Below are 57,671 nucleotides of genomic sequence, written 5' to 3'. Positions count from 1 at the left end.
GCACTCAGCACTCAGCTTTTTAGTAAGCTAGACCCATACTGCGAGTTGTTTCAGCGCCCAGGTAAACCCGGATGCTCAAAAAGTCGGTGGGACAAGCGGTTTCGCAACGCTTACAGCCCACGCAGTCTTCTGTACGGGGTGAAGAGGCAATTTGAGCAGCTTTACAGCCATCCCAAGGAACCATCTCCAGTACATCAGTAGGGCAAGCGCGGACGCATTGGGTGCAGCCAATGCAGGTATCGTAGATTTTGACGGTATGAGACATTGAATAAACGGCTCCTTTCGAGTGTTCTTCTCTGCGAAAGAATCATAATCAACGCATAGTCTACCGCAGTGGTTGATAGGCCGTAATCAAAAGGCTACATAACTTCAAACAATGTAATAAGCACCGTTAAAATTTGTTTTTGGGAGATTGTCCCTATTGACTGATAATCAGCAACATTATCAGAGCGTATTTACCACAGTCTCATACCATAATGGGGTTGAATCGTAAAGATAGATGAAACAAAATTAAAAGGGAATTTGCGATCGCCACTTTTCCGTGTAAACAAAAACAGTTGGGCAACCTAGATTACGCAAAAGCTTGTGTTTATTACTGAATAAAACTACTTTTGCGATGTAAATGATTAATTTAGAGACTGCGATCGCAATCAGAAATTTTAAGCGATCGCTCACTAATAACTTGTATATTTAATTTTTCAGGTCTGGCAAGTTCAGAATGTTTATTCCTACCTATCAGAGGATTTCAGAAATTGCAAACTCATCATTTATAGTAGTAATTTGTGTTTTAATATTTGGTTCTATAGCGGTTACTTGCAGTTGTTCATCTAGATTTTTAGCATCCTTAAACTTATCTTTTACATACTCTTTTTCTCGGATTTGCCGAACAATACTTTCTAACAGCCAAAGTTGTTCTTCTACAGACAAGGCAAGGATAGAGCGTTCAATTTCTAGTAAATTCGGTGAGAACATTTTACTTCTGATTCCTAGTAAGGTGTATTTTTCAAAGATATTATATTCAGTCTATCTGGTTAACCTAGAGCATCGCCAATCCCCGATTATTTTCCTCACGCCTATCATTTCACAAATCATCAGAGATTGCTATAAATAACTAGAAAGCCGTTTTATGACTTTTTAATTAAGTATTACTGCTGACGCAAAATGTGCGCTAAACTGACTACATGAATTACGAAACAGCTAGGAAACTCCTCATAGATCAGACAATCACAACCGAGGAAAACCCAGATGCACTGTTAACGCGTATGAAACAGGGCAAACCGCCGATACCCGGTCAAATCACTTCGATTTTGTTGGCATTGAAAGTGGTGTTTGAAGCTCTCAAAGATGCAAAGAGCCTAGATCGAGAACTGGCTTTGGCCCTTTATCAGTTAAGCATTAAGGCGCAGCAGCTATTTGGTGCAGGGCGTAAAGCCGGGGTTGATTGGCCACCACTACTCAAAGAAGATTTACTACGAATTTCTTTAGCAGCTGAAAGTATCTTTTCGGGTATATGGCAAACCTTAGCTCCGATGGAGTTGGGGAAGGGATGAGGGAGAAATCAATTCAAAATTCAAAATGACGCTCTCTACGAGACGCTAAAAGCGAACGCGGACTCGCTAACGCTGCGCTAACAAAATTCAAAATTAAAGAACTTCTGCCTCCTCTTGTCGCCTATTAACGAATTTGCAGTTCATTTTCTAACTTGTCTAGGTCAGTTTTGAGCAAAACGGTCATTTGACCGGTAAAAGCTTTGCCAGTCTTGGGTTGGGCAACTTCCACCCAATATACATAGCGATCGCCTACTCGTAATTCTCCTTTTAAGGCTTCCCGAATTGGAGTTTTAGCCAGACGCGCTGAATTAACTACCTTCTGGTTGGGATATTGATACACGACTTGGGCGCGATCGTAGTCTTGATAAATCTCCAAGCCATAAATCACCCGCAAGGATTCTTGGAGACGCGCAAATGTCATGCCGTTAATAGCATCATACATAGTAATGCGCTCAGTCCGAATTGTGCCACGGTCTTTAGAAAACTCCACCCTACCAGGAGGCAATACCGACGCTTGAAAAGTGAATCGTTGGGCAGCAGTATCAGTCTTTTGGACAAATAATTGCTCCCCTCTCCTGGGGCGGAGTGTAGGATGTGCTTTAATCCAAGTGCCTACCTCTTCTGTACTTTGCCCTGGTAAAGCATTGGCTTGGGAATCAAAAAGCGTTTCCACACAGAACCAGGGCAGTAGAGAAAAAGGCAAAATTAAACAGTTAAGTAAAGATTTTTTGAGCATTTTGCTGTTCAGGATTTTCATAGAAATTTCCCCATTAGGGATTAACCATAGTCTTCCCCTTTTTCAGCAAAATTACTTCAATGGATTGTAGCGATCGCGCATCCAAGCCTTTATTGATCGCTCAACTATTAGGACTTGTATCAATAATGTTCGGTTAAGGCAAGAGGCAGCGATTTCTCGCGTCTTTGTGATGATTTATCTAAGCACTTCTCAAAGCCACAATGGGGTCGAGTTTAGCAGCGCGACGTGCAGGAACAACGCCAAAGAATAAACCAATAGCCCCAGAAACACCAACTGCCATAGTAATCGCTACAGGAGAAAGACTTGCTTCTAAAGGAGTCAAGGCTCCCACTAATAGGATGCCACTAATACCAACGGCAGTCCCGACTAAGCCGCCAGCTGCGGAAACAATCACTGCCTCAATGATGAACTGTAGCAAAATATCTTGCTCAGTTGCGCCGATCGCTTTTCGCAATCCGATTTCTTGGGTGCGTTCGGTGACGGAGACTAGCATAATATTCATGATGCCAATGCCGCCGACAAACAGGGATATACCGGCGATCGCAGCTAGCATAATTGTCAATGCACCTGTAATTTGACCGACAGTTTGCAAAGCATCTTTTTGGCTGCGAAGAGTAAAGTCATCTTCACCATTAATTTTGTGTCGTAGACGCAGCAAATTAGTAATTTGAAATTCTGCTGCATCCACGCTATCGGAATCACGAGCCGCAGCAACGAGATAATCTAAGGCAATACCATAAGGAGAATTCTTGCCTACAAGTCGGTTTGCTGATGTGGTGATTGGTATTAAGGCAGCATTATCATAATCTGCTCCCACGCTGGAACCTTTGGCTGTTAACGTTCCAATCACTTGAAAGCTAGTATTTCCAACTCGCAATTGCTGTCCTACAGCGTTACTATTACCGAATAGTTTTTCTGCCAAGTCTCCACCCAGCACTACCACTTGATTACTTCGCTTGATGTCTACCTCAGAGAAAAACCTGCCTTTAGCAGTTTCAAAATCCCGCACAGATAGGAAACTGGGAGTTGTGCCAATGATGTTGACATCGGTGTTTCTGTTGCGGTATATAACCACCTGTCTTCTGTTTAACTCTGGTGCAACTCCTACTACAGTTGGGACTTGAGAAGCGATCGCATCCGCATCTTGCAACACCAGAGTTTTTGGCACTTCAAAGGAGATCCGCTGAGTTTCTCGATTACCTGGCAGTACAAATAGCACATTTGGCCCTAATGACTGCAACTGTTTATTTACATACTTCTGCCCACCTTCGCCAATACCAATCATGGCAATCACCGAAGCGTTGCCAATAACTATACCCAACATCGTGAGGGCGCTACGCAGTTTATTTGACAACAGGGTTTTCCCCGCCATATTCATGCTTTCGAGGAAATTCATATCTTAAATTACGAATTAGGAATTATTTTGTTCTTTAGCCTTTTCGATTTTGTAATCTTTGGGTGGGTTAACAAAAATGCGATCGCCTTCTTTAACTCCCCCTAAAATCTGAGTTTGGTTTTGGATTTGTGCGCCAACTGTAACTTCGCGGAACTGAGGTTTATTCTTTGCATCTGGTACGAGTACACCAGTTTTACCCTTTTCGGTGACGATTGACACCGTTGGTAATACCAAGGTATTATTAACGCGATCGCCTAAAAAAGTCAGATCCACATTTAAGCCAGAACGCAGTTTATCTATGCCAGTATCGAGAGCAACCCGCACCTGGAAGGATGTCACACCTTGTTCTACCACTGCTTCTGGAGCAATCAGGCGCACATGACCTTTAAAAACTTGATCGGGATAGGCATCGGCGACAATTTCCACCTGCTGTCCCTGTTTTATTCTGCCAAGATCGGCTTCGGGAACTTGAGCTAATATTTCTAAACCCCTTGCTACAGCGACAATTGAACTAGAAGTTGCCGATGCACTAGTAGAAGCAGAAGTTGTAGGTGTGACAAACGCGCCTGGTTCGGCATACTTTTGGGTGACAATTCCCGACAAAGGAGCGCGAATAATAGTATCTTCCAACTGCACTTGTACACCCTTTAACTGAGCCTCAGCAGATGCAACAGCGGCTTGACGCTGGACAATTTCTTCAGAACGGGTGCCATCTTCTAACAGTACCAATGCTGCCCGTGCTTCGTTAACAGCAGCTTGGCGTTGGTCAATTTCTTCACTCCGAGTCCCACTTTGGACTAAGGAAAATCGTTTTTTCGCTTCTTCTAAATTGGCTCTAGCACTTTTGTCGTCGCTGATGGCTTGATCGAGTAATTGTTTTTTTTCTGCTCCTTCTTTATATAGATATTCGTAACGCTTTACCTGTTCGCTGGTGTAATTCACCCTTGCTTGAGCCGCATCTACTTGAGATTGAGATTGAGCAATCTCTTGGGGACGATTACCAGCTTTAGCTGCGGCTAATTGAGCTTGAGATTGTGCTAATCGCGCCCTCGCTTGAGCGATTTCTTGAGGACGACTACCAGCAAGGGCTTCGGCTAGCTGTGCTTGACTTTGGGCTAAGTTTGCACGGTACTGGCTCCTTTGAGCCTCAATACCAGCGCTATCCATGCGCGCGAGAATTTGCCCTTGTTGAATGCAATCGCCTTGTTCCACGTATAATTGCGACAGCACTCCGGGATTCTTCGGACTAATATTTACGCTCTGAACTGGCACGACTTTGCCACTAGCTGTAATCCGCAACGTGACGTTTTGGGCTGCAACTGGCACAGTTAGTTGAGCAATATCTTCTTTGTTTGTCCCTTGATTTACCAAGGTGTAAGTTGTTATAGTACCCACAACCAAAGCACTCCCCGCCATCAGCCCCATCAGCCAGCGCAATGGATACTTAACTTTGCCAATAACTGGAATTTCTATGTGCGTAGCCATATTATAGAAGCCTGTAAATCTTGCTGTATAAGAATATTTTTTAGTTAGAGGACAAGTGGAGAGTACGGAGTTGTTAAAGCTTTGGGATTAAATTTGTATGAGTTAATTAACAACTAGACGCATAATAAGCTTCACAGTTGCTTAATCTTCCTTCATACTAGGCATTCGTATTTCTGTATGTCTTCACCTGAAAGGGTGACTTTAGCCACAGCACATTATTGCAATTCTGAACTATTCGTGAGAAACAAGATCCCCGACTTTTTTGAGAAGCTGGGAATCTACGGCTGACAATTCTCACAAATCAGATAGGATTTATAGTGCGATCGCACTTTAGTTAGTCTGTATCCTTTGCTTTTATCCCTACTCCCCATTCCCTACAGCAAAGCAGTTTGTAATTATTGCTGAAATTGGGTTAACAACCAAGCACCAACTTGACTTTGATTTATTTGACGAGTTTGCCGTAATGCATCGTTTAATAAAGAAATTGCTAATCCTGGTAATACCTGAGATTCTGTAATCCGCCTACTACCTTGATTTTCAATGGCAAAAGCCATAACTTGGACATCCTGGACATTTAAAATCCAGTATTCTTTCACTCCTAAATCTTCGTATAAAAGTCGTTTTTCACCTTGATCGTCAGCAAGTGAGGTATTAGCCACTTCAATAACTAAATCTGGTGGTGGATATATATCTAAATTGATGATAGAAGTGCCGTAGGGAATGACATCAGCATTTTCACCAATATAGTAAGACACATCAGGTTGAGCTTCCTTAAAGCCTGTTTTCCGATATGTACAATTAGTTAAGCCTTTGGCAGGGATGCCTTTGATTGTGCAAAAAAGGTTAACAGCAAAGGCAATAATTGTGTTGTCGCAGGCGTGGTCATGGCCCAGTGGTGGCATTTCAATCCTCATCTTTCCATTGTGGTAGTAGCCCTTGGCTTTTTCGTAGACAGGATTTTCAATTATTTGGATATATTCATCCCAAGTTGCTGCTATCCAGCTATCGGTTGCTAGTTGGGTCTGTAATTCGCTCATAATATTGCGAAAGAGGTACTTTAACAACGATCATACAAGTTTCATTTTCCAGTACTAAGCTGACAGCAAAGCTTTAACTGCATCCTTGCTAACAATTTTCGTAGGGTGTGTTACGCCGGGAGCTAACGCATCGATGATCTACTTTTACAAAACCAGTCTTTAAGGATGAACGAGTATCTGAGGTGGATGAACGGAGTTCTGAGGTGGATGAACGAGTATATTTGTAATTTTTGTGGGCATAGCTTATCATTCCTCAAACCCATGTGCTTACATTGTAGGCTATGTCTAACCTACATTTGTACTCTGAACAAGGGTTTTAGCTATGCAGTCTAGAAATTTATTTTCGGGCAGTTAAACAACGCAGATATTTAAACTTACCTACTAGTTTGCAACTAGTAGCTCTGTGCAAAAATTTTCCGTCACATTTTCCTGTACTTGATTCACAATCATAGAAACAAATTCGTCAAGGTCGAATGGCTTAAGTAAATATTCTTCAAAGTCTACATCTGGAATTTGATCGCAAGTACCTGTGGTAGATGTTGAAGTCACAATGATTGGGATATGCTTACCATTGTCTAGCTCTATAGTATTCAATGTATTTACCAATGTATAAATACTTTCACCTAAAAACCTAATTTCACTGACAATAATGTTGGGTGTGAACCAACTCAGGGTTTCTAAAGCTTCCTTTATAGAACCAGCAGTAATCACATTTGCGCTTAGGTCTTCGAGTAAAAAAGCATACAAATCTCTACTATCGCGATCGTTGTCTACAACGAGTACTTGTAAACCTTTGAGTATCCCAACTGCCAAGCAAAAGTCATTGATTAAATTCATAATAAGACCTGCGATTAAGACTTTAAGGGCAAAGCGATCTGAAAAATCCTTAGTCTTAAGGAGACGAGACAAGCGGATAGGTAAAATAAAGAGTAGTAGAGAACCACTAAATGGTTAGAATTACTAGGTTCTGTTCTTATACTATGAGCGGGTGTTGTTTGATTTCCTAAATGAATTGATTAACTACGACACAAAACGTAAAAAAACTTTTCAAAAAAGGGCGCGGTATGTTACCTCCAAAAATCTGTGGTTCAATTAACTGAAAATAGCTGTAAAGAATTAATCAACAAAACTATTCCCATTCCCTGTCCTCAAGTTCCTTCTGAGGCAATAATAAGGTGGCTTCAATTTCTTGCCTGATAGCAGGAGTTACTTCACAATTGCTATGCAGGCAATCGAGTAGTAACTGATTAGCATCATAGTAACGTTGTAACACTTGCTGTTGTTCAAGGCTAAACTCCCACTGGTGGTTAATGTTGCGATAATTAATCACCGTTGTCTTTAACTGTTCAGCCCAGGTTGAATAGTTCGTCTCCCACCATAGCCCAAACCGTTCTTGACTTTGACGAGAATTTGGGAATTGGTCAGAGAGTTGTTGCAAGGATTTATGAAGTCCAACATCCAGAACAATGCCCAGAATGATTGAGAGAGCATCTCCACAGGCGTGGACGTGAGCAAAGTCCTGGCTCCCATCAATTGCACACTCCAGCAGTAGGTCATCTAATGCGGCATCCAGAAACATCCCTTGGTCGAGGCTGCTGGCTAGAGCAAAGTGAGGAGCTACGTGAGGAGTCCGACTCAAGGCCAGGTAAAATGCTCGAATGGTCGCATCTTTTGCTTGGGTGGGAATGCTACGAGATTTTTGGCTAGCCCATGCCAAAAATTCTTGTAAATAAGGGTCTTGGGCAACCAGTGCATCAATCTGTTGCTTCATCAACTGTACTAGAGAGTCTGCACTCCGAAGCATGGTAGCGGTTAACAAGAAGATTTCACGCCAGTGGGGGTCAGTGATATGACTGACTAAACCAGAGAGCGCTTGCTCAAATGCCTGTAGGTTATGGCTGGCAACGATTTTTCTGGCTGTGAAGTATTCTTGAAAGGCCAGATAGGAGAAAGAAAAAATTCCCCGCGCCCGTTCTGCCAGTAGCCCATGTTGAGCTTCGATTGCTTTCAAGGCCGCTTCGCTTTCTACTTGCAGTTCGTCTGCATCCATTGGGACGTTGGTCAGATTCTGAATATAGTCACCAATATATTGTTCAACGATGCGTTGCTCAAAAAAGTACTGACCGTCTTCAAATGTCGCTGCTGCAATCTGACTCAATAATTTGAGCTTTTGTGGTAATAAAAACCCTCGATAAACCTCATCCCGTTCTATGCCTTTGGCTTCATCCCATTTACCTAATAGAAGGTCTAAACCTTGCTTATAAAAGTCAGTCCGCTTAGTCGGAAATTTTTCTTGGCCGTGAAACACCCAGCAGGCAAGATTCAGAAATAGGGGTGTGACGACGAGTTGACGAAATTGCCAGTTTTCAGCTAAGTCTAGCTTCTGAATAAACTCAACAGATTGGGACTGACCATCTTGAGTGTTGGTCTTACTAAAGGCTACAAACCATTTTTGAGCGAAGGCTTGAATTTGTTCTGAGGTAAATGGGGCAATTTCAACATCGGTAAACCCTCGGAGTCTAAGTCTTTGAGATGCGGTTCGACAGGTGGTCACTAACTGATTTTTGTGATATTTATCTGAAAATCTGCGAATTTCACTTAAGACAACATTGCTTTGTTGGTTAAGAATTTCATCCATACCATCAAGCAACAATAACACTCTGCCTGCATTAAGCAAGGTTTCGATAACTGAGGGATCGGAAATTCCAGATGTGATAAACTCCTGGCGAATGTACTTTAATAAGCTGAAGTCGTTGGTAATCTTAGACTCTTGGGCAAAATTTCTCAGTGTGATAAATATCGGCACATAATTTGACACAAATGCACTTTGGTTACACTGAATGGCGAGATGTTGCAAAAAGGTGGTTTTACCTACTCCTGGTTTGCCTAGCACCCTGAGCTTGGAGTATGTTTCAACTGCTTGTGTACCAGGTATCTGGTTCAGGTCAATCTCACCTAAGCCAAAACGGTCAAATTCTTTGGGATCGAGTTTTTGCAGTTCGGTGATTTCTAACCACTGTTGACTGGCAATTTGCTCCAAAATATTCAAATCTATATATATGTCATTGATCGCCACGGGACGACTGATATCCAATAACTGCAAAGTACCACACTGGTCTTGAATTTTGTCGAAGCGTTGCGATCGCACTTGTTCCACTAATCTGTCAATATCTAAGACATAGGGCTGGGTGTATTCTTCTAGTTCACGGAATTCTGCCGGAGGATTGGTAGCAATCTCCCGCCAATTCAGTTCCAAAACTAAGCAAATCTCAATAAAGGTATGACGCTCAACCGGACGACCACTAAAAAACCGCCAAATCGGTTGTCTAGTCTTGAGGTTGACTTCTGCGGCTAGATTGTCTTGTGTCCACCCCTTAAGAGCAAATGCCCTTTTAGCCTCCTGAATTCCAGTAAGTGATGCTTGGAGCGATCGCTTGACCATAGGACAAAAACCCTGCTCCTCAAATCATGAACTTTAACTTTTATAAATATCTGCAATCTATAGCTTTCTCTGTGATAGTAACATTTTACTCATTTAAAGTTATACAAAACCCAAGAAATACTCTCAAGTTTTTAAATTTTTGTCACAAACTCAAACTTTATACGTTTATCTTATACATTTCAAGCTTTATCAATACCTAAATTCAAATAATGTTTCATTTTCAAAGCATAAATTGTTAATGAAAGTTTCGTAGAAACAGCGATTTATCGTAAATTAAAGGGTTTAAGAACCTGCAATCTACATGCAGCACCCATTTCAGTCGGGGTTTAAATCCCCGTCTGAAATGTCTTTAATTTTGAATTTTGAATTTTGAATTTTGAATTGTTAATGTGTCTTTGTGATGATTTATGTTTAAAATTATTAACCGAGTAGTATCGATATTAGCCTTGCAACTGATTACAAGGCTAATATAGTAAAAGTTTTATTTATTTCACTTTTTCAAAACTACATTGAAAGAATTTAAATACCCAGTAATGGTTTTAGCTAGTGTCTTCTGCTGTTTTTTTGTAGTTATTGCCATTACTTGATATAGTCTTCCTTCGGCAACATACATTCTACTTATAGTAATTTTCCCTCCAGAATTGATGTACTCAATTTCTTTGCCGGGATGATTATTGTAACTACGAATGTTTCGTTGACTAATTAAATTGCTTTTCGTAGTCTTTAAAGCCATATCCCGTGCATTATTAAGTACAGCTTGAGGATCAGCCATTTGACCGTAACTATAAGGGAAATCATTGTAAGCAACTATGTATGCTACTTGCTGTTTTGGTGGTTGAGCGACAAATATTTCTAAAGCAATTTCCCCCATGTAAGTTTTTTGGTATTCGGTATTTCTATTGGGGCTTCCCGGCATCAAAATTGTAAAACGTCCATCTGGAGGAGTGTATAACTTCCATTGTGGCTGCACGGGTTGAGAAACGGTTGGTTTGACAACAGCTACCCGAGGTTTGGGTTGACGCGCTTCCACAAGAACAGAACCACCACAGACTATCGTGGCGGTTATTAGTGGCAACAGACTTTTAACTGTCATATTTTTTGCCCTTTGAGATGCTGATCTCACTGATGATGCCAGCTGTTATAACCTAGCAGCACATAAAGCAGCACCAATTAGGCCGACTTGCGAGTTGAGGATAACATACACTGGGATCTCTTCGAGGAGACGGCGCATTCTACCTTTTTGGGTGAAATTTAATAAGAAACCGCTGTTTTGGATTAAGGGCAGGATTTTGGGTGCAATTCCACCAGCGATGTATAAGCCACCGTAAGGTAGGAGTTTCAAGGCAAGATTGCCGGCTTCTGCACCGTAAGCCTCTATAAATAATTGCAAAGTTTGTTCCGAGAGGCGATCGCGTTTTTCTAGTGCAGCCGTACCAATGACAGCACCGGGATCGACACTCTTCTCTTCTTGTCCGGCCTCTTGTTCCCAAGTTCTCACGATTTGGGCGATATCTGGTGATTCAGCAGCAAATTTGCGATCGCGCAGAAATTGGTAAATTGCCACAATTCCCATTCCAGAAACCACGCGTTCTACAGAAATGCGCTGGATATCATGCTTACCCAGCAGGTATTTCAACAGTTGAAACTCGATTTCGTTTCGAGGGGCAAAGTCAGCGTGTCCACCTTCTGAGGGAAACACTTGATAGTCGTTTCCCTGTTTAATTAAAAATCCTTGCCCTAAACCAGTACCAGCACCAATAATAGCAATAGGGGTTTCGGGTTGAGGTTTGCCAACTTGCAACGTGTGCAAGTCTTGTTTTTGTAAACCTGAAATGCCATAGCCAACGGCGGCGAAGTCGTTAATCAAAGAAATGTGTGGGATACCCAATTCTTCTTCTAAACGTTCGGTATCTAGGAACCAGGCTAAATTGGTTAGTTTGGCAGTATTTTTGACAATGGGCCCTGCGATCGCAAAACACGCCTTTTCTGGTGTAGGTGTATTAGCTTTGACCAAAAACTGCTGCACTATAGGTACTAAATCGGAAAAATCAGCGCTGTGGTAACTTTCCTGATAAATAGTATGTGAATTTGGTGAATCTGATGTTTCAACCAATCGCAAAATAGTTTTCGTACCGCCGATGTCTCCTGCTAGTAACAAAGTCATAGAATTTATTCGTGAATTAATTACTTTTTTTGTAGGATATACCCAACGTAGCAGAAGGCATGAACGCAAATCTCTATCAGAGGTTTAAGCAAATCGAATAACTTCTTCTATGTGGGTTAAATGGGAAGTATCTCCCGTTAGCTCTAATAACCATTCTGGGTCTTGGCGTACCACTTTTACCAGAGAACACAAAGAAGCTTTGACTTCTGTTTTGGCAATTTCCCCCACTAGTCCCATTGCTCCGCCTAACACAGATGCACCGTGCGCCACTAGCAGTATATCCTCTGGGAAGAACTCAGTAGCTAAACATCTAGCAGTTTGCCCAGAACGTTCTCGTACTTTTTCGTGAGTTTCAGGATATTTGGCGGCAATGCGCGAAGTATAGCTGCTGTCAATTCTGGGGAATAACTTTGCTAAAGCTGGAGTTGACAGTCTTTCGGGTTCTTCCGTCATCCAAACTGGATTTAGCCATTCACTCAAACCTGTTTCGAGTTTAATCGATAAGTTGAGCATTTCTGCAACTGCGTTTGCCGTTTGTACCGTTCGCAAGAAAGGAGAAGCGAAAATATGTCCAATCTTTTCTCCTTTCAATCGTTTAGCTAATTGCTGTGCCTGCACCATCCCATCATCAGACAAAGGTGGATCGTAGCGTCGTTCGGCGGTGAGAAACCAATCGGGGTTTACGAAGTCGAGGCGGTTAGCGTGTCTTGCTATCCAGACTATTTGACTCATGGGTTTAATGATTCCGGTGAATAGAATTCGCCGCTAAACAAATATATAGATATCTGCAAGGAGGGCTATAAATATTAATATATTATGACAAAATCGTAATAATTTTTAATAATACTAACGATTAGGAAAAGTTATAAGTAGAAATTAGTTAAGATTGTGTAAAGAACTCAAATGTAAGTACCAGACTGGGACGGTTCAAACCAAACTCCACGCTCAATATTAATTATCCTAAATAAGCTTTTTTAACTCGCTCATCACTAATTAATTCTGATGCTGCACCTGTTAAAGTTATAGAACCAGCCTCTAGAACGTAACCGCGATCGGCAATTTGCAGCGCCAAATTCGCGTTTTGTTCAACTAACAAAATAGTCACGCCTGTAGCCCGGAGATTTTCAATAATAGAAAAGATTTCCCGGACGATCGCAGGTGCTAAACCTAAGCTAGGCTCATCTAAAAGTAACAGTTGTGGTTTACTCATTACAGCACGTGCGATCGCTAACATTTGTTGTTCACCACCGCTGAGGGTTCCTGCTAGTTGATTGCGTCTTTGTGACAAGCGCGGAAATAGCTCAAATTGGCGCTGAATATCTGCTTTTATCTCAGCTTGATTGGAGCGAATATAAGCACCCAAAAGTAAATTATCAAATACTGTTTGCCGCGCTAATACTCTACGTCCTTCAGGACAATGGGCGATACCAAGTTGTACAACTTCATGAGTTTGGCGGCGGTTAATATTATGTCCATTATAAATAATTACGCCACTTTTAGGATTAACTACTTTAGATATGGCGCGGAGTGTGGTAGTTTTACCAGCACCATTAGCACCAATTAGAGTAACTACCTCGCCTTTTTGAATAATTAAATTAATTTTTTTGAGAGCTTGGATACCGCCATAATTAACATCAAGTTCTTGAACTTCTAAAATTGTATAGTTTGGCTTGCTATCGGCTTTCATCGGCGGTTTACATCCAGAAATGTTGATTCAAAACCTAACATACATCAATCATACATTTCTTAAAACAGTGCGTAGGCGTACCCCGTCGTAAGACATTGCTGAAACTTCAAACCAACGCCATAATACCGCAATCTTTATGATGTACTATTAATTACTGATAAAGATAGCAAGCGTCCTGTGGCAAAAGTAGCAGATATTGGTAGCAAGCGACTAATTAATTTAGCTCCCGATGCATGGGTACAATGGGTGACACAGCGTCCTGAAGTCGTGGCGAAAGAAATTCTCGGCTCTGAGTTTCATTGGATTAGCCGGGAAACAGATGTGTTAGTGAAAGCATACAGTGCTACTCACGGAGATTTTTTAGTATTAAATGAACTACAGTTGCGTTACACGGCACAGATGCCTCTACGGATGAGAGCATATACTGCCTTGGCACAAGAACGCTATCGATTGCCAACTTACCCAGTACTGATCAACATTTTGCCGCCCCCATCCACCTTAAGTATTGTCAGTAGTTACGAGCAGGAATTTTTGGGATTACGTGCCATCCAAGATTATCGCGTGATTAATTTGTGGGAAATCGATGCTGAAATAGTCTTTCAGCAACCACTACCATCGTTGTTACCCTTTGTGCCAATCCTGCGAGGAGGGGGAGAGGTATCAGTTGTGCAACGCGCATTACAGGCGCTACGAGCAGATGCACAGTTGAACGAGTTAGAATCATTGCTGGCATTTTTTGCTAGCTTTGTGTTAGACACGCCTTTAGTGCAACAAATCATGAGGTGGGATATGGCAGTATTGCGAGAATCGCCTTGGTATCAGGAAATTGAGCAAAGAGGTATTCAGCAGGGTGCGCGACGGCAGCTAATCCGGGTATTGGAACAACGTTTTGGCGAAATTCCTCATGAAGTGGAAGTAAGGTTTGAGGGCGAGAGTGTGGAAAAATTAGAAAATTTAATGGATAGCGCGATCGCTGTGAGTTCTTTAGACGAATTTGTAGTAATTTTGTCTACGTAAATTCATTCATTTCCCAAATAAGCTTCAATTACAGCCGGATCATTTCTAACTACAGATGGTTCACCCAAGGCAATTAATTGACCAAAATCTAGTACAGCAATGCGATCGCACAAACCCATAACTAATGGTACATGGTGTTCTATAAGGACGATCGTCAAATTGAAGTCATTGCGGAGGCTACGGATAAATTCACTCAATTGCTGCTTTTCGTTAGGGTTCATCCCCGCCGCAGGTTCATCGAGAAGTAAAATTTGTGGTTGTAATGCCAAAGCGCGGGCAATTTCTAGCCGTCGCTGATCGCCGTAAGCAAAGTTTTTGGCTTTTTCGTCAGCGCGATCGCTCAATCCCACCAAATCTAATAAATCTAAAGCTTTTTGCTTAGTTTTTAATTCTTCACGAGGTGCTGGTGGTAATCCAAAAACACCTGTAATCATATTACTTTTAGTGTGTAAATGTCGGGCGATTATCACATTTTCTAACGCTGATAATTCCCCAAATAAGCGGATATTTTGGAAGGTACGGGCGATACCTAAAGCAGCAATTTGATGAGGACGCAGTTGAGAAACTTCTGCGCCTTGATAAATTAATTTACCGCTAGAAGGTGGAATAAAGGCAGTAATCAAATTAAACAGTGTTGTTTTGCCAGCACCATTAGGACCAATCAGTCCAAAAATCTCATATTTATTTACACTAAAAGATACATTATTTACCGCTACTAAACCACCAAAGCGACGAGTTAATGCTCTTGCTTCTAAGACAATACTGTTATTAGTTACTGAAATACTATGTGACATTTTTGCATACTATTATGAATATAAAACTTACGCAATAACTCTCTAAAACTCTTATTCCTTTGCGTGCTTGGCGGTTCGTTTTTTTCTTTGAAAAACATCTGGAGTAATTAGCCCTTGAGGGAAAAAGATTGTACCTATTACTATTAAAAAGCCAAAAATAATTAATCTACCATCTCGCAAAAACTGCGCTAACCAATTAGGTAAACCACCAGTATCAGCAAGGCTTCGCAGAATCTCTGGTAAAGCTGTAAATACCATACCTCCGACTACTGGTCCTAAAAAACTTCTCGAACCACCAATTAAAACAAAAGTTAAATATATAATACTACTATCAAAAGTACCTTGGCGAGCATTCCAGGTATTGAGGAAGTGAGCGCTAATTGCACCTACAACCCCTGCAAGTATCGCCCCTAATGTAAACGCTAAAACTTTGTAATAAGTCGGATCAATCCCCATTGCACCCGCAGCTAATTCATCTTCACGGATCGCGATAAAAGCTCTTCCTACGCGGATACGTTCTAAACGATAAAGTAGCACCATACTAATTAATAGTAATGGCAACGCAATCCATAAATATTCAAGTTGTGTTTGGAAAGGTTGAGGAATGCCAAAAATCCCAACAGCACCGCCTGTAATATCTAGATTGAGGGAGATGACGCGTAGAACCTCCACAAAAGCGATAGTTGCGATCGCTAAATAAATTCCTCGCAATCTCAATGCCGGAATTCCCACCATTACACCCAATAATCCAGAAATTACACCAGCAATTAACATCTCCAATAACAACAAGGGAATTGGAAATAAACTACTGCTAGATGTAAAAACTTTTGTAGATAAAATTGCTGCAATATATCCACCTAAAGCATAAAATCCTGGACTAGCTAAAGACAATTGTCCTGTCATTAGCGGTAAGTAAAGCGATAACCCTAGTAACGCCCCCAATACCATAGAGACAATTAAAGAAGCGTAAGTAGCGAAAAAATCAGCCATTTTATTTAATATGTATATGTTTTCATAGCGCTACGTCTATTTAAACTTTCTGAATAAACCGCCGCCCTAACAAACCTTGAGGTCTAACTAATAGCATGATAAACAAAATTGCAAAGGCTACTGCGTCTTTATATCCAGAATAATCAGCAGGGACAAACGCCTCAACTAATCCGATTAACAAACCTCCCAACACTGCACCGGGAATACTACCTAAACCACCTAAGACAATTACCGCTAAACCCCGCAAACCAAAAGCAATGCCGAAATATGGCCCTGCAATACTAACACTAGAGGCAACTAAAGTTCCTGCTAATCCTGCTAAAAAACTGCTGATGAAGAATGTTAGGATGATAAAGCGATCGCTATTAATTCCTAATAAACTAGCTGTAGTTGGATCTTCTGCGATCGCTTGCATTGCCTTACCATATTTAGTTCGATTGATAAAATAGGTAAGAATTGCCACGATCGCTACTGACACAGTAAAAATTACCACCTGAACACTGCGAATCGGAATTGGGTTTTCTGGACTACCAAAGTTAATCGCAGGTGGCAAATTACCGTAAGTATTTGCGGGGTATGTGTAACTTTCCGCGCCTATTAAATACTGGATTAAATTTACAATTACCACTGCTGCTCCCAAGCTGGAAACAACAGTTAGCAAAGGATCGGAGCCTTGACGGCGCAAAGGTTGAAAAGCAACGCGTTCCATCACTACCCCTACCAATCCTGCTAAGGTGCTTCCTAAAATTAAGGCTATAGCAAATGGTAATTTTATCGGCAAAGCTGCATTAGCCAGCAAGCCATTAAATCCAAAGTTTCCACCCATAAGCGCATAAGTGAAATATGCACCCAAGGTGAAAATCGCGCCATGAGCTAAATTAATAATGCCCAAAATAGAATAAACCAAGGTATATCCCAAGGCAAAAATTGCATAGACGCTGCCAATGGATAACCCATTTAATAATTGCTGCAAAAAGATATTGATATTCATGTTGCAACTATTTTAGAAATGTGAATTTACCTTGACTCCCGTCTTTTTCCATTTTGATTTGAGCAACATAGAAATCTTTTTGCACAACTTCACCTGTGGGAGTAAAACCAATTTCACCCAATGGTGTATTGTATGATCCTTCAAGTATTTGTTTGTTTAACTGTGTCCGTAACTCTGGTAGCTGTAGTTTGTTGATTTTGCTCTTTTTATCTAAAGATTGGAGTGCTTCGACATAAACCTGCACTGCTGCGAAAGCTTGGGCACTAAATTGGGGTGGTTCTTTTTTATATTCTTCAATATAGGCTTTACGAAACGCCGCGTTAATTTCACCTGGATGTTCTGGACTGTAGGCTTGAGCAATCAATACGCCATCACAAAGTGCTTTACAAACTGGCAATAAATTCGATGTATTTAGACCATTACCACCGACAATTAAGCCTTTATAACCTAGTTCCCGCAATTGCCTAACTAAATTACCACCATCAGCAGCCAAGCCAGAAATAATTACCAAATCTGGTTTGAGATTAATTGCATTGGTCGCTTGACTTTGAAAATCTGTATCACTGGTTTGGAATTTTTGGACTGTTACCAATTCCAGCCCTTGATCCTTAACTGTTTGCTGAAAAATTTCTGTTTCTGACTTGCTAAATGCATCATTTTGGGCATAGAAAACTGCAACTTTTTTCAATTGAGGATTTTGCTTAAGTGCCGCTTTCACCGAATTAGGTGCAACAATGGAAACTGGTGCGGAAACACGAGCAACGTAATCACCAATTTCAGGAATATTTTTAGCAGTATTTGATGGCCCAATAATTGGTACTTTTGCCCGTTCGCCAATCGGATCGGCACTAAAGGCTTGCTGTGACAAAGTTGGTCCTACAATTCCAATAACTTTATCTTTATTAATTAGAGTTTGAAAAGCGTTAATTGCTCCTGCTTCATCACCGCTAGTATCTTGAAAAACTAATTTAATTGGTGTGCCATTAACACCACCTTTACTATTGAAATACTTTTGGGCAAGTTTGGCTCCAGCGACTTGCTCTTGACCCAGTAATGCCACATTGCTAGTTTGGGCAACACCAATACCAATAGGAATAGCACCTGATAATGTACCCGTTGTCGCTGGGGTATTGCTTGCAGTGTTATTTGGGGTAGTATTTGGAGTATTAGTGGGAGAATTTGTGACTGTACTAGTACCACCACCACAGCCTGTTAGTAGTAAAGCGCAAGTTGATAATAATGCTGTTGTCCGAGCGATCGCGTTGTTCATCGTTGGATAATCATCTAGTTATGAGATATTCGGCAAGAGTTAATAGCAAAGTTCATAATCTGCAAACAGAATAATGCAGATTTACGCTTTTGCACGAATTCTATTAAATCATTCTTATTTCACCATGCAAAGAGAAATATTCAAAGTGCTTGTAAATACAAATTATTATAATTAGTAATGATTTTATCATTCCCCGGTTCTACTGCTATGAAGTCGCTGGAAAACTATCCGCGTAATTTTAGGTCGGTTAAGTATTGAGTGAGGAATCTTAAGTGCTTTTTTCATTACCAGTTAATTCTCTAGGTTCGTAGTGACGGCAACCGTTACATGGTCCTTCGGGATTGATAGCACAGCGGATGTAGCCAGACCTAGCATTAAACTTGCAGCTGATATCGCCAATCAGATAACCTACCCCTTCTAAATAATAGCGATCGCCTTCCACAGGTCTGACGTTGTGCCGTCCCTGTACCACTGGAAAATTCATGGCTGCTTGCCTCATCCGCAAGCGCGATCGCTGGGTTCTACGGATCATCCACAGAGAAAACAGGGACGGTAAAAAACCAACGGCAATCACTAAAAGTGTCTTTAACACCTTCTTTTTACCTCTTCTGTGCGCTGATTGATTGTCCCTGATGTTACACTCTGGTTTTACGGAAGTGCAAATATTAGGGCGGCTTTGTTTCTTTGTCACCAACTATGGTTGCAAAGAAATAATGGCAGTGTGGTATCTAGCAATTTTGAGGAATAAGTTCCTTCTGCCACTTCAATCAGCATAACTGTTACAACCTCAAGGGTGAGATGCCGTTGAATGTTGATAATTTTAAGATTTGTTTACTAACACCTTTTTAAACAAGCATTTTGTGTCAGCCTCAACCCCACTCTTGTTTTTTGTCTGTGGCTGCGATGCTAATCTTTTTTTGGTTTGCTGACGAAGTTGCTGTGCTAACTGTGTGGCTTCCCTTTCGGCTCGGAATAAATCAACTTTTCGCGTCGTCAGAATAAATGAGTTGTCAGACTTTCGTTTCACCCAAGGAACGCTAACTGTAAAATACTGACAAATATTTTTGTATGGCTCCTGATTTAGAGTTGGGTAACTTTTTTGAGTATTTAGGGTGTTAGCGATCGCTTTCAACTCGAATATCGCTGCTTCTAACTCTCCTGCCATCTGATTGATACGTTCAACTTGTGCAATCAAACGCTCTCCTTCGCTGATGATTTTTTCCTCTTGGGGTCGCAGTGGCACTATAGCAGTAGTTACAGATTTAGGCTGCAACAACGAAACTTTTCGCAAAATGGGCTTTTTGTCAATGTTTTGGATTTTTTGCATACTACCTCAAACAAGGCTAGCTGACTTGTAAGGCATTTTAGCAGCAAATAGTACTTTTGTACTAAAATATTTTCTTTGGCTACGGTGTATACACAACTCGAATTACCCCCCTTAATCCCCCCTTATAAAGGGGGGAAACCGGAAATCCAGTTCCCTCCCCTTTCTAAGGGGAGGGTTAGGGTGGGGTAAAACCCAGATTCATCAGGTATTTCAGACTTGTGTATACACCGTAGTAAGCTTGGGAGAGGGATTTGGGTGAAAGCTCATTGATTCATGCAAGAAGTCTATTATGATGAAGCCAAAATAGTGCCTTCAACTGGGCTTCACTATGGAAACATTCAGACTCATCAACACTGATAATATTGTTAATTAGAGTTAGCGATCGTTAATTAATTTATGAGAATAAGAATATACGAAATAGCTGATACCAAAGAAATTATGAAATTGTTCTACGATACTATTCACGAGGTGAATATTCGTGATTATACAGAAGAACAGGTAGCTGCTTGGGCACCAGCAAACATGGATATTGAAGTTTGGATTAAAAGTTTAGGAAGTAAGTTTACTTATGTAGCAGAAGAAGACAAAATTATTGGTTTTGGAGAATTAGAGGCTAATGGCCATATTGACCGTTTCTATTGTCATAAAGATTTTCAAAGGAAAGGTGTTGGTAAGAAAATCTTAGAACAGATTGAATTAAAAGCAAAGTCTTTAGGAGTGGAAAAGTTATTTACAGAAGCCAGTATTACAGCTAAACCTTTTTTTGAGAGTCAGGGATTTATTGTTATCAAAAAGCAAGAGGTAGAGCGTAGAGGGCAAAAGCTGATAAATTTCGTCATGGAAAAAGACTTCAAAAATTACTAAACTCATCGGATTCAAGTAATTTAAAAAAAGTTGTTCTAGCTTATGGTTTATGACCTACAGCCAGAATTACAGAAGCGGGAATTTCCACACCATTTTCTATGACATACTTTGAGGCTCCCTCGATAATTGCGTTTTCAATATTACGCCGTTGCTCATCGCTTTGCATTGCCAACATCGACCCTAGACGCGCCGAACTTACAACAATCTTTGGCATCACATCTTCAGGTGTAGAGAAAGTCCACTTGATGGGCAGTTCTGTGACAGACACCTGAGTGAATCCCTGAGCGCTTAAAACCATTTCGCATTCAGTGGGGTCGCCAAAGCGAAACAGGGGTGGCCCAGAAGGTAAATCCACATCCATACTGCCATAAGTCTGCACCGAACCCAGTATCAGAGCCATAAACGGATTACGCGTTGGCGGTGTCCAGCAGGTGAAAGCGTAGCGCCCTCTCGGTTTGAGTACGCGAAAGGATTCAGCGATCGCTTTTTCTGGGTTTGGGAAATGAAGGATACCCAAGCTACAAACCACCGCCTCAAACTGGCCCGACTCGAAAGTTAGGTTCTCAGCATCCCCATGATGGAATGATTCTTGAGGACATCGCTCTTTGGCAATGTCCACCATCTTCTCTGCAAAGTCTAATCCTGTTACTATAGCCTGCCGCTTTAGTGCTGCGGCACTAAGCCATCCCGTTCCGCAAGCCACATCCAGCAATCGAATACCAGACTTAGCTTCGACGGCATCCAAGATGGCTTCATCAACCTGAGAAGTCACACTAGCGATCGCGCGATCGTATTCTTGAGCTACAAGAGAAAATTTGTCGCGCTCAAATTGCTTGAATGCCTCGTGAGTAATGGTGGAATCATCTGTCATTTATTGACATCCAGCAACCGCGAAGTTTGTAACCGACTCATCCACTTCTCTAAATAAACTCGATTATCTTTTTGCTCATTTGGATCTTTAGTATCTAAAGGATGAGGCATCAGTCCCAAAATCGTTGCTGTCGTCACGCAAAACATCGATTTTTGGAAACTTATGCAAATTTGGACTCGCAAATCATCTTCACCCCGAAGACTGCGACGATAAATTTCGTGCAAATACTCTGGAAGATAATGACGCATATCTTGCATCAACAAGGTAGGAGGAATACCTGCGCCGCCGATGGGTAAAGGATCGGCATACAATGCGCCATATTGAAATCGGGTTTGATCTGGGGGAATTTGATATCCTTGGGCATTGTATGAAACAGTGCCGTGGAAAGGAGTTCCCCGGAAAAATACTGCTTCTACATAAGGTATTGCTGTATCTGCTAAGAAGGTCAAACCAACGCTTTTGGGAATGATTTCATAGACCTTACCTCGAATTTTGACAGCGTAGGTAATTGGGTTTGATGCATTTGCCACTAACCCTGCTTTAATGTGTTCTACAACTTGGGGAATCGATTTGATTTCGCCTCGGTCATAGCGGTCTGATAAGTTAAGGAACATATCAGCCATGACTCGCCAGAATTGACCTAAACCAGTGTAGTAAGCAGAAACGCGCAAATGTTCTGTTAAAAAATCTGGAAACAGTTGGTTAATACTCTGAATGAAGGGATTATTTTTAAATTTTGCGTTAATAACGGCTTGCGCTCTTTCTTGAAATTCTTGTGTATCTAAATACGTATCTAGTCCGCCGCCACCATGCCACATCATGCCTTTCATGCAATATTCGGCATATTCAAAATTAATTCGGTCATGCCACCAGTGACGGAGTAATTTCTGAAAAGAAACCTCTCCATTAAAGTATTTAAAAAATGGGAAAAATACTAAAAACTGATGTTCGGCAATATAGTTAAGATTTTTTGAGTAAGCATCTAAAACTACCCCATAGCTTTTAAGAATACCCACAACTTCCAGCACATTATCTGGACTATCGGGGAGTAATGCGTCTCCTTTTTGTAGACGTTCAATATACTCAGCTAAAGGATTGTGAGGAGCTTTTTTTTTAATAGTTACCATTGCCATCTCTCCAAAAAGTTTTGTCATTTGTCATTTGTCATTTGTCATTGGGCATGGTTATTCTCCTTGTCCCCTTGTCCCTAATCCCTAGTACAGCGCGGCGGAAGTAAACCACCCCTTCGGGTTCGGCAGTTCCTCATGGGGGGAACCCCCAAGACCGGACTGCCTCACCATTTCAAATCTATGAAACGCTTACGCTGTATTCATTTTTAATTTTTAATTTCTAATTTCTAATTCCGCCTTGCGGTACTAGTCCCCATTGCTTTATCCAAGGACACTGCTAATACGACGTTTTGGGTATTTACCATTGCTGTAATTGTTGGTTCAGTCCAACGCACTAACCAACCAGGTTGAATGCCGAAAATCACAATCAGCACAGCTAAAATTGCAGCTGGGATGCGATCGCTCCAATACACACGTGGTAAGTTGGTAACTTGTGCAGATAAACGTCCAAAAAAGGCGCGGTTGACGAGAATTAAGAAGTAAACTGCGGTTAAACCAGTACCAAGCATACATAACAGGGTTTGCACTGGAAAAACTGGGAAACTTCCCCGATAAACTACGAATTCGGAAATAAACCCTAGCATTCCTGGTATACCGGCGCTGGCCATGACTCCGACAATCATCAAGCTACCGATTACTGGCATACCCCGTTCTGGGTTCAGTAATCCTTGAATGATTGCTAAATCACGGCTTCCGGCTTTTTTATACACAACTCCTACGAGCAAAAACAGCATGGCGGAAATCAAGCCGTGGCTAATCATTTGCATCACAGCACCCAATACACTTAAAGGTGTGGCCGCCGCCGCCGCTAAAAGCACATAACCCATGTGTCCAATGGAGCTGTATGCTACCATTTTTTTCATATCGGTTTGGGCGATCGCGCAAGATGAACCATACAGTACGCTCACTACAGCCCAAGTCGCCAACCAAGGAGCCAGATAAGCCCAAGCTTCTGGTAATAAGTTCATGCCAAAGCGCAGTAAGCCGTAAGTTCCCAACTTCAACAGCACCCCAGCCAATAGCACGGAAATCGGTGTGGAAGCTTCAACGTGAGCATCTGGCAACCAAGTATGGAAGGGAACCAAGGGAATTTTAATTCCAAAACCGATTAAAATTCCCGCTAGCAATAAAAGCTGTGTTCCTAGAGGTAAAGTTGTCGCATTCAAGGTTGCTAGTGCAAAGTTAGAGGAACCACTTAGCCAAACCATTCCGAGGAAACTTGCTAAGAGCAGGATTCCCGAAACGGCTGTATAAATGAGAAATTTAGTCGCAGCATAACCCCGTTTGGCGCCACCCCAAATGGCTATTAGCAAATACAGTGGAATCAGTTCCAATTCGTAAAACAGGAAAAATAACAGTAAGTCCTGTGCTAGAAAGGCTCCTGTCACCCCAGCGCTTAATAATAGTACCAAAGAGTAATAAAATTTAGGACGCTGTAGCGATTCATCGCTGCTGTAGATGGCAATGAAAGTTAACAATCCATTTAAAACCAGTAACGGCAAAGATAAACCATCTATCCCAAGGTTATAGTTCAAACCTAAAGCATCTACCCAAGGGAGAGACTCGGCAAACTGTTGAGTAATTTCCCCTGGATGAAACTGAATCGCTAGTACGATTGTCCACAAGAAAGCGATAATGGCAAAAACCAAAGCCACCCCACGGGCGAATTTCCCACTGATGCCAGAGGGGGAGAAACCAATTAAAGCTGCGCCGATTAACGGCACTAGAATTAAAACACTAAGCATAGACTTTAGGTAAGGGGAGCAGGGGAAGTAGGGGAACAGGGGAGCAGAGGAGCAGGGGAGCAGGGGGAGAATAATAACTCCTAACTCCTAACTTCTAACTTTTCACTCCTAACTCGCTTAAAAAGGCAATTTATCTAGTAAACCCAATGACCAACTGATGAATAAGCCCAGGACGCTGACAACTGCTAGGATGGTCAACATATAGCCCTGAGATTGCCCAGAAATGCTGTACTTTAAGGTTTGTCCGCCGAAAATTGTTGCAAACCCAACTAAGTTTACTAAACCGTCAACCAAGTAGCGATCGCTCCAAGCAGAAATTTTAGATAGCAGTGCTACTACACTGACCACGGTTACAAGATAAACTCGGTCAATATAAAAATCATAACCTAATAGGTCTTGCAGAAATCTCCACGCCAAGATTCTGGATCTTGACCAAGCTTTGTGCAGATAAACTGTACACCCTACTCCTACCCCCACTACGGTAGAACTAAACAAGGCTAACACCACATACCAATTAATACTTTCCCAGTCTGGTAGTAAGTACCATTGCTGTAGCATCAGAGGTAGAAGCAGAGTCAGCACTGTCAGAAACACCATTGGTAAGGCCATCTGCCAACCAACTTCTGGGGTGCGACGGGTTTTTTGTTGCGGTTTACCCCAGAAGACTAATCTAAATACTCTCGTCAAATTTAATGCTGTCAAACCATTGACTAATATTAAAACCCCAATTACCCAAGGGCTAATATTCACGAAACCGTCAGCCCATGCTAGCATTGACCAGAAACTTCCCAAGGGGAGGAGTGTTACCATCCCGGCTGAACCAACTACAAAGGCTGTAGTGGTAGCTGGCATCCGTGACCACAAACCGCCCATTTCTGTTAAGTCTTGGCTTTGGGTAGTTAAGATGACTGAACCAGAACTCATAAATAATAATGCTTTGGCGATCGCATGAGCTAACAGCAACATCAAGGCTACACCCCCTTGCTGTAACCCCACCGCTAAAAACACTAACCCCATGTATGCACTGGTGGAATGAGACAGCGATCGCTTAATGTCAATTTGAGCTATGGATACTAATGTGGCCCCAATCGCTGTCACCGTACCCATGACTACCAAGGCATTCAAGGCAACTGGCGACAGCGCTAATAATGGTTGAAATCTATACAGTAAATAAGCACCACCAGCTACTACCAGAGAGTTCCGCATTACCGAGGCGGGGTTGGGCCCTTCCATTGCCTCATCTAACCACAGGTGCAGTGGAAATTGGGCGCATTTACCAGCAGGCCCAGCAATTAACGCCAACCCCAACAACGTCGATGTCATTGGACTTAAATTAGCTGTTTGTGCCCACTCATATAAATCCGAAAAGTTCAAACTCCCGGCTAAGGTAGAAAGTGTTACTACAGCCATCAGCAGCAACAAGTCTCCTACCCGTTTAGTCCAAAACGCATCTCGCGCCGCAGTCACTACTAAAGGTTGAGCATACCAGAACCCCACCAGCAAGTAAGTCGAAAGCGTCAGTACTTCCAAAAGGGCATAGCTGAGAAACAAAGAATCACTGATTGCTAGACCACTCAGCGCCGCTTCAAAAAATCCCAGCAGCGCAAAAAAACGCGCTAACGACCAGTCCTTTTCCATGTAACCCAGAGCATAAACTTGTGCTAGTAAGCTTAACCCTGTAATTAAAACTGTTGCCCCAATACTGACCGGCGATAGTTCCAAGGCAAAAGATAAGTCTAAATCTGCTGCTTTGAACCAATTTATTAGTAAGTTTTCTGGATCTCTATCCCAGATATTTTTAAATAGAAACAGGCTATGGACAAAAGCTAAAACGGTCGTCAATAAGTTTAAGTATGCCGCAGGTCTTGGCCCTGTCCGCTGAATTATTCCTATTCCCCACGGCAAGGTCAAAATTGCGCCCAATAAGCTATAAAAAGGCACAAACCAACTTGTTGAAAATAGAAATTGATCCATTTAAATTACCTTTATGACTCAACCTTAATTTTAAAAAAAATTAAAACCAATTTTTTATTTAATAAAATTAATTTACCAAAATCCCGATGTTTTTTTACTATTATTTTAACTAAACTTACAGAAGTACTTTTACTTAACGTTACCCTATTAAATATAAATAAAATATAACTTTACATAAGTAAAAGCATTTACTTGCCTTAATATCACCGACCTTTTTACATTTGTATTTCTACTTTGACCAAAGTACTTTATACGATATATTTGAAAAAGTTATATATGTTTCACCTAGTCATTGTACACTTAGAAATATTTGAGAAAAGATAGATACAGCAAAACATACAGCCGCTGCTTACCCTTCATCAGATAGGATTAGCCTTGGTTATGAATGTCGTTTTGTAAATGTGATAAAGAAATTATAAAGCATAAGTGCCTGCTCAAGGAATCTGTAAACTTTAATTGCTCAGAAGCCTAGATAACTTTTTGTTAAGTTTTTTAAAACTTTCTTATCATAAACTATTATAGTAATTTATATTGCCAGGAACGCCAAGCTTTCCTATGCTTAATTTGGAAGTGTTTTCTTAGCTATAAGATCAGGCTCTCCCCGTCAAAAAATTCAAACGACAGTACAGATTGCATTAATTTTGTAGGAGTTCTGCGATGCCAATTGCAGTTGGAATGATTGAAACGAAGGGCTTTCCAGCAGTGGTGGAAGCTGCTGATGCGATGGTGAAAGCCGCCCGTGTCACCTTAGTAGGGTATGAAAAAATTGGTAGCGCTCGCGTCACCGTGATAGTCCGGGGAGATGTATCGGAAGTGCAAGCTTCTGTAGCAGCTGGGGTTGAAGCGGCAAAAAGAGTCTTTGGTGGTGAAGTGTTATCCACTCACATCATTGCTCGTCCTCACGAAAACCTGGAATACGTCTTGCCGATACGTTACACAGAAGCGGTGGAACAATTCCGTACTTAAAAGCTGTTTAAACATAAGTAATTAACGCTCTTTGCCTGAAAAGAGCATCACTTTTGTCCAAGGCTAAAAAACTTTGAAATAGGGATTAAAACTAATGTCAATTGCAGTGGGAATGGTTGAAACGCTAGGTTTTCCAGCAGTAGTAGAAGCTGCTGATGCGATGGTGAAAGCTGCCCGCGTCACTTTAGTAGGTTATGAAAAAATCGGTAGTGGTCGGGTGACGGTAATTGTTCGGGGTGACGTTTCGGAAGTGCAAGCTTCTGTGGCCGCAGGAGTTGAATCTGTAAAGCGAGTCAACGGCGGACAAGTTCTGTCTACTCATATCATTGCTCGTCCTCACGAAAACTTGGAATACGTCCTCCCAATTCGTTATACCGAAGACGTAGAGCAGTTCCGGGAAAATGTGAATGCAATTCGTCCTTTTGGTAGAAGACCGTAATTTGTAATGCAAATTGCCAAAGTTCGCGGCACAGTAGTTAGCACCCAAAAAGATCCAACTCTTAGAGGTGTGAAACTACTATTGTTACAATTAGTAGATGAAAACGGCAATATCCTACCAGAGTATGAAGTAGCAGCAGATATTGTGGGAGCAGGAGTAGATGAGTGGGTACTCATCACTCGTGGTAGTGCCGCTCGTCAAGTTGTTGGCAATGAACAGCGTCCATTGGATGCAGCAGTGGTGGCGATCATAGATACTATTTACGTTGAAGATCGCCTCATTTACAGCAAAAAAGATCAATATCGATAGTCATTAGTCATTAGTCATTAGTCATTAGTCATTAGCTCTCGACAAAGGACAAATGACTAATGGCAGACAATACAGGAGGAATCTCGCGATGGCAGTCCGCAGCACGGCGGCACCCCCAACCCCGTGGTCAAGGAATTTAGCTGAACCCCAAATCCATGAAACTTCCTTTGTGCATTCCTTCTCCAATGTGATTGGGGATGTACGAATAGGTGCAAATGTAATCGTTGCTCCGGGGACTACGATTAGAGCGGATGAAGGCACACCTTTTTATCTGGGTGAAAACACCAATATTCAAGATGGTGTTGTCATTCATGGGTTGGAGCAAGGCCGAGTAATTGGCGATGACCAAAATAAATACTCAGTATGGATTGGTAAAAACGCTTGCATTACCCACATGGCTCTAATTCACGGGCCAGCTTATGTAGGTGATAATTCCTTCATTGGCTTTCGCTCTACGGTATTTAATGCCAGGGTGGGTGCAGGTTGCATCGTGATGATGCACGCTTTAATTCAAGACGTAGAGGTTCCCCCTGGTAAGTATGTACCTTCGGGAGCGATAATTACCAGCCAGCAGCAAGCCGATCGCTTGCCAGATGTGCAAGATCAGGATAAAGAATTTGCTCATCATGTGGTTGGAATTAATCAGGCATTGCGAGCGGGTTATCTCTGTGCTGCGGATAGCAAATGTATAGCACCCATCCGGGATGAGAACGCTAAATCTTATACAGGTAATGGTATTACTGTTTTAGAGTTGGAAAGGAGTAGTGAAGTGTCGAGCAATAGCTTGGGTGCAGAAACAATAGATCAGTTGCGGTATCTATTGGGGCAAGGGTATAAAATTGGTACGGAACACGTAGACCAAAGACGTTTCCGCACGGGTTCTTGGACTAGTTGCCAACCAATCGAACCGAGATCGCTCGGTGAAGCGATCGCAGCATTAGAAAGCTGTGTAAATGACCATAGCGGCGAGTATGTCCGACTGTTTGGTATTGACAAAGATAGACGACGTGTGCTAGAAGCCATCATCCAACGTCCCGATGATGATGCAAAACCAGCTACCAGCTTTAAAGCGCCGACTGGTCGTAGCAATAGCAGTTACAGCAGCAGTAATGGTAACGGCAACAGCAACGGTTCTAGCAGTGGCAAAGTCAGTGGCGAAACTCTAGAGCAAATCCGCCAACTCTTGGCAGGTGGTTACAAAATTGGCATGGAACACGTAGATGAACGTCGTTTCCGCACTGGTTCCTGGACTAGTTGCACGCCAATTGATGCAACTTCCACAAATCAAGTCATCTCCGCTTTGGAAGAATGTATAGCAAGCCATCAAGGCGAGTATGTACGTTTAATCGGTATTGACACCAAAGCCAAACGGCGGGTATTAGAAACCATTATTCAACGTCCAAATGGTCAAGTAGCTTCCTCTGGTGGTCAGAAATCATTTACTACTAGTACAGCACCCTCTGGTATGGGAACAGCTAGCAGTAACCGCTTGAGTTCTGAAGTAGTAGACCAACTCCGGCATTTATTGGCTGGTGGCTCAAAAATTAGCATTGAACACGTAGATCAACGGCGGTTCCGTACAGGTTCCTGGACTAGTACCGGTCAAATTCAAGCCTCCTCAGAAAGAGAAGCGATCGCAGCCATAGAAGCACACCTCGGCGAATACGAAGGGGAATATGTACGTTTAATTGGTATTGACCCGAAAGCCAAACGGCGGGTATTAGAGACCATTATCCAACGTCCAAATGGTCAAGTAGCTTCCTCTGGCGGTCAGAAATCATTTACTACTAGTGCAGCACCCTCTGCTACGGGAACAGCAACAGCAACAGCAACAGCTACCCGCTTGAGTTCTGAAGTAGTAGACCAACTCCGGCAATTATTGGCTAGCGGCTCAAAGATTAGCATTGAACACGTAGATCAACGTCGGTTCCGTACAGGTTCCTGGACTAGTACCGGTCAAATTCAAGCCTCCTCAGAAAGAGAAGCGATCGCAGCTGTAGAAAGACAACTCGGCGAATATCCAGGGGAATATGTGCGCTTAATTGGTGTTGACCCCAAAGCCAAACGTCGGGTATTAGAAACGATTATTCAACGCCCATAGTAGTGCTGAGTTAAAAGTGCTGAGTGCTGAGTTAACACTTTTTAAAGACACCAGTCAAAACAACTGTAAACTCAGATTTTAGAACATACTAATTACTCAGCACTCAGCACTCAGCACTCAGCACTCAGCACTCAGCACTCAGCACTCAGAACTTCATCCGGCTTCCGAGGTTAAAATTTCCATGTCTGTGCCGCTACTGCGCCTCAGCAATAACTTTGATACTTATATTAGTGGTGAGGTGACTATTCATCCAAGCGCGGTACTTGCACCTGGGGTAATCCTCCAAGCGGCTGTAAACAGCAAGATCGTCATTGGCCCAGGGGTCTGTATTGGCATGGGAGCAATTCTCCAAGTCCATGAGGGCACCCTAGAGGTAGAAGCAGGTGCAAACCTGGGAGCCGGTTTTTTGATGGTTGGCAAAGGCAAAATTGGAGCAAATGCTTGCATTGGTTCTGCGACAACAGTTTTTAACTATTCGGTTGAACCTGGACAAGTAGTACCACCTGGTTCAATTTTAGGAGACACCAGTCGGCAGATTGCTCAAACAAAGGAACCCGAACCATCTACAACAAATAGCCCAGGTTCTACAAGTACGCCACCGCCTAAGGAAGAAGAAAATGGCTTAGGTGGAGTTCAGGAAAAGGTAGTTTCCTCAACTAACTTCTCAGCTTCGGCTTTTGTAGATTTCAAACAAAACAAGTCGATTTCTTACTTTAAATCTCCCGCCACTCCCGAAAGTCAGTCTCCTCCCGTGGAGGAACCGACCAATGATGCTGACTCCACTTTGGAATCAGCCGCCCAACCGTCTACAGAGCATAACTTAGACCCCAGTCAGCCAGTCGCAGAATCCCCTAACGGTTTTGGGACTCAAATTTATGGACAAGGGAACATAAGCAGACTGTTGACCACATTGTTTCCTCATAGACAATCCTTGAGCGACCCAAACTCTGACGATTAGTCCGAGTAAGTGTTAATTGTAAGTTGTCGGCTTTTTCCGTATTTTGGAGAATTCATCATGGAAACATACAATCAACGGCCTATTCGTACCATCGAGGGAACTAGTAGTCAAGAAACCTTTCAGGATACTGCTTTGGGTTTAGTTTCTACCCGCAGCTTTCCAGCGATCGTTGGGACGGCGGATATGATGCTGAAATCGGCCGGGGTTCACCTCGTTGGCTATGAAAAAACTGGTAGCGGTCATTGTACTGCGATTGTTCGGGGTGGAATTGCTGACGTGCGTCTAGCGGTAGAATCGGGTGTGCAAACGGCTGAACAGTTTGGTCAGTTGGTTTCTAGTTTGGTGATTCCCCGACCTTATGCCAACCTAGATATAGTGCTTCCCATCACAACCCGTTTCACTAAATTGATGCAAGAGGGCAATTATAGCCGTCTGAGTAATCAAGCAATTGGTTTGGTAGAAACGCGAGGATTTCCCGCGATGGTCGGAGCGTGTGATGCCATGCTCAAAGCCGCTGATGTTCATTTAGCAGCTTATGAAAAAATTGGTGCAGGTTTGTGTACAGCCATTATTCGTGGTTCCGTAGCGAATGTGGCGGTAGCAGTGGAAGCAGGAATGTTTGAAGCAGAACGGATTGGGGAATTGAATGCAGTGATGGTAATTCCTCGACCGTTAGATGAAATGGAGTTAACCCTGCCATTAGCAAACTGCTGGATAGAAAAACGCGAACCGTTAAACTTGCCAGTGAATATTAAAGAACAAGTTGCGGAAATCGAGGTACTAAGATTACCAGACTTAACCAAGCTACCGACAAAAGTTCAAGAAGAATTATGGAATGATGAATGATGAGTGATGAATTTTGGAAAATCATCATTCAGCATTCATCGGGAGATGGAAGGCATCTTACGCTTTAGCTGTTCTGATAATAGCTTCTTGAATCCATAAGTAAAATACCTTTATTTAATATAAATGATAGAGTTTTGTCTATGGATAAAACTGGTAACTTTCTGTGAGCATCACTATATCATTTGCCAGTGTTCAGCAATACTAGTTTTATATCTATTAATCGCTATATATAGGAGAATCACCCTTGAACCAAGCGACGCTGCACCAGTTAAAGGTGTTCGAGGCGGCGGCACGGCACAGTAGCTTTACTCGTGCTGCTGAGGAATTGTTTCTCACCCAACCTACCGTTTCTATGCAGATCAAGCAACTAACAAAATCGGTAGGATTGCCATTATTTGAGCAAGTGGGGAAGCGGTTGTATCTGACAGAAGCCGGACGGGAATTATTTGCCACTTGTCGGCAGATTTTTCACAATATAGCCCAGTACGAAATGAAGGTGGCAGATTTAAAAGGGCTAAAACAGGGCCAATTATGTTTGGCAGTGATTACAACAGCAAAATATTTTATCCCACGTTTATTAGGGCCGTTTTGCGAACTTTATCCAGGGATTGATATCTCGCTACAAGTAACAAATCACGAACAAATTTTGGAACGGATGAGTCAGAATCTGGATGACTTATATATTATGAGTCAAATTCCAGACAATATCGATGTGACTTGTGAACCATTTTTAGAAAACCCTTTGATAGTCTTTGCACCGACTAATCATCCGTTATCTAAAGAAAAAAATATTCCTATACAACGCCTGTCTAACGAACCTTTTATTATGCGGGAACCAGGTTCAGGAACTCGTCGCGCCGTCCAAAAGCTCTTTGAAGAACAAGGTGTGACGGTAAAAGTCAAGTTAGAATTGGGCAGTAACGAAGCAATTAAACAAGCGATCGCAGGTGGTTTAGGTATTTCTGTTTTATCTCGTCATACCTTACTGTCAGACACTTCAGAGTTTAGCATTTTAGATGTACAACACTTCCCCATTCAGCGACATTGGTACATGGTTTATCCATCTGGCAAACAGATATCTATCGTCGCTCGTGCCTATTATGAGTATCTACTAGCTGCGGCAAAGAATTTTGTCGACCAAAATTCTGATACTGCTTCTAATACCCTTGAACCAATTCACGGGTAAGAGAATTCGTAATTCGTAATTCGTAATTATGAATTACGAATTCCCTAAAGGGGTTGACTGTTAGACTGGGAAACATTGACAATTAACCAGCAGCATCATTAAAAATGGGGGAAAACTGGCAGTGGTTAACCCGGAACTACCGTCTTGGCGCAAAACAGTACAAAGCGAGATTGTAGCTGTTACCGTGTATTCTGACAGAGCATTGGTTACACGACGAGGTGTAGTTTATTTAACAGGAATTGAACAGGAATTAGTAATTACCCCAGTGCCCATAACTCTAGAAACTGAGTCTGTCAGAGTTAGTGGTACAGGTACGGTAGGGGTGCGCTTGGTGGGAGTTAGTAGCGATCGCATCTACACTACTGAACCTATAGCGGAGCGAGTAGCACATTTGACAAGACAGATTCAGCAATTAGAAGCAGAAAAACGCCACCTACAAGCTCAGGTAGATGCTTTAGCATTGCAGTCTAGTTTTATTGCCGGCTTACGGGAAAAAACAGAAGAACCCTTTTCACAGAGTTTGTCTCGAAAAAATCTTAGCCTCAGCGAAACATTGGATTTCCTCAACTTTCTCGGAAGCCAGTATAGTGAATATGCGATCGCATCTGGAGAGTGCAAAATCCAACAGCAGGAATTAGACAAACAACTGCAAGCACTCTACACCTCATTGCAAATAATCCAAACGCCCCATCCTAAAGAGAGTTTTAGCTTAGTTGTAGCCGTTGAAGTCGCGGGTGAAGGCGAATTTGAATTAGAGGTATCCTACATAGTAAATCGTGCTAGTTGGAATCCGCTTTATGACTTACGGTTTAGCACTACCAGCGATATTGTGCATCTGAGTTACCTTGCAGAAATCACTCAAAGCACTGGCGAAGATTGGATTGGTGCAAATCTTACTCTTTCTACCGCTAAACCGGGATTAGGTACACTTCCACCCAAACTTGAACCCTGGTATATTGATACGCCACTTCCTCAAAGAGTGCGACGATCTCGACTAGCTGCCGCCCAGCCACCACTGCTGCCTAGCATACCAGAACCGCCTGCTTCTGCTGCCAGAGCTGATTGGCAAGAAGAAGACGAAGTTACAGAGGATAGTCTTATCCCAGCAGAAACCGTTACAGCAGAAGTATCCAAAGAAGGTAGTGTAGTTACCTTTAAATTGAATGGCGCTGGTAACATTCCCAGCGATGGCGCACCTCATAAAACTACAATTTTCAATGATGATTATCCTTGTAGCTTCGATTATGTAGCAATGCCGCGCTTGGTAAGCTTTGCTTATCTACAAGCGAATGTGAAAAATAGTTCCAACGGTACGACTTTGTTACCAGGCAAAGCGAATATTTTCCGCGACAACGTTTTTATTGGGACAACTCAGTTAGAAAATATTGCACCAGGGCAAGAGTTTAAACTGAACTTAGGAATTGACGAAGGTTTAAAAATTGAGCGCGACTTAGTTGAGCGCCTGGTAGATAAAAGATTAATTAGCAACCAGCGCCGGATTACTTATAGTTATCGGTTGATTGTTACTAACTTACTAGAGAAAGAAGTAAATCTAAAATTAACTGAACAATTGCCAGTTAGCCGCAACGAGCAAATTAAAGTACGCCTCAGTCGCAGCAACCCACAAATTCAACTCGGTGAAATGGGAATTTTAGAATGGCTGTTAACTCTTTCACCACAAGAGCGACGAGAGATATATTATCAGTTTAATGTTGAACATCCGCCTGATTTAATGGTAGTCGGGTTAGATATTTAAGGAATCATAAAAAATAAATTCTCTAATAGTTATTAGTGTGTGTTAATTACTCTGGTGGGCGTCCTGGTAGATCGAGATAGCGAGTCAGCCATAACGCTTCTTGATTTTTTCGTTCAACGTATGCAATTACCGTGAACTCTCCCCAAATATTCAGCCAGAGTTCAAACTGATTATTATGTGACTCAGTAGCAATAATTTGCTTTTTAAAAGAGTTATGTAAGCGATAGGTAACGCGAATACAATTATTAAAATCAACTTCTGAATAAGCTTCTAGCCAAACCTTAACCCGGTAAAGTCCACGTTTGTCTAAAGTTTTGGGTGCAATCACCTTAGATGTATGAATTAAATAGACACTCTCATCAATTCCTGTAGAGTGTTTTTGATAATGAAGAACTTTTTCATTAATATCTTCAGGGATAGTTATACCACTCACACCTTCCGAAGTTGCAGTCCTTACCTGTGCATTTTTGATCGCTAGTGGAGCATCTAACTCCACAAAATTTCCAAATTTAACTGGAGAACCATCTTGGATTCTTGCGATAAAAGCATTAAATAAGCTACTAATTTGTTCGCTAAAATTTTTATTACAGCACTTCCTGCGGCTATGAGGTACATCCTCAAAGCTGAAAGCTATGATAGGAGAGGGGCAAGAGGAAAATCGTATTGCATAATAGCCGGAAGCGCTGTAATATATCTGATTATAAAAACCCAAAATACTAACCAGACTATGGTTTGGCAGAAAGGAACCCAACTCGCACCTAGTAGGTTTACTCCGTCCTGTTCCCTTTTGAGAATTGGGGATGGCGGTGGTTCAGAGGTTTGTGCAATATAAATAGTCTGAAAATTAGTAATTTTCATTATGTTGTTAAACCAAATATATCCAAAGCCAAGCTTATCACCAATAATAGCCAGTTAGACGTTGGACAGGGGAATCACCTTTTTCACCTAATATTTTTAGTTTTAGCTCAAACTCTCAAAAATTTTGGTACTCTCTTTTTTCATATATAAAACGCGATTTAACCTATCAGTTCTATTTTCTAATTCACCATTTTTTACCTGTCATTACAATACGATCGCCATTTTTCCTCTGTCTAGAGGAACCGCTTCGCCAGAATCTGCGATCGCTGATTAATCAATTTTATCGAAGCTATTAGTCTTTTTTTGTCAAGCCATCTTGACAGTTTGTAACAAAACTATTATATTTCGTTACATAAGATAACAAAACAAAAAAAGAAAACTATGTATACCACCACTAACGAAGACGGCATTCTCAACAACTACGCAGCAGAACCCAAGATGTACTACGCTGAGTACCCGGCAATTTGGGAACAACGTAAATACGTTTTACAGAGTCTTTTTGCAACTTTAATTGTCACCGCTTTAGTTTTGGTTAGTTTTAGCGTTAGCTAAGATTTTTAAATTTCGGTATCACTGTATCTCATTGTCATTCATACTTCTCTCTGTCACCTCGGCTAGTTTCGCCGGGGTTTTTTGTGTTTTATGTATCTTAAACGGTAGTAAGTAAGCGTACAGAATTAATTACAGTCATTGCGAGCGAACATTTCGCAACTCTTGGAGACGCTACCGCGTAGCTTACTTCCCCGTAGGGGTACGCTGCATTCGCAATGACATTGTGTAATTAATTTTGTTTATTTACTTAGTATACTGATAAGTCATTTTTATATTTACCATCAGTCTTTTTTTGTCAAGTCCTGTTGACGATTTGTAACAGAAATATTATATTTATTTACATAACTAAACAAAAAAAAAGAAAAAACTATGTACACCACCACTAACGAAGACGGCATTCTCAACAACTACGCAGCAGAACCTAAAATGTACTACGCTGAGTACCCGGCAATTTGGGAACAACGTAAATACGTTTTACAGAGTCTTTTTGCAACTTTAATTGTCACCGCTTTAGTTTTAGTTGGTTTTAGCGTTAGCTAAGATTTTAAATTTCGGTATCGTTGTATCTCATCGTTAATCTCACTTCTCGACTTTACCTCGGCTAATTTAGCCGGGGTTTTTTGTGTTTTATGTATTCCAAAGTGCGAGTCGTATATTGCGTTTTAAAATAACAGCGTTGCTCCTGACAACAAACCACTGGTGAGCCATAAAATAAAGACAAATCAATAAAAGGGGGTGTTTATGGCAACCCAACTCGGTGAAGCTAAATCTTCAACAGAACTGGTAATATCTTGGGAAGCATTGCCCGCAGATTTTCACCTAGAGGATGAACCACTGGAAAATACAGGTCAGCCACTATTGGCTGGTGCTTTGCGCGAAAGCCTTGAGATAAGTGGTTTCATCCAACCGCAGATGTTGATAGCCTCAAATTTTGGACTTTGTGCGACGGTAAACGGACAATTTGTTGCTAAAGCACCCGACTGGGTTTATGTGCTATCGGTAAATCAGGTTTTAGGAGAACGCAAAAGCTATACACCCAATTTAGATGGAGATATTCCGGCAATTGTGATGGAATTTCTCTCTGACACTGAGGGTGGAGAATACTCTTTTAAGCGAACCTATCCACCAGGAAAATGTTTTTTTTACCAGCAGATTCTTCAAGTCCTAATTTATGTAATTTTTGACCCAAATGGCGGTTTGTTAGAATTTTACCAACTCGAAAATAGACGCTACGAGTTAAAGCAACCTGATGAAAATGGCCGTCATTGGATTGATTCAATGGGTTTATTTCTGGGAACTTGGCAAGGAACAAAAGAAGCCAGAACTGGTTATTGGTTGCGCTGGTGGGATGAGGCAGGTAATTTATTACTTTGGGCAGTGGAACAAATCGAACAGGAACGTCAACAAAAAGAACGGCTAATTGCCTATTTACAATCTCAAGGTATCGATCCAAATAATTTGCCTTAGCAGATAAAAATAAAATTTTCAAGTATTTGAGTGACTCAGTTCAAGCAAATAAGTGCTGCACCCGTTACGCTTACCAAGGAGTGGGGCATCATACAGAAATTCAAACGGTTGAAAAAGCTACTCGCCGACAAAAAAGCACAAAAGGAAAAAAATAAGTTTTTGCTGAATCAAAAGCCAGAATTATTCGTCATTTAAACTATCAATTCCCTACTTATTTCTCCTGGAGGATGATTTATGTCATCACAACTGCTGCGATTTATAACTTTGGGTAGTCTTGGCTTATCTTTGTGTCTGGGCAATTCCGTAGCGATGGCGCAATATGATTCTACTGGCGATAGCGTTGTAGTACCAACAGTACCATCAGGTGGTACATCAGCACCAGTTCCAATAGACACATCGACAGGTGTACCACCTTCACCCTCAGCTGACGGTACAACTCGGTTTACCTGTCAAACTTATAATGGACAGTACACTGTCATGTATCAGCCCCAAAGTCAACCAGGACAATTCTTTCCTTGGGCAGCACCTGCGGCTTTAGGTGGTGGTTGGGACGCCCAAAGGCGTTGTACAGCAATTGCCAGTCGTTTGGAACTTTATCGCCCAGATGGTTTACAAGAACTCCAGACAGCAGTAGAAAATAACGAAAATATTGTCTGCGTTACAACTGAAACTAACCCAACCTGTAGAATTGTGCTGACAGTCCCCCGTGGAAAAGACCCCTACGTTATCCGCAATAGCATTTTTCAGAACTTGACTACTGCTGACAATGGACAGCAGACTATAGCCGTTAATACTTATGGCGATCGCAGTAGTGGAGGCAACGAATTATATAATTTAGGACGCACACTTCTAGGCAGTGGCAATAATCGGGTTAGTTCATCTAGAAGTGGGATTAATCTGAAACCTTTCCTCGATCGTCAAGATGGTGGTACTGGAAACAATTTGCGGAGTGGAGTAGCAATTCGTCATCAGTCTCAACCTAACGGTGTTCGTCTCAGCCCTGGTAAGTTCCGGTAAGCAAGAGTGGTTTTTAATACAAAATGAATTTCAAATAAAAAATATCCAACTACTTATTGTGGGGCGGACATCTTGTCCGCCTTTTTTTATGGGCGTAAAATTGCTGCCCCCGGACTTCTTCAAGATGTCGGGGATTTAAATCCAACTGTATATTCTGAAAGCAACTCAATACCAAATATTTGTTCTTTTAACCTTTTGCTAGCAGTTTCTTAATGTTGCTGAGATAACTTGAGGTTGCTGAATATGGATTAATAGTAGTAAAAGCCGTAGCTTTTTTGACTACAAAATAGTTTTTCTTGATAGTGATATTGCGATTGTCAATGTGACTAGATTATGTTTGCAAATTATTATTTAACATCAGCTTTTCAGGCGATTTTCAAACAATACAAAATAAATTGAAGGAGACGTTATTAATGGCTTTGACACAAGGCGATATTGCTTTTATCTCTTTCAATGCTGATGAAGATGGCTGGTCTATGGGCAGCACCACTTCCCAAAATATTACGATTACCAACAATAACTCCAGCATTTTGCAGAAAGTTGGTGGCTTTAGCAGTACTAATGGAGCCGAAATATCCGCCTTTGATTCTGGAAGCGATCGCTTATTTGTGGTTGCTGGCAGCACAGTTGAAATTTATAATGTCAGCAATACAGGCACGCTAGCCTTAGCTGGTTCTTTGACAACAGGATTTACGCCTCCCGCAGGGACACAAGCCATTCCCAATAGTATTGCGGTGAAAAATGGTATTGTCGCAGTCGCCTACGCCATCCAAAACACCACCACAAACGCCCAACAGACAGGACAGGTGAGTTTCTACAATGCCGCCGGCACATTCTTGAACTCGGTGGCGGTGGGTGCATTACCCGATATGCTCACCTTTACGCCCGATGGCACGAAGGTATTAGTAGCAAATGAGGGAGAACCCAACAGCTACGGGCAAGCAAATTCGGTAGATCCTGAAGGTTCAGTCAGTATTATTGATATCTCTGGTGGCGTGGCGAATGCAACCGCTGCCCAAGCCTCATTTACGAGCTTCAATAACCAGATTGCCACACTCAAAGCCGCAGGTGTGCGGATTACTGGCCCCGGCTCGACGGTGGCACAAGACTTAGAACCAGAGTATATTGCTGTATCTCCAGATGGCAAAACTGCGCGGATTACCTTGCAAGAAAACAATGCGATCGCTATTCTGGATATTGCCAGCGCTACCATCACCGACATATTGCCTCTGGGTGCTAAGAATTATAATCTTTCAGGCAATGGATTAGATGCTAGCGATCGCGACCTAACCAGCAGTAGTGGTAAAATTAATATTCAGAATTGGCCAGTATTTGGGTTATATCAACCCGATGCGATCGCTAGCTTCATCGCCAATGGACAGACTTACTACATCACCGCCAACGAAGGAGATTCCCGCGATTATACTGGTTTTAGCGAGGAAATCCGGGTGGGCGCAAATGGATATGTTTTAGATCCAACTGTTTTCCCTAATGCGGCTACCCTGAAGCAAAACACCAACCTGGGACGGTTAACCGTTACAAATGCCACAGGAGACACCGACGGAGACGGAGATTTTGACCGCATCGAAGCATTTGGGGGACGTTCATTTTCGATTTGGAATGCCAGCGGCAATCAGATATTCGACAGTGGCGACCAATTTGAACAAATCACTGCAACCAAAGTACCAACTCTGTTTAACTCAGATGGTGCGGCTGATACCTTTGACACCCGCAGCGATAATAAAGGGCCTGAACCCGAAGGCGTAGCGATCGGAGTCATCAACAACCGCACTTATGCTTTTATTGGTTTAGAACGTACTGGCGATGTCATCGTTTACGAAGTGACAAATCCCAACAAGCCAAGTTTCGTTCAATATATCAACACTCCTGAAAATGTTGCGATCGAAGGGCTAACCTTTGTCTCGGCGGCTGACAGTCCCACAGGCAAACCTTTGTTAGTTACTACAGCCGAAGTCAGCAAGACTGTTGCGGTATTTGAAGTAACTCCATCTGTTCGGATTAGCGACATTCAGGGAACGGGGCATATCTCATCCTTTAGAAATCAGACTGTCAGCAATGTAGCGGGAATTGTCACGGTTAAAGCAAGTAACGGTTTTTACTTGCAAGATCCTACTCCAGACAGCGACGATAGCACTTCTGAAGCCATTTTTGTTTTCACCTCATCAGCACCAACTGTATCCGTCGGCGATTCGGTATTAGTCAGTGGAACAGTTACAGAGTTTCGTTCTGGCAACGATGCCAATAATTTAACCAAAACACAAATTACCACTCCTACAATTGTTACCGTTTCTAGTGGCAATGATCTACCCACTACTACAATCCTTGGTAATGGTGGCAGAACAATCCCGACAACGGTAATCGATAACGACACGATCGCTAATATCGAAACTGGAACAACCACCTTCGATCCTGCCCAGGATGGCATCGACTTCTATGAAAGCTTAGAAGGAATGCTGGTACAGGTGAATAACCCAATTACTACTTCACCCACTGCAAACTTTGGTACATCAGAGGAAATTTGGGTATTAGCAGACAATGGCGCAAATGCTACAGGTAGGACGGTTCGCGGTGGTAGCCTGATTAGTGCTTCAGACTTCAATCCTGAGCGGATTCAAATTGACGATCTCAACAATGCTTTAGTGCTACCTGAAGTTAATGTTGGTACGCAACTTAGTAATATTGTTGGTGTCGTTGACTACAGCTTTAACAACTATGAAGTTCTAGTATCGGCTGCTCCCACAGTAGTACAGAACAGTAACATTCAAAAAGAAGTCACTAACCTAACTTCTACCACCAACCAACTGACGATCGCTACCTACAATGTTGAAAATCTCGATCCAGGTGACGATCAAACCAAGTTTAACAACCTGGCTAATCGCATTGTTAATAATCTCAAATCACCAGATATCATTAGTCTCGAAGAAATTCAGGACAATAACGGTGCAACAAATGATAGCGTCGTTCATGCCAGCACCACCTTCCAAAAGTTAATTGATACAATTACTGCTGCTGGTGGCCCCACGTATCAATATCGCCAAATTAACCCAGTAGACGATACGAACGGCGGTGAACCTGGTGGAAATATCCGGGTAGGTTTTTTGTTTAATCCTAATCGTGTCAACTTTGTAGATCGCTCTGGCAGTACTTCCACGATCAGCACCACAGTTACTAATGTCTCTGGTGTTCCTACAGTTTCTAATAGTCCTGGTTTAATCGACCCCACCAACTCCGCTTTCACCAGCAGTCGTAAGCCGTTAGTAAGTGAATTTACTTTCAACGGTGAAACTGTTTATGTAATTGGCAACCACTTTAATTCTAAAGGTGGCGACCAACCATTATTTGGGCCGAATCAACCACCAACTCTCAGTAGTGAAACCCAGCGCCAGCAACAAGCTACGCTGGTGAAAAACTTTGTTGAGAGTATTTTAGCGATCGCCCCCAATGCCAATGTAGTAGTGGCGGGTGACTTAAATGACTTTGAATTTTCCAACCCCGTCAGCACTGTAGAAAGCGCTGGACTGACTTCCTTAATTAAAACTCTGCCGCAAAATGAGCGTTACACCTATAACTTTGAAGGTAACGCCCAAACCCTTGACCACGTTTTAGTTAGTAACAATTTGCTCAACAAGCTGGATGGATATGATGTAGTTCACATCAACTCAGAGTTTGCCGATCAGGATAGCGATCATGACCCTAGCGTAGCTCGGTTTAATCTCCCTAAAAACAATGCTCCTACGGTAGTACAGCCAATTGACGACCAAATCATTTCTACTAATAAAGCTTTTTCTTTCAATATCAGTAACAAATTTGCTGACGTAGATCGAGGCGACACCCTGACTTACAGTGCAACAGGTTTACCTACTGGTTCTAGTATCGTTGCCAACACAGGTGTGATATCCGGCACTATCTCCCAAATCGGCATTTTTGCAGTCACAGTTACCGCTGCTGATGGTAAAGGCGGTAATGTTAGCGATACCTTTGACTTGACTGTTGCCAATAACAAAGCGACATCTGGCAACGACATTATCTTTGTCAGCGAACTTACTGGTTTGAACAAATACATAGTCAATACTCTAACAGGGAGCGATCGCGTCATCGGCACTAATACCAATGAGTTAATCGACGGTGGATCAGGCAATGATTACCTTGATGGCAAGGGAAGCACAGATGTACTCATTGGTGGCGATGGCAATGACACCATCTTAGGTGGAATTGGCAGTGACGGACTTTCTGGGGGCAATGGCAATGACCGCTTAGTTGGTTGGGGCGGTGGCACAAACGAAATCGACCTCCTCAACGGCGAACAAGGTGTAGATACTTACATTTTAGGTGATGCCACCTCAGCTTTCTATACCAGTTCTCGCAACAATGATTATGCCGATATTCTCAACTTTCAAGCAAGCGATCAGATTCAGCTTAAGGGAGTTGCTAACAATTACTCACTAGGGTCAGTTAGATCGGCTGTAGGCATTTTCACCAACAATGGAACGGAATTAATTGCTGTTGTGGAAAACGGGTTAAACCGCAATACAAATTTGGCAACAGATACTCGTTTCGTCTTTATTTAACGCAGATTTAATCGAACTCCGATTTCTCTGTGTACTCTGCGCCTCTGCGGTTCCCTATTCCCAATTTTCAAAGCAGTCTCATATCTAGAATCTATCTCAGAATTAAACATGGTAACTACTAATACAATTCGCTTTTCTCAATTCAACGCTTCTTTGAATCGTAATGCCGAAGGTCAGTTAGTTAGCGATTTGTCTACCCCTGACAACGCTCAAGCAAAGGCAGTTGCAGAAATCATCCAGCGTAATAACCCGGATGTGTTGCTAATTAACGAGTTTGACTACTCCCCGGAGGCAGTTCAACTATTCCGGCAAAATTACCTAGCCGTTAGCCAGAATGGTACAACACCCGTTGACTACCCTTACTTCTACATCGCTCCTTCCAATACGGGTATTGCCTCTGGTTTTGACTTGAACAACAATGGCACAGCAGTTACAACCCCAAGCGAATCAGGATATGGCGATGATGCTTTCGGATTCGGGAATTTCTCTGGTCAATACGGGATGTTGCTGTTGTCCAAATATCCCATCGACAGTGCCAACATCCGCACCTTCCAAAATTTTCTGTGGAAGGATATGCCTAATGCTTTGCTTCCTGACAATCCGACAACACCACAGCCAAATGATTGGTATTCTCAGGAGGAATTGGCAGTTCTACGCCTTTCTTCTAAAAGTCACTGGGATATACCCATCCAAGTAAACGGTGAGACAATTCACATCCTCGCCAGCCACCCCACACCCCCAACCTTTGATGGTGTGGAAGACCGCAACGGTAAGCGCAACCACGACGAGATCCGCTTTTGGGCAGACTATATTACCCCTGGTAATGGTAATTACATTTACGATGATGAGGGTAAAACTGGCGGTATTGCAGCTGGATCAAGCTTTGTGATTGTGGGCGACCAAAATGCAGATCCGTTGGATGGTGATAGTTTTGACAATGCTATTCGCCAACTGTTGCAAAATCCCAATATCAATACTAATGTCATCCCTACCAGTCTGGGTGGTTCTCAACAAGCAGACTTACAAGCTGGTGCAAACATTAGCCAAAATGGTAATCCTAGCTTTGACACCGCAGACTTTGCTGATACGACTCCCGGAAACCTGCGGACTGACTATGTGTTACCCTCCTCTGACCTGACAATTGCCAACTCAGGAGTATTTTGGCCTCTAAATACTGATTCAACGTTTCCCTTGGTAGGTACTTTTCCCTTCCCCAGTTCTGACCATCGCTTGGTGTTCGCAGATGTGCAAACTGGGTCAAGTAAACCAGGTAAAACCATTCCCAATGTAAGATTTGTGGGGCAGAGTACTTTTACCACAGGCTTTATTCTTGATGGTGTGGCGGGAACTGTGAACGGAACACCGACTCCATTAGGAGGACTATCTGGTGTCACCTACGATGCAGTTAACAACCGCTACTACGCAATCTCAGATGATCGCTCCCAAGTTGCCCCTGCCCGTTTTTATACCTTTACTGCCACCGATTTCGGGGTGAATTTTACTCATGTCACCACCCTGAAAGATACCAATGACAACTTTTTTGCAACCAATAGCCTTGACCCAGAAGGTATCGCTTTAACCAACAATGGTACAGTCTTTATCTCTTCTGAGGGGGAAGTTAACCCTGCTGCTGGTCGCGTTAGCAATCCCTTTATTAAAGAGTTTTCGCTAGCTACAGGGCAAGAAATAAGATCGCTATTTGTCCCCAGGAAATTCCTACCAGTAGTTGAAGATACCAACAGTAACGGTATTCTCGATGCAGGTGATACGCAGACATCAGGTGTTTACAATAACTTAGCCTTTGAAAGCCTCACCATCACACCCGACGAGAAAACTCTATTCACCGCCACCGAAAACGCGTTGTCCCAAGATGGATTAAAGGCTTCACTCACCAGTGGTAGCCGTTCCCGAATTCTGCAATATAATCTGGTTACTGGACAACCAGAAAAAGAATACCTTTACATTACTGATGCGATCGCCCAAGCACCCAACCCTAGCACAGGCTCGGCTGACAATGGCTTGACAGATTTACTTGCGATCGATAATCGTGGCACATTACTGGCCTTAGAACGTTCTTTTGCACAAGGTGTAGGCAACACCATCAAAATCTACGAAGTTTCTTTGCAAGGTGCAACTGACATTAGTTTCTACGATTCTCTCAATAATTTGAGTGCTGAACAACTAGCAGCTATTAAACCTGCCCAAAAGCGTCTGCTGTTGAATTTAAATGACTTAAACTTGCCTAACGGTACAGATAACATTGAGGGTATTACCTTTGGCCCAAAACTAGCAGATGGTAGCCAGTCGATTGTGCTAGTAAGTGATAACAACTTCAATCAAAGCCAATTTACCCAAATCCTCACTTTGGATGCAGACTTAGTTCCAACTGCTGCACCCACAGTAGAAACTCGTCCCGATTTATTGGACGATGAAACCTTACCAGTAGATCAACGTGCCGATGCTGATGATCCTGCAATCTATGTTAATGCCACAAACTCTGCTGATAGCCTAGTATTAACCTCAGTCAAAAATGCTGGATTGCGGGTTTATGACTTGTCTGGTAATTTGTTGCAAACAGTTAATCCTGGTGGCATTCGCTATAACAATATTGACCTGCAATACGGGTTTAAATTAGGCAATCAATCGGTCGATATTGCCGTAGCTAGCGATCGCAACAATGATAAACTAGCAATCTTCAAAATTAACCCCAACCCTAACACCGCCGGACAATATTTGGAAGATATCACCGATAGCAATATTGCTACTATCTTCCAAGCATCACCTTTTGAACCTCCTTATTCTGCATCAACTCGCAGTTCTTACGGAATTACCTTATACCGTAGCCCCATAACTAATGATTACTATGTCTTTACCAGTCGGCGAGAAACTGGAGACATAGCTCAGTTTAAACTGATTGACAAAGGTAATGGCACAATTGGAGCGGAACTGGTGCGGGAGTTCACCATCCCTTCGCCCACCACAGCAGAGCGTTCTCCCCAAACAGAGGGTATGGTGGTTGACCAAGAAACAGGCTTTCTCTACATAGCCCAAGAAGATGTGGGCATCTGGAAATTCCAGGCAGAACCGGACGGTGGCACAACAGGCAAATTAATTGATCGCGTTCGTTTTGAGGGTGGTTCTCACCTCACCGATGATGCCGAAGGGTTAACCATTTACTACGGCAAAAATGGCACAGGCTACTTACTAGCATCCAGCCAAGGGGATAGCACCTTTGTTGCCTATACTCGTGAAGGTAACAACGAATACGTAGGTAACTTTGCCATTGGTAATAATGGGCCAATTGACAGCGTACAAGAGTCAGATGGGGCTGATGTGATTAATGTGCCACTGGGGCCTAACTTTCCATTTGGTTTATTTGTCACCCAAGATGGCTCCAATGAACCTGCCAAAATAGTTAGCGATGAAGGTGAAGAGGAAAATGTCAGTTCTAACTTCAAGCTGGTACCTTGGGAAAATATTGCCAATGCCTTCCCCAATTCTCTAAATATCGACACTACTAGTTACGATCCGCGCAATCCTGTTGCTCAACCCAAGCTGACTATCTATGAATTTGAAAACTTACCCAAGTTAGGTACAACCTCTGAAAATCAAGATATTTTCTTGGGTGGTTTTTCTGGGTTGTATTTCCAAGGGTTTGCAGCAAATGGCAACCTGAAATTTGTCACCAACACAGATCGTGGCCCCAATGGAGAACCTGATGGTGTAAACAGACCATTTTTATTACCCGACTTCCAGCCAGAAATAGTTAGTTTTGAACTCAACCGCACCACAGGCGAAATCACCATTACCAACAGAACTGGTCTATTCCGCCAAGATGGAACGACCCCATTAACGGGATTGCCTAATTTGCAAGCTGTAGGAAACGGTTTAGCCTACACAGATGAAATTGCCGTTGACTTAGACAATAATGTTTTAGCTAACGATCCTTTAGGTGCTGACTTAGAAGGAATTGTAATTGCAGAAAATGGAGATTACTGGATGGTGGATGAATACCGTCCGGCAATTTACCACTTTGATGCTAACGGTAAGCTAATTGACCGCTTTATTCCTCAAGGAACTGCCACAGCACCCAACCCAGATCAATCAGCTGGAACTTTTGGCACTGAGGTTTTACCAGCAGTTTATGCCCAACGCCGCAATAACCGGGGGTTTGAAGCTGTCGCACTGGAAGGTAATAAATTATATGCCTTTATCCAGAGTCCAATTGATAATCCAGATGTCGCCAATGATGGGACTTCCAAAGCTTCTCTCAACCTGCGAATTCTAGAGTTTGATATTGTCAGCAAGCAGGTAACAGGAGAGTATTTATATCGCCTAGAAGGTCTACCGGGAACTGATAAAATTGGCGATGCAGTCTCCTTGGGTAACGGCAAATTTGCAGTAGTTGAACGAGACGACAATGCTACATCTGCTGGCAATAAATTAATTTACCAAATTGATTTAACTGGGGCGACCAACATCAACAACCCTGCTAACTTTACCTTGCCAGTTGGTAAAACTATTGAACAACTTACCTCTGCGGAGTTAGCTACTGCCAATATTAACCCTGTCAGCAAGAGTTTAATTGCTAATGCTGCTCAGTTGGGTTACACCGGAGTGGAAAAATTAGAAGGTCTAGCATTGGTAGCACCCAATACTCTAGCCTTGATTAATGACAACGACTTCAACATTACGGGTAATACGGCTGCGGAAAAACTCGGCATTCTTGAATTACCCAATAATCTGACAACTGTACAGCCTACTTTCCCGAACGGTTTTGGTTCTAGTAACAGCGATACTGTCAATCTTCAGCCAGGACAATTCTTTAGTGCAGGTGATGGAGCAGACTTTGTAGAAGGTGCTGAAGGTAACACAATCCTGGCTGGAAACGGAGATGACACAGTGCTTGCAGGGAATAACTCTTCAGTTTCCGGGGAAGATGGTAGCGATCGCATATTTATTGGTCAAAATGGCCCAGTTCAAAATACCAGTGCCGATGGTGGCAGTGGTGATGATGTTATTACCGTAGTAGAAGCCAGTGGTAGTAATAGTTTGTTTGGAGCAGCAGGTGATGATACTCTCACAGTAATTGAAGGTTCTCGTCAATCATTATTTGGTGGCTCAGGTAACGACAGCATCAGAAGTGGCGGTAGCAATAACCGTCTCTACGGTGGTTCTGGTGATGACAAACTCTTTTCTAATGTCAATGATTCCCTGTTTGGTGGTGCTGGTGATGATGTCCTATTTGCTGGTCAACAGGGTGGCGATCGCCTTAGTGGTGGTACTGGTGTCGATCAATTCTGGATTGCTAACGCCAGTCTGCCAACTAGCAAGAACATAGTGACTGATTTTACAGTTGGCATTGATAAAATCGGGCTTGGCGGTATTGGTGTTACTCAGTTTAATGCCCTGACACTATTACAACAGGGTAATAATACTATCGTGAAAATCGGAAATACTGAGTTAGTTTCATTGACAGGAATTACATCAAATACTCTTACAGCAAATGACTTTATTTTCTCTGTCAGTGTTGTAGGTTAATTTGTTTGCCTATTGTGATTGTTACAGCTTCATTACACAGCAAAAGTTAATGAAGCTGTACTCAATCATTATTGCAAAAGCAATTAAAGAGAAAGGCTATAAAGCAATACAGTTCAGATAAGACCAAAACACTTGTAGAAACGGCGATTTATCGCGTCTCAAAACCCACGATTTTGTACAAGTAGCCCTTAACCCAAGCGTATTGGGTTATAAAGAAATTATTATCTGACGAAAGTTATAAAATTAAGCATCATACCAGTATATAAAAAATAATTTTTTATACCATCCAAAATACAGCCATATTTGTTAACTGCATATTAGGTACAAGATTGCAATACAAGATTTCTTAACCAGTCCACAATTTATTCACAACTTTTGCTATGTATCTTAATTAATATGCAATTGGCATTGTTAATTAAGATACTAAAGGTCTCTAAGGAAATGGCAATTGTAGTGGTGGTTGACATTTAATAGTTCAGACTCAAAAAGCTGACAAGTCAATTACATCTTTGCAGCCTAAAACTATTAGTTTTTCCTCACCATATTACTTTTTTGATTTCACTAGAGCGAAGACCATCTCAACAATTAAACACAGGGAGATTCTCTTTCATGGCTAAGAACGTCATCATAATGATTGGGGATGGTATGGGCTGGGAAATGGCTCGTGCTGCGTCTATCTACAAAGAGATTCAAAATGGTAAGACAGGTGCTAACTTAAGTGATTTTTATACACAAGGTAAAGGTCAAGGACTCAACTTTCAAACACTCCAAGGCTACGGTTTGGCAACCACCTATGGGACAACGATCGCCGATAATAATGGAGTTTTTAATACTGGTAATTCCGCTCTTGATGGTACTAACCCCATCACAGGAGAGAGCCAGGTTCGCCCTGGTTTCACCTTTGATCCAACTTTTAACCAAGGTAATACCCCAACAGGTGGTGCAAAAGTCAGTGATGGTACTGTTGGAAACCTAGTAGGTTATGACCCTACCAGAGGCGGCGTTAATCCTTGGACTCCTGGTAACGATCCTGAATATATTAAGTACAGCTATCCTGACTCTGCAAACACCGCAACAACTCTGTACACTGGCGTTAAAAGCTACAACAACGCTGTTGGCGTTGATATTTTCGAGAATCCTTTAGAAACAATTCTCAAAACTGCGAACCAAGTTGGTAAATCCACTGGTTTGGTAACTTCAGTTCCCATTGACCATGCAACACCTGCTGCAGCTGCTGCCAACGTTAATCGTCGCAGCAAGTATGATGCTGACTATCCGGCATTAGACAATATCTTGCAACAGGAACTCCGTGTCTATCAACCAACAGTATTACTTGGTGGTGGACACCCACTCTCTGCTCCTGGAGACTTATTACTAGCAGGGGTTGAGCCAAACACGAGCAATGAATACATTAGCCAATCTACTTACACAGAACTTAGCACTAAACCAACAAACAACCTCTACGATTACACCTTTTTGGAGCGCGGTGAGAATGCCGCCCAGAAACTCGCTGAAACTGCGGCGACAATCGATCCAGAAAAAGGCGATCGCCTCTTCGGTCTGTACGGTGCGCGTGGTCAAAATGGTAACTTGCCTGTAAGTTCTGCCAACGGTGACTACAGCACCACTGGTTTAGATATGTTCAGCGTTTTCGCTAACCAAGGTGATAACAGCAAGGTGGACACCACGCGCCCACTGTTACCCGGAGAAACGGATGCATCTTTCATTGCCAAAGAAGTTAACGAAAACCCAACGCTCAATGACTTGACAAATGCTGCATTAAATGTATTGGGTAAAGACCCCGATGGTTTCTGGTTAATGGTTGAGGGTGGCGATATCGATTGGTCTGCCCATGATAACAACATAGACAACTTGATCGGCACCACCTTGGACTTCGATAAAGCAGTTGGATCTACGATTGACTGGATCAATAACAATGGTGGTTGGGATGAAAACCTACTAATCGTTACAGCTGACCACGATCACTACCTGACTCTCGACGGTAATTTTCCGACTTTAGTAAAAAATCAAGGTGCTGAAGCATTAACCAATTTGGATACTCCAGCAGATGTTGGACATTACTGGGGGTCTGATCCCAATGTCAAGTATGGTTGGGGAACTCACACCAACCGTCCCGTACCTGTTTACTACCAAGGTGCTGGTTCTGAAGTGTTAAATAGCTTGGTAGGTAAAGGTTATAACGCCTACGGTTCTGATATTCCAGGAATTGCGGGTTTAAACGATCAAACCCACATCTACCAAACAATGTTTGCTTCAATAGTGCCAAAAGTTGAGTTAGTAGGTTTTGCTTCTTTACCTGCTGATACCTTTAGTGATGGGCCAGCTTCTGGTGCAGAAATTTCAGCCAATGGTAGAACCGGGACTTTCCCAGGACAGCCAATACAAGGTTTTAGCGGTGTTCAATTTGCTAACAGCAACTCTTTGTACTTCCTGTCAGATAACGGTTACGGTAGCAAAGATAATAGTGAAGACTTTCTATTGCGGATCAATCGTCTAGACCCAAATTTTAAGGGAACAGAGAATGGAGACGGCAGCGTTAAAGTTTTAGACTACATTCAACTGTCTGACCCTAACAACAAAGTTCCTTTTGAAATTGTGAATGAGGGAACTACCGGAAGATTACTGACTGGTGCAGACTTTGATGTCGAGTCATTCGTCTTTGATAAAGACGGCACAATTTGGGTTGGAGACGAGTTTGGGCCATACCTGCTGCATTTTGATGCCACCGGTAAGTTATTAGAAGCTCCCATTGCTACACCCGACCAATTCAAAACATTAGATGGAGAAGCACCTAAAGTCATTGGCCATAGAGGTGCTAGTGGCTATCGTCCAGAACACACCCTAGAGTCTTATAAGCAAGCAATTGAGCGAGGCGCTGACTTCATTGAGCCTGACTTAGTAGTTACAAAAGATGGTGTGTTAATTGCTCGCCATGAGCCAGCTTTAGCAGTTTTGAATGCTGATGGTACTGTCAATTTCAACAATACAACCACAGATGTTTACAAACATCCAGAGTTTGCCGATCGCAAGAAAACGGTAAGTTTAGATGGAAACACAATTACAGGTTGGTTTGCTGAAGACTTTACCTTAGCTGAAATCAAGACTTTACGGGCGGAAGAGCGTCTACCTTTCCGAGATCATTCCTTTGACGATCAGTTTGAGATTCCTACCCTCACGGAAGTGATCAACTTGGTTAAGCAAGTAGAAGCTGATACAGGTAAAAAAATTGGCATCTACCCTGAAACTAAGCATCCAACCTATTTTGCCGATGAAGCCACTTATGTAGGTACTACGGACAAAATTAATAGAAACATCAGTCAGTTACTAATTGATACGCTGAAGGCAAATAACTTCACTGACCCCAGTCGCATCTTCATCCAGTCCTTTGAAGTGGGCAACCTCAAAAAACTGCATGATAGCATTATGCCTGCGGCAGGGGTGGATATTCCCCTAGTTCAATTGCTAGATGCAAGTGACACTGATATCAATGGCAAGATCGTAGAAAGTCAGCCTTATGACCTGAAGGTAAGTGGTGACACTCGCACTTATGGCGACTTGCGAACTTCAGAAGGCTTGGCTGAAGTTGCCACTTATGCTGATGGCATTGGCCCTTGGAAGCGGATGATTGTTAGCGTCAAAGGTACTGATGCGAATGGTGATGGCAAAGCCGATGATGTAAATGGGGATGGAGCAGTCAATGATGCTGATAAGACAACATTACCTCCCTCTACCTTAATTCAAGATGCTCACAACGCCGGGTTGCAGGTTCATCCTTACACCTTCAGAGTGGAAGATCAATATTTAGCAGCAGATTATAAAGGCAAGCTAGAGCTAGAAATTCAGCAGTTCTATCAATTAGGGGTAGATGCACTTTTCTCAGATTTTCCAGATATCGCGGATGATGTACGGGATCGACTCAGAGACGATCCTCAGTATAATGTCGTGCGATCGCCACAAAACCCAGATGTACTTTCAGGTGACGCCTTTGCTAACTTGGCTGGTTCTAAAGGTTTTGAAGGTGGAGCAATTAACGCCAGCAAAACCAAGCTCTATATGCTGCTAGAGGGTACGGTTCAAGGCGATACTCCTGGTGCTTTGCGGATTAACGAATTTGATTTAGCTAGCCACAAATACAGCGATCAGTTACGTTACTACAGATTAGATAATCCATCAAATTCCATAGGGGATTTAGCAGTCATTAATGATAATGAGTACCTAGTCATTGAACGAGATAACAATCAAGGGGATGCGGCTAAATTTAAGAGGATCTACAAAATAGATTTGTCTAAAACAGATTCTAATGGCTATGTCGCTAAAGAAGAAGTTGCAGACTTGTTAAATATCCAAGATCCCAACGATCTGAATGGGGATGGTAAGACCACCTTCGACTTCCCATTCCAAACCATTGAAAATGTTCTAGTTGTTGACAAAAATACCATTTTGGTAGCTAATGACAACAATTATCCCTTCTCTACAGGTCGCCCTGGGAACGATCCTCAAAATCCAGTTATAGACAACAATGAGATTCTACAACTTAAGTTAGAGAAGCCCCTTAATCTTGCTCCTGGCTTAGGCCAACCACAAGCTGAAGAAATTAATTTTGGCTCCACTACCAGCGATGATATTACCGTTCAGCCAAATCAAACCTTATTCACAGGTGATGGAGCAGACTTTGTAGAGGGTAATAAAGGTAACACAATTCAGACTGGAAACGGTGAAGACACTGTAGTAGTAGGTAGTGACTCCTCGGTATCCACAGGAGACGGTAACGATCAGATATTTATTGGTCAAAATGGCCCGGTTCAAAATACTACTGCTGATGGTGGCAATGGTAATGATGTTATTACCGTAGTGGAAGCCAGTGGAAGTAATAATTTACTTGGGGCGGCAGGTGATGATACTCTCTCTATAGTTGAGGGTTCTCGTCAATCATTATTTGGTGGCTCAGGTAACGACACCCTTAGCAGTAGCGGTAGCAATAACCGTCTCAACGGTGGTTCTGGCGATGACAAACTCTTCTCTAATGTTAATGATTCCCTGTTTGGTGGCGATGGCGATGATGTGCTATTTGCTGGTCAACAGGGCGGTAATCGCCTCAATGGTGGTACTGGTGTCGATCAATTCTGGATTGCTAACGCCAGTCTGCCAACTAGCAAGAACATTGTGACTGATTTTGCGATCGGCATTGATAAAATCGGGCTTGGCGGTGTTGGTATCACTCAATTTAGTGCTTTAACACTGTTGCAACAGGGTAGTGAGACTATCGTGAAAACCGGAAATACAGAGTTGGTTTCATTGCTGGGAATTGCAGCAACTAGCCTTACAGCAAATGATTTCGTTTTTTCTGCTAGTGTCGTTTAACCAAAAGATGATTACAGCTTAGATTCAATATTCATTCATTAGTTAAGCTGTAGCGATTTTGCTAATGCGGGGGAATGATATTCCCTCGCTTTTTATATCTATTAGTAATTTTGTCTTTAAAAATCCTTCTCCTTTTTGTCCTAAATCTTAACTTGCTTATAACTTTCCTTAAACATTGAACAACTATCTTTTGAGACAGTAACCAAAGTTAAGTTCATAATTATCTGCACTATTTTGTGTGGACACTAAGCATTTTGTTGCCAAATACTACTTATGTTTCGTAGCCAATAATTTTTGCTGAGGTTGAGTGTAATTAATCGCTCAGTCCATAGACACACAATTGCTGTGATTAATTGTACTCACAATACTTAAGGAGTAGTCGACATGGCTAATACAAATGGCAACAGTAGAAATGTCATTATTTTTGTTGCAGATGGATTGCGTAACGGTTCTGTAAACCCAATTGATACCCCGACTTTATATAGCATCCGTCAGCAAGGAGTTAGTTTCGCCAATAGTCATTCGATCTTTCCAACATTTACCACCCCGAATGCTTCTGCGATCGCCACAGGGCATTATCTTGGTGATACAGGTGACTTTAGCAACACCATCTACACTGGTTTTCCAAGCCCTAATGCCAATGGTAGTGTCACACCATTCATCGAAAATGATGCGGTTTTGGGAGATATTGACGAAAAATTCCCCGGTAATAACTTTTTAGATGAAGAGTCACTCTTAGCTTACGCGCGATCGCAGGGTTTCAACACAGCAGCAGTTGGTAAATTAGGACCAGTTGCGATCCAAGATGTTACCCAAGTTAACCGAGAAGGTGGTACTACAGGTACTATTCCTACTCCCGATACAATAATTATTGATGACAGTACGAATGGTGCAACCCCGCCGCCTACAGCCGCCGGTTCACCTTCTGGTGTTCCACTCGATCCAGATATTGTCAACCGCTTACAAGCTGCTGGTCTAGATGTAAAACCGACAACGCGAGTCCAGCCAGCTGGTACCAACACAACTCCTGGTACTCTAAATGCCAATGTGGCTCAACAACAATATTTTGCAGATGCCACCACTAAAGTAATTTTACCTAAGTTTCAGGAAGATGGTAAACCATTCGCATTAGTTTACTGGTCAAGAGATCCCGATGGTAGTCAACACAATCAAGGTGATAGTTTAAACACTTTGACACCAGGTATTAATGGTCCTACTTCAAAAGCTGGGGTCAAAAATGCTGATGATAATTTAAAGCAGCTTCTTGACTATCTTAAAAGCACTGGCTTAGACAAGACTACTGATGTCTTTATTACTTCTGACCACGGTTTTTCTACCATCAGCAAACAAGCTATTGATAGCCAAGGAACAAAAACTACAAGTTATGCTGCTACCCAAACATACGCAGGTGTAAATCCGGGATTTCTCCCAGCAGGTTTTGTTGCAATTGATTTGGCTCACGATCTAGGTTTACCCTTATACGATCCTAACCCTACAACCCTTCCCCCAGACCTCAACCAGATCCAGTATGCAACTGTTGATGCCACACAAGGCCAACGTCCTATTTCTGGGAATGGTGTAATTGGTGGTACAGGTCAGGTAATTAATGGCCAACTTGACCCAGGTACAAAGATAGTTGTAGCTGCTAACGGTGGATCTGACCTGATTTATCTGCCCAATGGCAATGCTGACTTCGCTAAACAGGTAGTGAATTTGCTTTCGCAAAAAGACTACATCAGTGGAATTTTTGTAGACGATGCTTATGGAGACATCCCAGGTGCTTTACCACTAAGTGCGATCGGGCTAAAAGGTGATGCTAAAACACCAGTTCCATCTATTGTAATCAACTTCAAAACCTTTAGCACCGACCCAAACAACCCTCAAGCTCAAGTAGAAATTGCTGATACAACTTTGCAGCAAGGACAGGGGATGCATGGCAGCTTTGGTCGAGGTGATACCTTCAATAACATGGAGGCTATTGGCCCCGATTTTAAACAAGGTTATGTGGACTATGCGCCCGTCAGTAATGCTGATGTAACACCTACACTTGCTAGTATTCTAGGGTTAGAAATTCCCAGTAATGGCGATTTGAAAGGTCGTGCCATTACAGAAGCACTGGTGGGAGGCCCGGATGTAGTTCCCTCCACGAAAGAAGTCTTTACTTCGGAAGAAACTGCTAATGGCCAAGCAACAATTCTGGATTTTCAGAGTGTAGGCAATACTCAGTACTTTACAGCCGCAGGGTTTGATGGTCGCACTGTTGGACTAACAACACTAGACCTTCAATTTGGCTCTACTAATAGTGATGATGTCACCCTCAAGCCGAATCAAACCTTATTTGCAGGTGACAGCGCAGACTTTGTAGAAGGTACTAAAGGTAACACAATCGTGACTGGGAATGGTGAAGACACGGTGCTAGTCGGCAGTGCCTCTTCAGTGTCCACAGGAGATGGTAACGATCAAGTTTCTATTGGCGTAAATAGCCCTGCTAGTAACACTAGTGCCGATGGTGGCAATGCTAATGACGAAGTTACTGTAGTGGAAGCCAATGGTAGTAATAATTTGTTCGGAGGCGCAGGTGCTGATACTCTCACAGTAGTTGAAGGTTCGGATCAACTGTCCTTCGGTGGCTCAGGTAACGATACCCTCAAGAGTAACGGTAGCAATAACCGTCTATATGGTGGCTCTGGAGATGACAAACTCTTCTCCAGTGTGAATGATTCGCTGTTTGGTGGCGATGGTGATGATGTGCTATTTGCTGGTCAACAGGGCGGTAATCGCTTAACTGGTGGTACTGGTGCTGACCAATTCTGGATTGCTAACGCCAGTCTCCCAACTAGCAAGAACATTGTGACTGATTTTGCGATCGGCACTGATAAAATCGGGCTTGGTGGTATTGGTGTTACTCAGTTTAGTGCTTTAACACTATTGCAACAGGGTAGCGATACTTTGGTGAAAACCGGGAATACAGAGTTGGCTTCATTAGTTGGAATTACTTCAACTAGTCTCACAGCAAATGACTTTACTTTCATTGCTAGTGTAGTGGCTTAATGTGAAGTACAACTGTTTCATTTGAACGAGGTACATGGTATGGAATTTTCCCTTACCCTTTAACCTTTCCCTAACATCTTGCAAAGAACCTATCCCACTAATAATAGTTTGTTAATCCAGATATGAATTGTAGCAAGGTCAATGAATGCGTCAAAGTAAACT

At 42.4% G+C, this 57,671-nt stretch carries 45 protein-coding genes and 1 pseudogene; 22 read left to right on the top strand and 24 right to left on the bottom strand.

Annotated features, from left to right (window positions below; translation table 11 throughout):
- Nucleotides 1-19: 19 nt before the first annotated feature.
- The 3 genes from psaC to HWQ43_RS18210 form a co-directional block, all read right to left on the bottom strand.
- Nucleotides 20-265 (bottom strand): photosystem I iron-sulfur center protein PsaC, encoded by a 246-nt coding sequence (psaC, locus tag HWQ43_RS18220; protein WP_012411495.1) that lies wholly within the window; start codon nt 263-265, stop codon nt 20-22.
- Nucleotides 266-510: 245 nt separating this feature from the next.
- Complete coding sequence (locus tag HWQ43_RS18215; RefSeq protein ID WP_292736609.1) at nt 511-675, bottom strand: hypothetical protein; 165 nt, start codon at nt 673-675, stop codon at nt 511-513.
- A gap of 60 nt (nt 676-735) precedes the next feature.
- Nucleotides 736-972, bottom strand: coding sequence for a hypothetical protein (locus HWQ43_RS18210; RefSeq protein WP_292736607.1), 237 nt, complete (start codon nt 970-972; stop codon nt 736-738).
- A gap of 209 nt (nt 973-1,181) precedes the next feature.
- On the opposite strand from HWQ43_RS18210, the gene HWQ43_RS18205 reads away from it, so the two are divergent.
- A complete protein-coding gene (locus HWQ43_RS18205; RefSeq protein WP_292736605.1) occupies nt 1,182-1,550 on the top strand; it encodes a Dethiobiotin synthetase in 369 nt (122 codons plus the stop codon).
- 124 nt (nt 1,551-1,674) lie between these two features.
- On the opposite strand, the gene HWQ43_RS18200 is transcribed toward HWQ43_RS18205, so the two are convergent.
- The 10 genes from HWQ43_RS18200 to HWQ43_RS18155 form a co-directional block, all read right to left on the bottom strand.
- Nucleotides 1,675-2,286: a hypothetical protein gene (locus HWQ43_RS18200; protein WP_292736660.1), complete on the bottom strand. Its 612-nt coding sequence runs from the start codon at nt 2,284-2,286 to the stop codon at nt 1,675-1,677.
- 199 nt (nt 2,287-2,485) lie between these two features.
- The gene (locus HWQ43_RS18195) at nt 2,486-3,703 is read right to left on the bottom strand and encodes an ABC transporter permease (protein ID WP_292736603.1); all 1,218 of its coding nucleotides are present in this window, start codon (nt 3,701-3,703) and stop codon (nt 2,486-2,488) included.
- A 15-nt stretch (nt 3,704-3,718) separates the two neighbouring features.
- Entirely contained in the window at nt 3,719-5,188 is a 1,470-nt protein-coding gene (locus HWQ43_RS18190; RefSeq protein WP_292736602.1) for an efflux RND transporter periplasmic adaptor subunit, read from the bottom strand.
- Nucleotides 5,189-5,583: 395 nt separating this feature from the next.
- Nucleotides 5,584-6,225, bottom strand: a complete 642-nt coding sequence (locus HWQ43_RS18185; RefSeq protein ID WP_292736600.1) for a Uma2 family endonuclease — start codon at nt 6,223-6,225, stop codon at nt 5,584-5,586.
- A gap of 381 nt (nt 6,226-6,606) precedes the next feature.
- The gene (locus tag HWQ43_RS18180; RefSeq protein ID WP_292736598.1) at nt 6,607-7,062 is read right to left on the bottom strand and encodes a response regulator; all 456 of its coding nucleotides are present in this window, start codon (nt 7,060-7,062) and stop codon (nt 6,607-6,609) included.
- A gap of 292 nt (nt 7,063-7,354) precedes the next feature.
- A complete protein-coding gene (locus HWQ43_RS18175) occupies nt 7,355-9,667 on the bottom strand; it encodes an NACHT domain-containing NTPase (protein WP_292736596.1) in 2,313 nt (770 codons plus the stop codon).
- Between the two features lie 490 nt (nt 9,668-10,157).
- The gene (locus tag HWQ43_RS18170; RefSeq protein ID WP_292736594.1) at nt 10,158-10,760 is read right to left on the bottom strand and encodes a hypothetical protein; all 603 of its coding nucleotides are present in this window, start codon (nt 10,758-10,760) and stop codon (nt 10,158-10,160) included.
- A 45-nt stretch (nt 10,761-10,805) separates the two neighbouring features.
- Complete coding sequence (locus HWQ43_RS18165; protein WP_292736592.1) at nt 10,806-11,831, bottom strand: glucokinase; 1,026 nt, start codon at nt 11,829-11,831, stop codon at nt 10,806-10,808.
- An 84-nt stretch (nt 11,832-11,915) separates the two neighbouring features.
- A complete protein-coding gene (locus HWQ43_RS18160; protein ID WP_292736590.1) occupies nt 11,916-12,563 on the bottom strand; it encodes a histidine phosphatase family protein in 648 nt (215 codons plus the stop codon).
- 223 nt (nt 12,564-12,786) lie between these two features.
- Complete coding sequence (locus HWQ43_RS18155) at nt 12,787-13,518, bottom strand: ABC transporter ATP-binding protein (protein ID WP_229552279.1); 732 nt, start codon at nt 13,516-13,518, stop codon at nt 12,787-12,789.
- A 177-nt stretch (nt 13,519-13,695) separates the two neighbouring features.
- On the opposite strand from HWQ43_RS18155, the gene HWQ43_RS18150 reads away from it, so the two are divergent.
- Complete coding sequence (locus HWQ43_RS18150) at nt 13,696-14,535, top strand: Rpn family recombination-promoting nuclease/putative transposase (protein WP_292736587.1); 840 nt, start codon at nt 13,696-13,698, stop codon at nt 14,533-14,535.
- Nucleotides 14,536-14,537: 2 nt separating this feature from the next.
- Here HWQ43_RS18150 and HWQ43_RS18145 read toward each other — a convergent pair whose 3' ends face one another.
- The 6 genes from HWQ43_RS18145 to HWQ43_RS18120 all read right to left on the bottom strand — a co-directional run bounded on the left by HWQ43_RS18145 (nt 14,538) and on the right by HWQ43_RS18120 (nt 19,907).
- Nucleotides 14,538-15,329, bottom strand: coding sequence for an ABC transporter ATP-binding protein (locus HWQ43_RS18145; protein WP_292736585.1), 792 nt, complete (start codon nt 15,327-15,329; stop codon nt 14,538-14,540).
- Nucleotides 15,330-15,380: 51 nt separating this feature from the next.
- A complete protein-coding gene (locus HWQ43_RS18140; RefSeq protein WP_292736583.1) occupies nt 15,381-16,319 on the bottom strand; it encodes a branched-chain amino acid ABC transporter permease in 939 nt (312 codons plus the stop codon).
- A 40-nt stretch (nt 16,320-16,359) separates the two neighbouring features.
- Entirely contained in the window at nt 16,360-17,310 is a 951-nt protein-coding gene (locus HWQ43_RS18135; RefSeq protein ID WP_292736581.1) for a branched-chain amino acid ABC transporter permease, read from the bottom strand.
- Between the two features lie 7 nt (nt 17,311-17,317).
- Nucleotides 17,318-18,580, bottom strand: coding sequence for an ABC transporter substrate-binding protein (locus HWQ43_RS18130; protein WP_292736579.1), 1,263 nt, complete (start codon nt 18,578-18,580; stop codon nt 17,318-17,320).
- Between the two features lie 268 nt (nt 18,581-18,848).
- Nucleotides 18,849-19,172, bottom strand: a complete 324-nt coding sequence (locus HWQ43_RS18125; RefSeq protein ID WP_292736577.1) for a DUF6464 family protein — start codon at nt 19,170-19,172, stop codon at nt 18,849-18,851.
- Nucleotides 19,173-19,400: 228 nt separating this feature from the next.
- A complete protein-coding gene (locus tag HWQ43_RS18120) occupies nt 19,401-19,907 on the bottom strand; it encodes a hypothetical protein (protein WP_292736575.1) in 507 nt (168 codons plus the stop codon).
- A 468-nt stretch (nt 19,908-20,375) separates the two neighbouring features.
- On the opposite strand from HWQ43_RS18120, the gene HWQ43_RS18115 reads away from it, so the two are divergent.
- On the top strand, nt 20,376-20,771 hold the full coding sequence (locus tag HWQ43_RS18115; protein WP_334904340.1) for a GNAT family N-acetyltransferase: 396 nt from the start codon (nt 20,376-20,378) through the stop codon (nt 20,769-20,771).
- 40 nt (nt 20,772-20,811) lie between these two features.
- Here HWQ43_RS18115 and HWQ43_RS18110 read toward each other — a convergent pair whose 3' ends face one another.
- The 4 genes from HWQ43_RS18110 to HWQ43_RS18095 form a co-directional block, all read right to left on the bottom strand.
- Nucleotides 20,812-21,642 carry a methyltransferase domain-containing protein gene (locus HWQ43_RS18110; protein WP_292736571.1) on the bottom strand — a complete coding sequence of 277 codons (831 nt, stop codon included), beginning with the start codon at nt 21,640-21,642 and terminating at the stop codon, nt 20,812-20,814.
- On the bottom strand, nt 21,639-22,769 hold the full coding sequence (locus tag HWQ43_RS18105; RefSeq protein ID WP_292736658.1) for a CO2 hydration protein: 1,131 nt from the start codon (nt 22,767-22,769) through the stop codon (nt 21,639-21,641). Before HWQ43_RS18105 ends, HWQ43_RS18110 begins: the two co-directional genes overlap by 4 nt.
- 230 nt (nt 22,770-22,999) lie before the next feature.
- The gene (locus HWQ43_RS18100) at nt 23,000-24,517 is read right to left on the bottom strand and encodes an NADH-quinone oxidoreductase subunit M (protein WP_292736569.1); all 1,518 of its coding nucleotides are present in this window, start codon (nt 24,515-24,517) and stop codon (nt 23,000-23,002) included.
- Nucleotides 24,518-24,634: 117 nt separating this feature from the next.
- The gene (locus HWQ43_RS18095) at nt 24,635-26,491 is read right to left on the bottom strand and encodes an NAD(P)H-quinone oxidoreductase subunit F (RefSeq protein ID WP_292736567.1); all 1,857 of its coding nucleotides are present in this window, start codon (nt 26,489-26,491) and stop codon (nt 24,635-24,637) included.
- Nucleotides 26,492-27,148: 657 nt separating this feature from the next.
- Between HWQ43_RS18095 and HWQ43_RS18090 the strand changes: the two genes are divergently transcribed.
- The 9 genes and pseudogenes from HWQ43_RS18090 (at nt 27,149) to HWQ43_RS18050 (ending at nt 35,052) form a co-directional block, all read left to right on the top strand.
- Nucleotides 27,149-27,457: a carbon dioxide-concentrating mechanism protein CcmK gene (locus tag HWQ43_RS18090; RefSeq protein ID WP_012410633.1), complete on the top strand. Its 309-nt coding sequence runs from the start codon at nt 27,149-27,151 to the stop codon at nt 27,455-27,457.
- 94 nt (nt 27,458-27,551) lie between these two features.
- Nucleotides 27,552-27,896, top strand: a complete 345-nt coding sequence (locus HWQ43_RS18085; RefSeq protein WP_010995041.1) for a carbon dioxide-concentrating mechanism protein CcmK — start codon at nt 27,552-27,554, stop codon at nt 27,894-27,896.
- Nucleotides 27,897-27,902: 6 nt separating this feature from the next.
- Nucleotides 27,903-28,205: a EutN/CcmL family microcompartment protein gene (locus HWQ43_RS18080; protein WP_094327600.1), complete on the top strand. Its 303-nt coding sequence runs from the start codon at nt 27,903-27,905 to the stop codon at nt 28,203-28,205.
- An 88-nt stretch (nt 28,206-28,293) separates the two neighbouring features.
- Nucleotides 28,294-29,949, top strand: a pseudogene (locus HWQ43_RS18075) (ribulose bisphosphate carboxylase small subunit); the annotation flags it as partial.
- Between the two features lie 99 nt (nt 29,950-30,048).
- On the top strand, nt 30,049-30,306 hold the full coding sequence (locus tag HWQ43_RS18070) for a ribulose bisphosphate carboxylase small subunit (RefSeq protein ID WP_292736656.1): 258 nt from the start codon (nt 30,049-30,051) through the stop codon (nt 30,304-30,306).
- A gap of 181 nt (nt 30,307-30,487) precedes the next feature.
- Entirely contained in the window at nt 30,488-31,264 is a 777-nt protein-coding gene (locus HWQ43_RS18065; RefSeq protein WP_292736565.1) for a transferase, read from the top strand.
- Nucleotides 31,265-31,321: 57 nt separating this feature from the next.
- Nucleotides 31,322-32,110: a BMC domain-containing protein gene (locus HWQ43_RS18060; protein ID WP_292736563.1), complete on the top strand. Its 789-nt coding sequence runs from the start codon at nt 31,322-31,324 to the stop codon at nt 32,108-32,110.
- A gap of 244 nt (nt 32,111-32,354) precedes the next feature.
- Nucleotides 32,355-33,296: a LysR family transcriptional regulator gene (locus HWQ43_RS18055; RefSeq protein WP_292736561.1), complete on the top strand. Its 942-nt coding sequence runs from the start codon at nt 32,355-32,357 to the stop codon at nt 33,294-33,296.
- A 121-nt stretch (nt 33,297-33,417) separates the two neighbouring features.
- Nucleotides 33,418-35,052: a mucoidy inhibitor MuiA family protein gene (locus HWQ43_RS18050; RefSeq protein WP_292736559.1), complete on the top strand. Its 1,635-nt coding sequence runs from the start codon at nt 33,418-33,420 to the stop codon at nt 35,050-35,052.
- A 46-nt stretch (nt 35,053-35,098) separates the two neighbouring features.
- Here HWQ43_RS18050 and HWQ43_RS18045 read toward each other — a convergent pair whose 3' ends face one another.
- On the bottom strand, nt 35,099-35,548 hold the full coding sequence (locus HWQ43_RS18045) for a pYEATS domain-containing protein (protein ID WP_292736557.1): 450 nt from the start codon (nt 35,546-35,548) through the stop codon (nt 35,099-35,101).
- Nucleotides 35,549-36,034: 486 nt separating this feature from the next.
- Here HWQ43_RS18045 and HWQ43_RS18040 point away from each other — a divergent pair, with 486 nt between their 5' ends.
- The 10 genes from HWQ43_RS18040 to HWQ43_RS17995 all read left to right on the top strand — a co-directional run bounded on the left by HWQ43_RS18040 (nt 36,035) and on the right by HWQ43_RS17995 (nt 57,509).
- Nucleotides 36,035-36,184: a hypothetical protein gene (locus tag HWQ43_RS18040; RefSeq protein ID WP_292736555.1), complete on the top strand. Its 150-nt coding sequence runs from the start codon at nt 36,035-36,037 to the stop codon at nt 36,182-36,184.
- 107 nt (nt 36,185-36,291) lie between these two features.
- Nucleotides 36,292-36,462, top strand: coding sequence for a ssl1498 family light-harvesting-like protein (locus tag HWQ43_RS18035; RefSeq protein WP_292736553.1), 171 nt, complete (start codon nt 36,292-36,294; stop codon nt 36,460-36,462).
- Nucleotides 36,463-36,831: 369 nt separating this feature from the next.
- Nucleotides 36,832-37,002, top strand: coding sequence for a ssl1498 family light-harvesting-like protein (locus HWQ43_RS18030; RefSeq protein WP_292736552.1), 171 nt, complete (start codon nt 36,832-36,834; stop codon nt 37,000-37,002).
- A 201-nt stretch (nt 37,003-37,203) separates the two neighbouring features.
- Nucleotides 37,204-37,929: a Uma2 family endonuclease gene (locus HWQ43_RS18025; protein ID WP_292736550.1), complete on the top strand. Its 726-nt coding sequence runs from the start codon at nt 37,204-37,206 to the stop codon at nt 37,927-37,929.
- 30 nt (nt 37,930-37,959) lie between these two features.
- Complete coding sequence (locus HWQ43_RS18020; RefSeq protein WP_292736548.1) at nt 37,960-38,124, top strand: hypothetical protein; 165 nt, start codon at nt 37,960-37,962, stop codon at nt 38,122-38,124.
- Nucleotides 38,125-38,163: 39 nt separating this feature from the next.
- Nucleotides 38,164-38,946: a COP23 domain-containing protein gene (locus HWQ43_RS18015; protein ID WP_292736546.1), complete on the top strand. Its 783-nt coding sequence runs from the start codon at nt 38,164-38,166 to the stop codon at nt 38,944-38,946.
- 413 nt (nt 38,947-39,359) lie between these two features.
- The gene (locus tag HWQ43_RS18010) at nt 39,360-43,535 is read left to right on the top strand and encodes a choice-of-anchor I family protein (protein ID WP_292736544.1); all 4,176 of its coding nucleotides are present in this window, start codon (nt 39,360-39,362) and stop codon (nt 43,533-43,535) included.
- Between the two features lie 108 nt (nt 43,536-43,643).
- The gene (locus tag HWQ43_RS18005; RefSeq protein WP_292736542.1) at nt 43,644-49,076 is read left to right on the top strand and encodes a phytase; all 5,433 of its coding nucleotides are present in this window, start codon (nt 43,644-43,646) and stop codon (nt 49,074-49,076) included.
- 609 nt (nt 49,077-49,685) lie between these two features.
- Complete coding sequence (locus HWQ43_RS18000; protein ID WP_292736540.1) at nt 49,686-54,458, top strand: esterase-like activity of phytase family protein; 4,773 nt, start codon at nt 49,686-49,688, stop codon at nt 54,456-54,458.
- A gap of 384 nt (nt 54,459-54,842) precedes the next feature.
- A complete protein-coding gene (locus HWQ43_RS17995) occupies nt 54,843-57,509 on the top strand; it encodes an alkaline phosphatase family protein (protein ID WP_292736537.1) in 2,667 nt (888 codons plus the stop codon).
- Nucleotides 57,510-57,671 lie beyond the last annotated feature (162 nt).

The organism is Nostoc sp. JL31, assembly GCF_017114965.1.
Classification (GTDB): Bacteria; Cyanobacteriota; Cyanobacteriia; order Cyanobacteriales; family Nostocaceae; genus Nostoc; species Nostoc punctiforme_A.
Note: the sequence above shows the minus strand (reverse complement) of the source record. Positions and strands in the feature narration are given on the sequence as shown.

Excerpts from the sequence above, each read along its gene's own strand:
- HWQ43_RS18085 (WP_010995041.1), top strand. The coding sequence starts at position 27,552 with ATGTCAATTGCAGTGGGAATGGTTGAAACGCTAGGTTTTCCAGCAGTA.
- HWQ43_RS18200 (WP_292736660.1), bottom strand. The coding sequence starts at position 2,286 with ATGCTCAAAAAATCTTTACTTAACTGTTTAATTTTGCCTTTTTCTCTA.
- HWQ43_RS18180 (WP_292736598.1), bottom strand. The coding sequence starts at position 7,062 with ATGAATTTAATCAATGACTTTTGCTTGGCAGTTGGGATACTCAAAGGT.
- HWQ43_RS18025 (WP_292736550.1), top strand. The coding sequence starts at position 37,204 with ATGGCAACCCAACTCGGTGAAGCTAAATCTTCAACAGAACTGGTAATA.
- HWQ43_RS18030 (WP_292736552.1), top strand. The coding sequence starts at position 36,832 with ATGTACACCACCACTAACGAAGACGGCATTCTCAACAACTACGCAGCA.
- HWQ43_RS18165 (WP_292736592.1), bottom strand. The coding sequence starts at position 11,831 with ATGACTTTGTTACTAGCAGGAGACATCGGCGGTACGAAAACTATTTTG.
- HWQ43_RS18210 (WP_292736607.1), bottom strand. The coding sequence starts at position 972 with ATGTTCTCACCGAATTTACTAGAAATTGAACGCTCTATCCTTGCCTTG.
- HWQ43_RS18035 (WP_292736553.1), top strand. The coding sequence starts at position 36,292 with ATGTATACCACCACTAACGAAGACGGCATTCTCAACAACTACGCAGCA.
- HWQ43_RS18175 (WP_292736596.1), bottom strand. The coding sequence starts at position 9,667 with ATGGTCAAGCGATCGCTCCAAGCATCACTTACTGGAATTCAGGAGGCT.
- psaC (WP_012411495.1), bottom strand. The coding sequence starts at position 265 with ATGTCTCATACCGTCAAAATCTACGATACCTGCATTGGCTGCACCCAA.
- HWQ43_RS18005 (WP_292736542.1), top strand. The coding sequence starts at position 43,644 with ATGGTAACTACTAATACAATTCGCTTTTCTCAATTCAACGCTTCTTTG.
- HWQ43_RS18190 (WP_292736602.1), bottom strand. The coding sequence starts at position 5,188 with ATGGCTACGCACATAGAAATTCCAGTTATTGGCAAAGTTAAGTATCCA.
- HWQ43_RS18135 (WP_292736581.1), bottom strand. The coding sequence starts at position 17,310 with ATGAATATCAATATCTTTTTGCAGCAATTATTAAATGGGTTATCCATT.
- HWQ43_RS18205 (WP_292736605.1), top strand. The coding sequence starts at position 1,182 with ATGAATTACGAAACAGCTAGGAAACTCCTCATAGATCAGACAATCACA.
- HWQ43_RS18000 (WP_292736540.1), top strand. The coding sequence starts at position 49,686 with ATGGCTAAGAACGTCATCATAATGATTGGGGATGGTATGGGCTGGGAA.
- HWQ43_RS18185 (WP_292736600.1), bottom strand. The coding sequence starts at position 6,225 with ATGAGCGAATTACAGACCCAACTAGCAACCGATAGCTGGATAGCAGCA.
- HWQ43_RS18160 (WP_292736590.1), bottom strand. The coding sequence starts at position 12,563 with ATGAGTCAAATAGTCTGGATAGCAAGACACGCTAACCGCCTCGACTTC.
- HWQ43_RS18100 (WP_292736569.1), bottom strand. The coding sequence starts at position 24,517 with ATGCTTAGTGTTTTAATTCTAGTGCCGTTAATCGGCGCAGCTTTAATT.
- HWQ43_RS17995 (WP_292736537.1), top strand. The coding sequence starts at position 54,843 with ATGGCTAATACAAATGGCAACAGTAGAAATGTCATTATTTTTGTTGCA.
- HWQ43_RS18120 (WP_292736575.1), bottom strand. The coding sequence starts at position 19,907 with ATGCAAAAAATCCAAAACATTGACAAAAAGCCCATTTTGCGAAAAGTT.
- HWQ43_RS18080 (WP_094327600.1), top strand. The coding sequence starts at position 27,903 with ATGCAAATTGCCAAAGTTCGCGGCACAGTAGTTAGCACCCAAAAAGAT.
- HWQ43_RS18195 (WP_292736603.1), bottom strand. The coding sequence starts at position 3,703 with ATGAATTTCCTCGAAAGCATGAATATGGCGGGGAAAACCCTGTTGTCA.
- HWQ43_RS18155 (WP_229552279.1), bottom strand. The coding sequence starts at position 13,518 with ATGAAAGCCGATAGCAAGCCAAACTATACAATTTTAGAAGTTCAAGAA.
- HWQ43_RS18090 (WP_012410633.1), top strand. The coding sequence starts at position 27,149 with ATGCCAATTGCAGTTGGAATGATTGAAACGAAGGGCTTTCCAGCAGTG.
- HWQ43_RS18170 (WP_292736594.1), bottom strand. The coding sequence starts at position 10,760 with ATGACAGTTAAAAGTCTGTTGCCACTAATAACCGCCACGATAGTCTGT.
- HWQ43_RS18110 (WP_292736571.1), bottom strand. The coding sequence starts at position 21,642 with ATGACAGATGATTCCACCATTACTCACGAGGCATTCAAGCAATTTGAG.
- HWQ43_RS18130 (WP_292736579.1), bottom strand. The coding sequence starts at position 18,580 with ATGAACAACGCGATCGCTCGGACAACAGCATTATTATCAACTTGCGCT.
- HWQ43_RS18060 (WP_292736563.1), top strand. The coding sequence starts at position 31,322 with ATGGAAACATACAATCAACGGCCTATTCGTACCATCGAGGGAACTAGT.
- HWQ43_RS18140 (WP_292736583.1), bottom strand. The coding sequence starts at position 16,319 with ATGGCTGATTTTTTCGCTACTTACGCTTCTTTAATTGTCTCTATGGTA.
- HWQ43_RS18095 (WP_292736567.1), bottom strand. The coding sequence starts at position 26,491 with ATGGATCAATTTCTATTTTCAACAAGTTGGTTTGTGCCTTTTTATAGC.
- HWQ43_RS18015 (WP_292736546.1), top strand. The coding sequence starts at position 38,164 with ATGTCATCACAACTGCTGCGATTTATAACTTTGGGTAGTCTTGGCTTA.
- HWQ43_RS18145 (WP_292736585.1), bottom strand. The coding sequence starts at position 15,329 with ATGTCACATAGTATTTCAGTAACTAATAACAGTATTGTCTTAGAAGCA.
- HWQ43_RS18105 (WP_292736658.1), bottom strand. The coding sequence starts at position 22,769 with ATGGTAACTATTAAAAAAAAAGCTCCTCACAATCCTTTAGCTGAGTAT.
- HWQ43_RS18010 (WP_292736544.1), top strand. The coding sequence starts at position 39,360 with ATGGCTTTGACACAAGGCGATATTGCTTTTATCTCTTTCAATGCTGAT.
- HWQ43_RS18065 (WP_292736565.1), top strand. The coding sequence starts at position 30,488 with ATGTCTGTGCCGCTACTGCGCCTCAGCAATAACTTTGATACTTATATT.